Annotated in this window: 49 protein-coding genes and 1 tRNA gene (2 of these 50 running past the window's edge); 24 read left to right on the forward strand and 26 right to left on the reverse strand. The window is 69.3% G+C overall.

Features of this window, described 5'->3' with window-relative positions:
• The 5 genes from IE209_RS10570 to IE209_RS10590 all read right to left on the reverse strand — a co-directional run.
• On the reverse strand, nt 1-76 hold the 5' portion of the coding sequence (locus IE209_RS10570) for a hypothetical protein (RefSeq protein ID WP_189686924.1). The gene continues 470 nt to the left of window position 1, outside the view; 76 of the gene's 546 nt are visible here — the first part of the coding sequence; it begins with the start codon at nt 74-76; its stop codon lies off the left edge, out of view.
• 48 nt (nt 77-124) lie between these two features.
• Nucleotides 125-1,132, reverse strand: a complete 1,008-nt coding sequence (locus IE209_RS10575; RefSeq protein WP_189686925.1) for a Tim44 domain-containing protein — start codon at nt 1,130-1,132, stop codon at nt 125-127.
• A gap of 36 nt (nt 1,133-1,168) precedes the next feature.
• Nucleotides 1,169-1,900 (reverse strand): bifunctional demethylmenaquinone methyltransferase/2-methoxy-6-polyprenyl-1,4-benzoquinol methylase UbiE, encoded by a 732-nt coding sequence (gene ubiE / locus IE209_RS10580; RefSeq protein WP_189686926.1) that lies wholly within the window; start codon nt 1,898-1,900, stop codon nt 1,169-1,171.
• 108 nt (nt 1,901-2,008) lie between these two features.
• Nucleotides 2,009-2,422 (reverse strand): gamma-butyrobetaine hydroxylase family protein, encoded by a 414-nt coding sequence (locus tag IE209_RS10585; RefSeq protein WP_189686927.1) that lies wholly within the window; start codon nt 2,420-2,422, stop codon nt 2,009-2,011.
• A 10-nt stretch (nt 2,423-2,432) separates the two neighbouring features.
• Nucleotides 2,433-6,284: a DUF3683 domain-containing protein gene (locus tag IE209_RS10590; protein ID WP_189686928.1), complete on the reverse strand. Its 3,852-nt coding sequence runs from the start codon at nt 6,282-6,284 to the stop codon at nt 2,433-2,435.
• Nucleotides 6,285-6,472: 188 nt separating this feature from the next.
• On the opposite strand from IE209_RS10590, the gene ugpB reads away from it, so the two are divergent.
• From ugpB to IE209_RS10630, 8 genes are all read left to right on the forward strand, one after another.
• Nucleotides 6,473-7,780 carry a sn-glycerol-3-phosphate ABC transporter substrate-binding protein UgpB gene (gene ugpB, locus IE209_RS10595; protein ID WP_189686929.1) on the forward strand — a complete coding sequence of 436 codons (1,308 nt, stop codon included), beginning with the start codon at nt 6,473-6,475 and terminating at the stop codon, nt 7,778-7,780.
• Between the two features lie 73 nt (nt 7,781-7,853).
• Nucleotides 7,854-8,735, forward strand: a complete 882-nt coding sequence (ugpA, locus tag IE209_RS10600) for a sn-glycerol-3-phosphate ABC transporter permease UgpA (protein ID WP_189686930.1) — start codon at nt 7,854-7,856, stop codon at nt 8,733-8,735.
• Between the two features lies 1 nt (nt 8,736).
• Nucleotides 8,737-9,588, forward strand: a complete 852-nt coding sequence (ugpE, locus tag IE209_RS10605) for a sn-glycerol-3-phosphate ABC transporter permease UgpE (protein ID WP_189686931.1) — start codon at nt 8,737-8,739, stop codon at nt 9,586-9,588.
• A gap of 6 nt (nt 9,589-9,594) precedes the next feature.
• Nucleotides 9,595-10,656, forward strand: coding sequence for a sn-glycerol-3-phosphate import ATP-binding protein UgpC (locus IE209_RS10610; protein WP_189686932.1), 1,062 nt, complete (start codon nt 9,595-9,597; stop codon nt 10,654-10,656).
• Nucleotides 10,656-11,396: a glycerophosphodiester phosphodiesterase gene (gene ugpQ, locus IE209_RS10615; protein ID WP_189686933.1), complete on the forward strand. Its 741-nt coding sequence runs from the start codon at nt 10,656-10,658 to the stop codon at nt 11,394-11,396. Before IE209_RS10610 ends, ugpQ begins: the two co-directional genes overlap by 1 nt.
• Nucleotides 11,397-11,571: 175 nt before the next feature.
• A complete protein-coding gene (locus tag IE209_RS10620) occupies nt 11,572-13,347 on the forward strand; it encodes a patatin-like phospholipase family protein (protein ID WP_189686934.1) in 1,776 nt (591 codons plus the stop codon).
• Complete coding sequence (locus tag IE209_RS10625; protein WP_189686935.1) at nt 13,332-17,198, forward strand: non-ribosomal peptide synthetase; 3,867 nt, start codon at nt 13,332-13,334, stop codon at nt 17,196-17,198. The genes IE209_RS10620 and IE209_RS10625 overlap by 16 nt, the downstream gene beginning before the upstream one ends.
• Nucleotides 17,195-17,899 (forward strand): TVP38/TMEM64 family protein, encoded by a 705-nt coding sequence (locus IE209_RS10630; RefSeq protein ID WP_189686936.1) that lies wholly within the window; start codon nt 17,195-17,197, stop codon nt 17,897-17,899. The genes IE209_RS10625 and IE209_RS10630 overlap by 4 nt, the downstream gene beginning before the upstream one ends.
• Here IE209_RS10630 and IE209_RS10635 read toward each other — a convergent pair.
• From IE209_RS10635 to IE209_RS10650, 4 genes are read right to left on the reverse strand one after another with little or no spacing between them, the layout of a single operon-like run.
• A complete protein-coding gene (locus IE209_RS10635) occupies nt 17,883-18,932 on the reverse strand; it encodes a VWA domain-containing protein (RefSeq protein WP_189686937.1) in 1,050 nt (349 codons plus the stop codon). The two genes, IE209_RS10630 and IE209_RS10635, sit on opposite strands and share 17 nt — an antisense overlap.
• 26 nt (nt 18,933-18,958) lie before the next feature.
• Nucleotides 18,959-19,936, reverse strand: a complete 978-nt coding sequence (locus IE209_RS10640) for a DUF58 domain-containing protein (protein WP_189686938.1) — start codon at nt 19,934-19,936, stop codon at nt 18,959-18,961.
• On the reverse strand, nt 19,917-20,924 hold the full coding sequence (locus IE209_RS10645; protein WP_189686939.1) for an AAA family ATPase: 1,008 nt from the start codon (nt 20,922-20,924) through the stop codon (nt 19,917-19,919). The genes IE209_RS10640 and IE209_RS10645 overlap by 20 nt, the downstream gene beginning before the upstream one ends.
• A gap of 21 nt (nt 20,925-20,945) precedes the next feature.
• A complete protein-coding gene (locus IE209_RS10650) occupies nt 20,946-21,860 on the reverse strand; it encodes a S1C family serine protease (RefSeq protein ID WP_189686940.1) in 915 nt (304 codons plus the stop codon).
• A gap of 161 nt (nt 21,861-22,021) precedes the next feature.
• On the opposite strand from IE209_RS10650, the gene IE209_RS10655 reads away from it, so the two are divergent.
• From IE209_RS10655 to IE209_RS10680, 6 genes are all read left to right on the forward strand, one after another.
• Complete coding sequence (locus IE209_RS10655; RefSeq protein WP_189686941.1) at nt 22,022-22,909, forward strand: TatD family hydrolase; 888 nt, start codon at nt 22,022-22,024, stop codon at nt 22,907-22,909.
• A complete protein-coding gene (locus IE209_RS10660) occupies nt 22,893-23,681 on the forward strand; it encodes a class I SAM-dependent methyltransferase (protein WP_189686942.1) in 789 nt (262 codons plus the stop codon). Before IE209_RS10655 ends, IE209_RS10660 begins: the two co-directional genes overlap by 17 nt.
• Nucleotides 23,678-25,456, forward strand: a complete 1,779-nt coding sequence (gene tfpB / locus IE209_RS10665; protein ID WP_189686943.1) for a type IV pilus assembly ATPase TfpB — start codon at nt 23,678-23,680, stop codon at nt 25,454-25,456. The genes IE209_RS10660 and tfpB overlap by 4 nt, the downstream gene beginning before the upstream one ends.
• A 137-nt stretch (nt 25,457-25,593) precedes the next feature.
• Nucleotides 25,594-26,082 carry a tripartite tricarboxylate transporter TctB family protein gene (locus IE209_RS10670; protein ID WP_189686944.1) on the forward strand — a complete coding sequence of 163 codons (489 nt, stop codon included), beginning with the start codon at nt 25,594-25,596 and terminating at the stop codon, nt 26,080-26,082.
• A gap of 10 nt (nt 26,083-26,092) precedes the next feature.
• The gene (locus IE209_RS10675; protein ID WP_189686945.1) at nt 26,093-27,604 is read left to right on the forward strand and encodes a tripartite tricarboxylate transporter permease; all 1,512 of its coding nucleotides are present in this window, start codon (nt 26,093-26,095) and stop codon (nt 27,602-27,604) included.
• Nucleotides 27,605-27,690: 86 nt separating this feature from the next.
• Nucleotides 27,691-28,488, forward strand: coding sequence for an SDR family oxidoreductase (locus IE209_RS10680; RefSeq protein ID WP_189686946.1), 798 nt, complete (start codon nt 27,691-27,693; stop codon nt 28,486-28,488).
• Between the two features lie 3 nt (nt 28,489-28,491).
• On the opposite strand, the gene IE209_RS10685 is transcribed toward IE209_RS10680, so the two are convergent.
• The gene (locus tag IE209_RS10685; RefSeq protein ID WP_189686947.1) at nt 28,492-29,409 is read right to left on the reverse strand and encodes a DMT family transporter; all 918 of its coding nucleotides are present in this window, start codon (nt 29,407-29,409) and stop codon (nt 28,492-28,494) included.
• Between the two features lie 70 nt (nt 29,410-29,479).
• On the opposite strand from IE209_RS10685, the gene IE209_RS10690 reads away from it, so the two are divergent.
• The 3 genes from IE209_RS10690 (at nt 29,480) to IE209_RS10700 (ending at nt 32,359) form a co-directional block, all read left to right on the forward strand.
• Entirely contained in the window at nt 29,480-30,469 is a 990-nt protein-coding gene (locus tag IE209_RS10690; protein ID WP_189686948.1) for a quinone oxidoreductase family protein, read from the forward strand.
• Complete coding sequence (locus IE209_RS10695) at nt 30,466-31,269, forward strand: NUDIX hydrolase (RefSeq protein ID WP_189686949.1); 804 nt, start codon at nt 30,466-30,468, stop codon at nt 31,267-31,269. The genes IE209_RS10690 and IE209_RS10695 overlap by 4 nt, the downstream gene beginning before the upstream one ends.
• A 181-nt stretch (nt 31,270-31,450) precedes the next feature.
• Nucleotides 31,451-32,359: a diguanylate cyclase gene (locus IE209_RS10700; protein ID WP_189686950.1), complete on the forward strand. Its 909-nt coding sequence runs from the start codon at nt 31,451-31,453 to the stop codon at nt 32,357-32,359.
• Here the strand turns inward: IE209_RS10700 and IE209_RS10705 are convergent, their stop codons facing one another.
• From IE209_RS10705 to IE209_RS10720, 4 genes are all read right to left on the reverse strand, one after another.
• The gene (locus tag IE209_RS10705) at nt 32,360-34,024 is read right to left on the reverse strand and encodes a Na/Pi cotransporter family protein (protein ID WP_189686951.1); all 1,665 of its coding nucleotides are present in this window, start codon (nt 34,022-34,024) and stop codon (nt 32,360-32,362) included.
• 60 nt (nt 34,025-34,084) lie between these two features.
• Nucleotides 34,085-34,576, reverse strand: a complete 492-nt coding sequence (gene lspA, locus IE209_RS10710) for a signal peptidase II (protein WP_189686952.1) — start codon at nt 34,574-34,576, stop codon at nt 34,085-34,087.
• Nucleotides 34,576-37,401, reverse strand: coding sequence for an isoleucine--tRNA ligase (gene ileS / locus IE209_RS10715; RefSeq protein WP_189686953.1), 2,826 nt, complete (start codon nt 37,399-37,401; stop codon nt 34,576-34,578). Before ileS ends, lspA begins: the two co-directional genes overlap by 1 nt.
• 104 nt (nt 37,402-37,505) lie before the next feature.
• A complete protein-coding gene (locus IE209_RS10720; protein ID WP_189686954.1) occupies nt 37,506-38,549 on the reverse strand; it encodes a bifunctional riboflavin kinase/FAD synthetase in 1,044 nt (347 codons plus the stop codon).
• A gap of 175 nt (nt 38,550-38,724) precedes the next feature.
• Between IE209_RS10720 and IE209_RS10725 the strand changes: the two genes are divergently transcribed.
• On the forward strand, nt 38,725-39,282 hold the full coding sequence (locus tag IE209_RS10725; RefSeq protein ID WP_145546274.1) for an HNH endonuclease: 558 nt from the start codon (nt 38,725-38,727) through the stop codon (nt 39,280-39,282).
• A gap of 46 nt (nt 39,283-39,328) precedes the next feature.
• On the opposite strand, the gene IE209_RS10730 is transcribed toward IE209_RS10725, so the two are convergent.
• Together IE209_RS10730 and IE209_RS10735 are read right to left on the reverse strand one after the other, a co-directional pair.
• The gene (locus IE209_RS10730; RefSeq protein ID WP_189686955.1) at nt 39,329-40,444 is read right to left on the reverse strand and encodes an acyl-CoA dehydrogenase family protein; all 1,116 of its coding nucleotides are present in this window, start codon (nt 40,442-40,444) and stop codon (nt 39,329-39,331) included.
• A 13-nt stretch (nt 40,445-40,457) separates the two neighbouring features.
• Nucleotides 40,458-41,636 (reverse strand): acyl-CoA dehydrogenase family protein, encoded by a 1,179-nt coding sequence (locus IE209_RS10735; RefSeq protein ID WP_189686956.1) that lies wholly within the window; start codon nt 41,634-41,636, stop codon nt 40,458-40,460.
• 109 nt (nt 41,637-41,745) lie between these two features.
• Between IE209_RS10735 and purN the strand changes: the two genes are divergently transcribed.
• From purN to IE209_RS10760, 5 genes are all read left to right on the forward strand, one after another.
• Nucleotides 41,746-42,339, forward strand: a complete 594-nt coding sequence (purN, locus tag IE209_RS10740) for a phosphoribosylglycinamide formyltransferase (protein WP_189687143.1) — start codon at nt 41,746-41,748, stop codon at nt 42,337-42,339.
• 13 nt (nt 42,340-42,352) lie between these two features.
• The gene (locus tag IE209_RS10745) at nt 42,353-43,621 is read left to right on the forward strand and encodes an RsmB/NOP family class I SAM-dependent RNA methyltransferase (protein ID WP_189686957.1); all 1,269 of its coding nucleotides are present in this window, start codon (nt 42,353-42,355) and stop codon (nt 43,619-43,621) included.
• A 123-nt stretch (nt 43,622-43,744) separates the two neighbouring features.
• Nucleotides 43,745-44,959 (forward strand): DesA family fatty acid desaturase, encoded by a 1,215-nt coding sequence (locus IE209_RS10750; RefSeq protein ID WP_189686958.1) that lies wholly within the window; start codon nt 43,745-43,747, stop codon nt 44,957-44,959.
• A gap of 173 nt (nt 44,960-45,132) precedes the next feature.
• Nucleotides 45,133-45,537 (forward strand): hypothetical protein, encoded by a 405-nt coding sequence (locus IE209_RS10755; protein ID WP_189686959.1) that lies wholly within the window; start codon nt 45,133-45,135, stop codon nt 45,535-45,537.
• A 6-nt stretch (nt 45,538-45,543) separates the two neighbouring features.
• Nucleotides 45,544-46,485, forward strand: a complete 942-nt coding sequence (locus IE209_RS10760) for a M14 family metallopeptidase (protein ID WP_189686960.1) — start codon at nt 45,544-45,546, stop codon at nt 46,483-46,485.
• 4 nt (nt 46,486-46,489) lie between these two features.
• Here the strand turns inward: IE209_RS10760 and IE209_RS10765 are convergent, their stop codons facing one another.
• The 10 genes from IE209_RS10765 to IE209_RS10810 all read right to left on the reverse strand — a co-directional run bounded on the left by IE209_RS10765 (nt 46,490) and on the right by IE209_RS10810 (nt 54,087).
• A complete protein-coding gene (locus IE209_RS10765) occupies nt 46,490-47,302 on the reverse strand; it encodes a transglutaminase-like domain-containing protein (RefSeq protein WP_189686961.1) in 813 nt (270 codons plus the stop codon).
• Nucleotides 47,303-47,417: 115 nt separating this feature from the next.
• Nucleotides 47,418-48,704, reverse strand: coding sequence for a lytic murein transglycosylase (locus IE209_RS10770; RefSeq protein ID WP_189686962.1), 1,287 nt, complete (start codon nt 48,702-48,704; stop codon nt 47,418-47,420).
• A 16-nt stretch (nt 48,705-48,720) separates the two neighbouring features.
• Nucleotides 48,721-48,808 (reverse strand) — tRNA-Ser (locus IE209_RS10775).
• Nucleotides 48,809-48,825: 17 nt separating this feature from the next.
• The gene (gene ureG, locus IE209_RS10780) at nt 48,826-49,488 is read right to left on the reverse strand and encodes an urease accessory protein UreG (RefSeq protein WP_189686963.1); all 663 of its coding nucleotides are present in this window, start codon (nt 49,486-49,488) and stop codon (nt 48,826-48,828) included.
• A 14-nt stretch (nt 49,489-49,502) separates the two neighbouring features.
• On the reverse strand, nt 49,503-50,171 hold the full coding sequence (locus IE209_RS10785) for an urease accessory protein UreF (RefSeq protein WP_189687144.1): 669 nt from the start codon (nt 50,169-50,171) through the stop codon (nt 49,503-49,505).
• A gap of 11 nt (nt 50,172-50,182) precedes the next feature.
• Entirely contained in the window at nt 50,183-51,019 is an 837-nt protein-coding gene (locus tag IE209_RS10790) for an SHOCT domain-containing protein (RefSeq protein WP_189686964.1), read from the reverse strand.
• 62 nt (nt 51,020-51,081) lie between these two features.
• Nucleotides 51,082-51,678 carry an urease accessory protein UreE gene (ureE, locus tag IE209_RS10795; protein ID WP_189686965.1) on the reverse strand — a complete coding sequence of 199 codons (597 nt, stop codon included), beginning with the start codon at nt 51,676-51,678 and terminating at the stop codon, nt 51,082-51,084.
• Between the two features lie 82 nt (nt 51,679-51,760).
• Complete coding sequence (ureC, locus tag IE209_RS10800; RefSeq protein WP_189686966.1) at nt 51,761-53,479, reverse strand: urease subunit alpha; 1,719 nt, start codon at nt 53,477-53,479, stop codon at nt 51,761-51,763.
• Nucleotides 53,480-53,785: an urease subunit beta gene (locus IE209_RS10805; protein WP_189686967.1), complete on the reverse strand. Its 306-nt coding sequence runs from the start codon at nt 53,783-53,785 to the stop codon at nt 53,480-53,482.
• Nucleotides 53,785-54,087, reverse strand: a complete 303-nt coding sequence (locus IE209_RS10810; RefSeq protein WP_145546288.1) for an urease subunit gamma — start codon at nt 54,085-54,087, stop codon at nt 53,785-53,787. Before IE209_RS10810 ends, IE209_RS10805 begins: the two co-directional genes overlap by 1 nt.
• A gap of 104 nt (nt 54,088-54,191) precedes the next feature.
• Between IE209_RS10810 and IE209_RS10815 the strand changes: the two genes are divergently transcribed.
• Nucleotides 54,192-57,181, forward strand: partial view of a hybrid sensor histidine kinase/response regulator gene (locus IE209_RS10815; RefSeq protein ID WP_229882801.1) — the 5' portion only. 529 nt of this gene lie beyond the right edge of the window; 2,990 of the gene's 3,519 nt are visible here — the first part of the coding sequence; the start codon lies at nt 54,192-54,194; its stop codon lies beyond the right edge, outside the window.

A 57,181-nucleotide genomic window follows, 5' to 3' on the forward strand; every position in this document is an offset into this window, starting at 1 on the left:
AGGCGGGCGGCTGCAGTGCGCTGCCCGCACGGTCGAGCAGGGTGCCCAGAAAAGAAAAAGGGGACGATGTGGCCATGTCCCCGATTATTTCCGCGTTTGCGCCGCATTCCGCGGCGCATCGGCTTTATTGCAGTGCCTGGACACCGGCCACCAGCCAGCCGGCATGGCCGCTCTTGGGTTTGGTCATGTTCCAGACTTCGCGGAACGGGCTCGGGCCGGCCGAGGGTTCCTCGCGGATCATGCCGCTGAACTCCACGCTGGCCATGTAGTCCTCGCCCGTGTCCTCGATGCCCAGCAGCTTGGCGTCCAGCATGACCACGTCGGTCTTGTTGGCCTGGCCGCCGGTGTGGACTTCACGCTCCTTGAGCTGGGCCTGGATCTCGCCCAGCATGGCGTCCGTCATCATGGCGCGCAGCGAGGAGATGTCGGCGCGGTCCCAGGCCGATTGCAAGGTCACGAAGTTGCGCTTGGCTGCGTTCAGGAAGCCGTCGGTGTCGAAGTCGGCCGGGATGCCCCAGGTCTGCGAACCCGACAGGCCGGAGCCGATCACCACACCCGTGCTGCCGACACCGGCCGTGCCCGCATCGAAGGCCGTGGCGCTGCGCTCGAACGGGCGTGCGGAGGCGTCGTTGCCGACGTTTTCGGGCCGGTAGCTGCGCGGCATCTGCGGCTCCTGCGGGGAAGCGCCCCCGGCGCCCTGGAAGGCGAACGGGCTGCGGTTGGCCTGCTGCGGTTGCGCGCCGCGGCGTGCCCGCATCACGGCCCCGATGACCACCATGGCCACCAGCACCAGCAGGGCGATCAGCAGGAACTGGCCGAAGGCTTCGCCCAGGCCCAGCGAGGACGCCAGCCAGGCCAGACCCAGGCCGGCGGCCAGGCCGCCCAGCATCGCGCCCCAGGGGCGCTTGGGTTGTGCGGCTGCGGCGTTGGGCGCCGTGGCAGCCTTGTTCGGCACCGCGTTGTTGGCCGACTGTGCCGGCGCGGCCGGCGCCTGCGGCGCGGCTTCGCGCTGCGTCACGTTGCTGGACTGCTTGCCGATCGACTTGCCACCGCCCATGCGGCGTTGCGCGTCGGCGTCGGTACCCAGCGTCAGCAGCAGCGCGCCGGCCAGGATCACGGTCAGGAATTTCATCGAGGTCTCCTCGTCTTCAGATCAAAGTAAAGCGGGTCAGCACTTGATGCCCACATGCAGAGCCACCATGCCGCCGCTCATGTTGTGATAGTCCACGTGACCGAATCCCTGCGCCTGCATGAGGCCTTTGAGGGCCTGCTGGTCGGGGTGCATGCGGATCGATTCGGCCAGGTAGCGGTAGCTGGCGTCGTCGCCAGCCACCACCTTGCCGATCCGGGGCAACACCTTGAAGGAATACCAGTCGTAGGCCTTTTCGAGCGGCTTGGCGACCTTGGAAAATTCGAGCACCAGCAGCTTGCCGCGGGGCTTGAGCACGCGGCACATCTCGGCCAGGGCCTTGTCCTTGTGCGTCATGTTGCGCAGGCCGAAGGCCACGCTCACGAGGTCGAAGCTCGCGTCGGCGAACGGCAGGGCCTCGGCGTCGCAGACCATGCTCGGCACCACCACGCCCTCGTCGAGCAGGCGGTCGCGGCCCGTGCGCAGCATGGCCTCGTTGATGTCGGTGTGCACCACCAGCCCGGTCCGGCCCGCGCTCCTGGCGAAGCTGCGCGTCAGGTCGCCGGTGCCCGCGGCAATGTCCAGCACACGCTGGCCCTCGCGCACATTGGCCACCAGCGTGGTGTAGCGCTTCCAGGCACGGTGCAGCCCGGCGGACATGAGGTCGTTCATGAGGTCGTACTTGGGCGCGACCGAATCGAACACCTCCCGCACGCGGCTGGCCTTCTCCGTCTCGTCGACGGACTGGAAACCGAAATGGGTGGATGACATGCGACGAATCCTAGGACACAAGAGGTGTGCAGGGACCCACATCCCTGCACCAGATCGGGGATTGTGTGGCGGTTTGCGCCACAGTGGCGGCGCGCAGGCGCGTGGGGTTCAGTGGCTGGCGCAACCGTGGCCCGCGGGCGGCGCCATCGGCGCATCGCGGTCCACGCCGGCCTCGGCCAGTCGGCGCTCGTAGTCGGCCCACAGCTGCTGCTCTTCCTTGCCCAGGAAGTACAGGTACTCCCAGGTGAAGATGCCCGAGCTGTGGCCGTCCGAGAAGCCGGGCTGCACGGCGTAGTTGCCGACGGGCTCCAGCCCCAGCAGCGTGACTTCGCGCTTGCCGGTCTGCAGCACCTCCTGGCCCGGGCCGTGGCCCTGCACTTCGGCCGAGGGCGAGTACACGCGCATGAGCTCGAAGGGGATGCGAAAGCGCGCGCCGTCGGAGAACGCGATCTCCAGCACGCGCGACTGGCCGTGCACGGTGATCTCTTCGGGCTGCGGGGTGGTGGGGGTCAGGCCGGCCATGGCAACTTTCTCAGACGAGCACGCGCTCGATGCCGCCGCGGTTGGCGTTGGCGACGTAGGTCTGCATCCAGTCCTCGCCCAGGATCTTGCGCGCCATCTCGACGACGATGTAGTCGGCCTCCAGCAGGCCGCTCTGCAGGTCGTTCTGGTAGCGCGACAGGCCCTGCAGGCAGCTGGGGCAGCTGGTCAGGATCTTGAGGTCGCCCTGCATGCCCTTGGCGCGCAGCGCGGTCTCGTTCTTGCGCAGCTCCTCCTCTTTGCGGAAGCGGATCTGCGTGGAGATGTCGGGCCGGGTCACGCCCAGCGTGCCGGACTCGCCGCAGCAGCGTTCGCTCTTGGTCACGCCGTCGCCCAGCAGCGCCTTCACGGTCTTCATGGGCTCTTGCTGCTTCATGGGCGTGTGGCAGGGGTCGTGGTACAGATAGGCCCCGGCCTCGCCCAGCGTGACGCCCTTCTCGAGCAGGAACTCGTGGATGTCGATGATGCGGCAGCCCGGGAAGATCTTGTCGAACTCGTAGCCCTGCAGCTGGTCGAAGCAGGTGCCGCAGCTGACCACCACGGTCTTGATGTCCAGGTAGTTCAGCGTGTTGGCCACGCGGTGGAACAGCACGCGGTTGTCGGTGATGATCTTCTCGGCCTTGTCGAACTGGCCCGAGCCGCGCTGCGGATAGCCGCAGCACAGATAGCCCGGCGGCAGCACGGTCTGCACGCCGGCATGCCACAGCATGGCCTGGGTGGCCAGGCCCACCTGGCTGAACAGCCGCTCCGAGCCGCAGCCCGGGAAATAGAACACCGCCTCCGAATCCGTGCTCGTGGCCTGCGGATTGCGGATGATGGGCACGTAGTCCTTGTCCTCGATGTCCAGCAGCGCACGCGCGCTGCGCTTGGGCAGGCCGCCCGGCATCTTCTTGTTGACGAAGTGGACCACCTGCTCCTTGAGCGGCGCGGTGCCCACCGTCGCGGGCGGCGCGGCGGTCTGCTTTCTTGCCAGGCCGTGCAGCACGTCGCTGGCCAGGCGCTGGGCCTTGAAGCCCACGTCCACCATGGCCGTGCGCATGAACTTGATGGTCTGCGGGTTGGTCGCGTTGAGCATCAGCATGGCGGCCGCGTTGCCGGGGCGGAAGCTCTTCTTGCCCATCTTGCGCAGCAGGTTGCGCATGTTCATGGTCACGTCGCCGAAGTCGATCTTGACCGGGCAGGGCGTCAGGCACTTGTGGCACACCGTGCAGTGGTCGGCCACGTCCTCGAACTCGGCCCAGTGCTTGATCGACACGCCGCGGCGCGTCTGCTCTTCGTAGAGGAAGGCCTCGATCAGCAGCGAAGTGGCCAGGATCTTGTTGCGCGGGCTGTAGAGCAGGTTGGCGCGCGGCACATGCGTGGCGCAGACCGGCTTGCACTTGCCGCAGCGCAGGCAGTCCTTGACGCTGTCGGCGATGGCGCCGATGTCGGACTGCTGCAGGATCAGCGACTCGTGGCCCATGAGCCCGAAGCTGGGCGTGTAGGCATTGGTCAGGTCGGCCGGCAGGGCAGGGTCACGCAGCAGCTTGCCCTTGTTGAAGCGGCCCTCGGGGTCGACGCGGCGCTTGTAGTCCGCGAAGGGCGCGACCTCGTCCTCGGTCAGGAACTCCAGCTTGGTGATGCCGATGCCATGCTCGCCCGAGATCACACCGTCGAGCGAACGTGCCAGCACCATGATGCGCGCCACGGCCTCGTGCGCGGTCTGCAGCATGGCGTAGTTGTCGCTGTTGACGGGGATGTTGGTGTGCACGTTGCCGTCGCCCGCGTGCATGTGCAGCGCGACCCAGACCCGGCCCTTGAGCACGCGCTGGTGGATGGCATTGCACTCGGCCAGCAGCGGCCGGAAGGCAGCGCCCGGGAACAGGGTCTGCAACGGCGCGCGGATCTGCGTCTTCCAGCTCGCGCGCAGGCGGTGGTCCTGCAGCTCTGGAAACAGCGCATCCACGTCGTGCAGCCAGCCCTGCCACTGCATGCGCACTTCGCGCAGCAGCGCCAGCGCCTGGGCCACGCGGTCTTCCAGCAGCTCGGCCGCGGCGATTTCCGACGCGTCGTCTTCCTTGCCCAGCGGCAGCTTGCCGGCACCGAAGAAGTCGATCAATGCGTCCGCCAGCGCGATCTTGTTGCGCAGCGACAGCTCGATGTTGATGCGCTCGATGCCGTCGGTGTACTCCGCCATGCGCGGCAGCGGGATCACCACGTCCTCGTTGATCTTGAAGGCGTTGGTGTGGCGGCTGATGGCGGCCGTGCGCTTGCGGTCCAGCCAGAACTTCTTGCGCGCCTCGGCGCTGATGGCGATGAAGCCCTCGCCGCTGCGCGAGTTGGCCAGGCGCACCACCTCGGAGGTGGCGCGCGCCACGGCGTCGGCGTCGTCGCCGGCGATGTCGCCGAACAGCACCATCTTGGGAAGGCCCGCACCATGGCTCTTGGACTTGGTCGCGTAGCCCACGGCCTTCAGGTAGCGGTCGTCCAGGTGCTCCAGGCCTGCGAGCAGCACGCCCGAGCGCTTCTGCTCGGCGAACATGAAGTCCTTGATCTCCACGATCGAGGGCACGGCGTCCTTGGCGTTGCCGAAGAACTCCAGGCACACGGTGCGCGTGTGGGCCGGCATGCGGTGCACGATCCAGCGCGCGCTCGTGATCAGGCCGTCGCAGCCTTCCTTCTGGATGCCCGGCAGGCCCGAGAGGAACTTGTCCGTCACGTCCTTGCCCAGGCCTTCCTTGCGGAACACGCGGCCCGGAATGTCCAGGCGTTCGCTGCGCACCGGCGTCTTGCCGTCGGCCTCGAAATAGTCCAGCTGGAAGCTCGCCAGCTGCACGTCGTGGATCTTGCCCAGGTTGTGGTTCAGCCGCGTGACCTCCAGCCACTGCGCCTGTGGCGTGACCATGCGCCAGGAGGCCAGGTTGTCCAGCGCCGTGCCCCACAGCACGGCCTTCTTGCCGCCTGCGTTCATGGCCACGTTGCCGCCGATGCAGGAAGCCTCGGCCGAGGTCGGGTCGACCGCGAACACGTAGCCGCCGCGCTCGGCCGCATCGGCCACGCGCTGCGTGACCACGCCGGCGCCGGTCCAGATGGTCGGCACCGGATGGTCCACGCCCGGCAGGGCGACCAGCTCGACCTCGGTCATGGCCTCGAGCTTCTCGGTGTTGATGACCGCGCTCTTCCAGCTCAAAGGGATCGCGCCGCCCGTGTAGCCGGTGCCGCCGCCGCGCGGGATGATGGTCAGGCCCAGTTCGATGCAGGCCGCGACCATGCCAGCCATCTCGGCCTCCGTGTCGGGCGTCAGCACCACGAACGGGTACTCGACGCGCCAGTCCGTCGCGTCCGTCACATGGGCCACACGGGCCATGCCGTCGAACTTGATGTTGTCCTTGGCGGTGAGCTTTTGCAGTGCGCGGCGCGCGCGCCGGCGCAGCGTGGCGATCTCGGCGAAATCGGCGTCGAAGCGGGCCACGGCCTGGCGCGCGACCTCCAGCAGCTCGCCCACCAGCGCGTCCCGCGCGGGGTCGGCCTGCGGTGTGCGGCGTTCCTCGGCGGCGGCCAGCCGGTGCTGCAGCGCCTGCACCAGCAGGGCGCGGCGCTTGGGGTTGTCCAGCAGGTCGTCCTGCAGATAGGGGTTGCGCTGCACGACCCAGATGTCGCCCAGCACCTCGTAGAGCATGCGGGCGGACCGGCCCGTGCGGCGCTCGCCGCGCAGGGTCTGCACCAGCTCCCAGGCGCGCGCACCCAGCAAGCGCACCACGATCTCGCGGTCGGAGAAGGAGGTGTAGTTGTAGGGAATCTCGCGCAGGCGCTGCTGGTCCTCTGCGGGCGTCAGCAGCTGGTTCAGGGTGTTCGGGGCGTTCATCGAGGGGGTCGTGCTGGAGCCGCCGGCCCTGTGCAGGCGGGCGTGGATGTTACCGCAGCGCAACAATCGGCGCCCTGATCCGTGCAGCCCATGGAAAGCCCGCATGGGCGCATGACAGTCACTGCGCTTAAATCGTTTTGTCACATGGCGGGACTAGCCTGCCGCCTTTCTTTTATTTCGGAGCATCCATGAAGAAGACCTTTGCCCTGGCAGCCCTGGCCGCCGCAGCGTTCACGCTGCCGGCCCAGGCCCAGACCGAGATCCAGTGGTGGCACGCCATGAGCGGGCCGCTGGGCGAATGGGTCAACGACCTGGCCAAGCAGTTCAACGCGAGCCAGAGCGAGTACAAGGTCGTGCCGACCTACAAGGGCCAGTACGACGAGACGCTGACCGCCGGCGTCGCCGCCTTCCGCGCCGGCAACGCGCCGCACATCCTGCAGGTCTTCGAGGTCGGCACCGCCACCATGATGGCCTCCAAGGGCGTGATCAAGCCGGTCGGTGAGATCATGAAGGAGTCGGGTGCCAAGTTCGACCAGAACGCCTACATCTCCGCTGTCGCCGGCTACTACACCGCGCCCAACGGCCAGATGCTGAGCTTCCCGTTCAACAGCTCCACCACGATCTTCTATTACAACAAGGACGCCTTCAAGGCCGCGGGCCTGGACCCCAACAAGGCGCCGACCACCTGGCCCGAGGTCGTGGCCGCCGCCGCCAAGCTCAAGGCCAGCGGCCACAAGTGCCCCTTCACCACGAGCTGGGTCAGCTGGACGCAGCTGGAGAGCTTCTCGGCCTGGCACAACACGCTGTACGCCACGCTCAACAACGGTTTCGGCGGCACCGCCACGCGCCTGGCCTTCAACTCGCCGCTGCATGTGCGCCACTTCGAGAACCTGGCCAACATGTCGCAGCAGGGCCTGTTCGTCTACAAGGGCCGCAACAACACGCCCGACGCCTCCTTCCCCTCGGGCGAGTGCGCGATGATGACGGGCTCCTCGGGCCTGTACGCGCGCGTGGCCAAGGACGCCAAGTTCGCCTATGGCATCGGTGCGCTGCCCTATTACCCCGACGTGGCCGGCGCGCCGCAGAACACCGTGATCGGTGGCGCCAGCCTGTGGGCGCTGGGCGGCAAGAAGCCGGCCGAGTACAAGGGCGTGGCCGCGTTCTTCAGCTTCCTGTCGAACGCCGAGGTGCAGTCCGCCAGCCACAAGCGCACGGGCTACCTGCCGGTGACGATGGCCGCCTACGAGCTGACCGAGAAGTCGGGCTTCTACAAGCAGAACCCGGGCACCGACGTGGCCGTCACGCAGATGATCCGCAAGACCACCGACAAGTCGCGCGGCATCCGCCTCGGAAACTTCCTGCAGATCCGCACCATCGTCGACGAGGAAGCCGAGCAGATCTGGAGCGGCAAGCAGAGCGCCAAGCAGGCGCTAGACAACGCCGTCAAGCGCGGCAACGAGCAGCTCGAGCGCTTCGAGCGCGCGAACAAGGGCTGAGCGGGCCGCTACACTCGCCGGCCGCGGTGCAGGGGGCGCCGCGGCCAACCCGTTTCCCGAAGACGACGACTCCATGGAAAAACGCGTGCTGTTCCGCTCGGCCTGGCTGCCCTGGCTGCTGGTCGCGCCGCAGATGGTCGTCGTGCTGGTGTTCTTCTTCTGGCCGGCCAGCCAAGCCATCGTGCAGTCGCTGCAGACCGAGGACGCGTTCGGCACCTCCACGGTCTGGGTCGGGCTGGACAACTTCGTCCATCTGTTCAAGGACGCTGCCTACCTGCAGTCCTTCCAGGTCACGGCGCTGTTCTCGGTGCTCGTGGCGGGCCTGGGCATCGCCGTGTCGCTGGTGCTGGCCGTGTTCGCCGACCGCATCCTGCGCGGCGCACTGGTGTACAAGACCTTTCTGATCATTCCCTACGCCGTCGCGCCGGCCGTGGCCGGCGTGCTGTGGGTGTTCATGTTCTCGCCCAGCATCGGCATCGTGGCCTACGGCCTGCGCGGCCTGGGCTACGACTGGAACCACTTGCTGAACTCCGGCCACGCGCTCACGCTGATCGTGGTGGCCGCGGTCTGGAAGCAGATCTCCTACAACTTCCTGTTCTTCCTGGCAGGCCTGCAGTCCATCCCCAAGGCGCTGATCGAGGCCGCCGCCATCGACGGCGCGGGCCCGGTGCGCCGGTTCCTCTCGATCCAGCTGCCGTTGCTGTCGCCCACCACGTTCTTCCTCTTGGTCATCAACGTGGTCTACGCCTTCTTCGACACCTTCGCGATCGTGCACGCGACGACCGAGGGCGGGCCGGGCCGCGACACCTCCATCCTGGTCTACAAGGTCTGGCACGACGGCTTCAAGGCATTGGACCTGGGCGGCTCGGCCGCGCAGTCGGTGGTGCTGATGGTGATCGTCGTGGTGCTGACCGTCATCCAGTTCCGCTACGTCGAGAAGAAGGTGAACTACTGACATGGTCGAGCGCCGCCCCTTGCTGACCTTGCTCTCGCACCTGGTGCTGGTGCTCGGCATCATCATCGTCGCCTTCCCGATCTACCTGGCTTTCGTGGCCTCCACGCACACGCGCGACGAGATCGTGCAGGTGCCCATGCCCATCACGCCCGGCAGCCACATGGTGGAGAACTACACCGCGGCGCTGACCGGCACCGGCTCGACCCAGGGCTCGGCTGCGCCGGTCGGCCGCATGATGTGGGTCAGCCTGGTCACGGCGCTGGTCATCAGCCTCGGAAAGATCGCGATCTCGCTGCTCTCGGCCTTCGCCATCGTCTACTTCCGCTTCCCGTTCAAGAAGCTCGTCTTCTGGATGATCTTCATCACGCTGATGCTGCCGGTGGAGGTGCGCATCCTGCCCACCTACAAGGTCCTGTCGGACCTGAACATGCTCAACACCTACGCGGGGCTCACGGTGCCGCTGATCGCCTCGGCCACGGCCACCTTCCTGTTCCGGCAGTTCTTCCTGACCGTGCCCGATGAACTGGTCGAGGCCGCGCGCATCGACGGCGCCGGGCCCATGCGCTTCTTCAAGGACGTGCTGGTGCCGCTGTCGCAGACCTCGATCGCGGCGCTGTTCGTGATCCAGTTCATCTACGGCTGGAACCAGTACCTGTGGCCGCTGCTGGCCACGACCACCGAGGACATGTACCCCATCGTCATCGGCATCAAGCGCATGATTGCCAGCGGCGACGCGGCCACCGACTGGAACATCATCATGGCCACGGCCATCCTGGCCATGCTGCCGCCGGCGCTGGTCGTGGTGCTCATGCAGAAGTGGTTCGTCAAGGGCCTGGTCGATACCGAGAAGTAAGAACACATGGCGTCCATTTCCCTTCGCAAACTGATCAAGCGCTACGGCCACGGCGCCAAGGCGCTGCAGGTCATCCATGGCGTCGACGCCGAGATCCGGGACGGCGAGTTCGTCGTCATCGTCGGCCCCTCGGGCTGCGGCAAGTCCACGCTGCTGCGCATGGTGGCCGGGCTGGAGGAGGTCAGCGAGGGCGAGATCGCGATCGGCCCGCGCGTGGTCAACGACGTGGAACCGGCCGAGCGCGACATCGCCATGGTGTTCCAGAACTACGCGCTGTACCCGCACATGACGAACTTCGAGAACATGGCCTATGGCCTGAAGATCGCCAAGGTGCCCAAGGAAGAGATCCGCCAGCGCGTGGACAAGGCGGCCAAGATCCTGGAGCTCACGCACCTGCTGGACCGCAAGCCGCGCCAGCTCTCGGGCGGCCAGCGCCAGCGCGTGGCCATGGGCCGCGCCATCGTGCGCCAGCCGCAGGTCTTCCTGTTCGACGAGCCGCTGTCCAACCTGGACGCCAAGCTGCGCGCCCAGACCCGGCTGGAGATCCAGAAGCTGCACAACGAGCTCGGCATCACCTCGCTGTTCGTCACGCACGACCAGGTCGAGGCCATGACGCTGGCGCAGCGCATGATGGTCATGAACGCGGGCCGCATGGAGCAGTTCGGCACGCCGGAAGAGGTCTACCACCGGCCCGCCACCACCTTCGTCGCGAGCTTCATCGGCTCGCCGCCCATGAACCTCATTGAAGGCCGGGCCGAGGGCACGCGCTTCATCGTCGGCGAGCAGCGCCTGGCCCTGCCGCAGGCCGCGCCGCGCGACGGCGCGCTGGTGCTCGGCCTGCGCCCGGAACATGCCGAGCTGCGCGCCGACGGTGCCTGGCAGCTGGTGGTCGAGGCGGTCGAGATGCTGGGCGCCGAACGCCTGGTCTACGGCCGTGTGGGCCAAAGCCTGTTCACGGTGCGCCAGGACGCGATGCTGGACGCACCGCGCATCGGCGACACCGTGGCCGTGGGCGTGCCCGCTGCGCAGCTGCACTGGTTCGACGCCGACACCCGGCAGCGGCTGTGATGGCCAAGCCCTGGCCGTACCCCACCTGGGTCGCGCACCGCGGCGCCGGCAAGCTGGCGCCCGAGAACACGTTGGCTGCGTTCCGCTTGGGCGCTGCGCACGGCTACCGCATGTTCGAGTGCGACGTGAAGCTCAGCGCCGACGGCGTGCCCTTTCTGCTGCACGATGCGACGCTGGAACGCACGACCAACGGCGAGGGCCAGGCCGGCGACAAGCCCTGGGGCGAACTCGCGCAGCTGGATGCCGGCGGCTGGCATTCGCGCGCCTATGCGGGCGAGCCGCTGCCCACGCTGGCCGGCATCGCGCGCTTCTGTCTGGCCAACGGCCTGCTGCTCAACATCGAGATCAAGCCCACGCCGGGTGCCGAGGCCGCGACCGGCGCCGCCGTGGCGGACGCCGCTGCCGCCCTGTGGGCCGGCCAGCCTGTGCAGCCGCTGTTGACCTCGTTCCAGGTGGCGTCCCTGCAGGCGGCCCAGGCGGCCCAGCCGGCGCTGCCGCGCGGGCTGCTGCTCGACGCGTTGACCGCGGACTGGGCGCAGACCGCCACCGACCTGGGTTGCCAGGTGCTGGTCTGCAAACACAGCCTGTGGACGGCCGTGCTGGCGCAACAGGCGCAGGCCGCCGGCCTGCGAATGGCCAGCTACACCGTGAACGACGAGGCCGAGGCGCAACGTTTGTGCGCGCTTGGCGAGCACACCGTCATCACCGACCGCGTCGATCTGTTTGCTCCTGCGCGCTAACGCGCCCACGTAGGTGTAACGGTGGAGAACTGCGTGATAAATCGCTCACTTTTCATGCCAAAGAACGTTTGAATTTGCTATCGTCATGCGCGGGTGCAGGAGTGTGTACTGGCGCATCGACAGATCGGGATCCATTCCGCTCGCATGCGCTTCGCAGAGGAAAGGGTTCTCGCGCATGGTCGCAGCAGAGAAGTTTCAGGCCCGTGCATTGCAGGTGCTGCGGAGCAGCCGCATCTTCGGCCAGCTCGATGAGGAGGTGCTGCACGACCTCGCGCGTTTTCTGGTGCGGCAGGACGTGCCGGGCGGCCACCAGGTGCTGCGCGAGGGCGCCCCGTCGGACAGCATGCTGATCCTGCTCAGCGGACGTCTGCGGGTGTCGCGCACCAACCCCGACGGCAGCCTCTTGCTCTACAACGAGATCAGCGTCGGCGAGGGCGTGGGCGAGACCGGCATGATCCTGCAGCAGCCGCGCACGGCCGACGTGACGGCGGTGCGCGACTCCACGCTGGCGGTGCTGCGCAGCGCCGATTTCGAGGCCTTGCTCAAGCTGCGGCCTCTCGCGGTGAACCGCGTGTTCTCACAGGCCATCTACAACCACCTGCGCCACGGCGCGCAGGTCACGCGGCGGGCTTTCGCCCAGTCCTTCGTGGTGGTGCCGCTGCACCTCGATGCACAGGCCGGGGCCGTGGCGCGCGCGCTGACGGCCGCCTTCGCCAAGACCGGGCGCGCGCGGCACCTGCCGCCGCCCGCCAACGGCGCCCCGGAAGAAGGCCAGGGCGATGCGCTGGACGAGCAGTTCGACCACCTGGTCTACGAGGCCGAGGCCCAGGCCACGGAGTGGACGCGCCGCGCCTTCCGCCAGGCCGACCAGGTCATCTACGTGGCCCGGGCCGACGGCGCCCTGGCCGTCGGCGAGCTCGAGCAGCAACTGGCGCGCGAGCCGGGCTATGCACTCAAGCGCAAGCACCTGGTGGTCATGCACCCGGCCGATGCGCAGGCGCCGCGCGAGGTGCGGCGCTGGCTCGCCGGCCGGGCCTGCGAGCGCGTCTACCCGCTGCGCGCCGACCATGTGGAGGACTTCGCGCGGCTCGCGCGTTTCCTGACCGGCAACGCCGTCGGCGTGGTGCTGGGCGGCGGCGGCGCCCGCGGCTACGCCCACCTGGGCATCCTGCGCGCGCTGCACGAGGCCGGCATCCCGATCGACATGGTGGGCGGCAACAGCATGGGCGCTCTGGTCGGCGCGCAGTACGCCTGCGACGTGCCGCTGGAGGAGATCATGCGCAACACCCAGGCCTTCGCGGCCGGCGGCGAGCGGCTGACGCTGCCGCTGATCTCGCTGGTCTCGGGCTTCCGCGTCGAACGCGACCTGCGCAAGATGTTCGGCGAGCGCAGCGTCGACAGCCTGTGGCGGCCGTTCTTCGCCGCGGCCTGCAATCTCTCCAAGGGCCACACCACGGTGCAGGACACCGGACCGCTCTGGAAGGCGGTGCTGGCCAGCAATTCGCCGGCCGGGCTGTTCCCGCCCGTGCTGCACAGGGGCGACCTGCTGGTGGACGGCGCCATCCTGGAGAACGTGCCGGTGGATGCCATGCGCATGCGCCTGGGCACGCCGCTGGAACGCCGGCGCGGCAACGGCACCATCATCGCCATCGACGTGGACGTGCAGGAGGACCTGGCCGTCGCGCAGGACCTGGCCCGCCTGTCGCGCCGCAGCGCGCTCAAGGGCATGCTGGCCCGCAATCCCACGCAGCCGGGCATCGTCGAGATCCTGTACCGGGCCGGCCACATCGGTGGCCTGCACAAGCGCGCCGCGACCGTGGCGCAGGCCGATCACTACCTGGAGCCGCCCGTGGCCGAGTATTCGATGATGGACCACAAGCGGGCGCCGGAGATCGTCGAGGCCGGTTACCGCTACGCCGTGGAGAGGATCGCGCAATGGACGCGCCCGTAGCCCTGGCCGAACCCCGCACCGACAGCGAGACCAAGGACGCTCTGGCGCTGTCGCTGAGCCAGCGCGAGGTCTGGCTCGACCAGCGCGCCTGGCCCGGCAGCGCCCACCTGAACATTGGCGGCGGCGCCTTCCTGGTCGGCCTGCTCGACCTGGCCGTGTTCCGCCGCGCGCTCGCCCACCTGGTGGCCGAGAACGAAGCGCTGCGCCTGGCGCCGCTGCCGGACGGCCGCCAGCGCCTGCTGGCGCCGACCGAGGAGCCAGCGCTGGAAGTGGTGGACCTGGGCGACACCGAGGACCCCAAGGAGGCCATGCGCCGCTGGTGGCAGCAGCGCATGACCGAGCCCTTCGTGCTGGACGGCCGTTCGCCCTGGCGCTTCGCGCTGCTGCGCGCTTCCGACCAGCTGCACGGGCTGACCATCCAGTTCCACCACCTGGTCATGGACGGCTGGGGCACCTCGCAGGTGATGCGGCGCTGGGCCGAGATCCACAACGCGCTGCTGGCCGGCGAGCCGCCGCCGCTGTCCTCGGTGCCGCACTACAGCACCTTCATCGCCGAGTCCAACGCCTACCGCAGCTCCGAGGGCTTCGAGCGCGACAAGCGCTACTGGCGCGAGCGCATCCCGGAACTGCCCACGCCGCTGATCGAGCGGCGCTTCAGCCAGGCCCGGCCCGATACGCTGCCGCCGGCCAGCCTGGCCTTCCACCGCGTGCCGCGCGCCGACTACGAGCGCCTGCGTCGCCACGCGACGGAGCAGGGCCAGACCGTGTTCAACCTGGTGCTGGCCGCGCTGGTGCTGTACTTCGCGCGGATCTGCGAGCGCAGCGACGTGATCGTCGGCGTGCCCAGCCTGAACCGCGGCGGGCGCCGCTACACCGACACGCTGGGTATGTTCGTCGGCGTGGTGCCGATCCGCATCGAGCTCACGCCGCAGATGCCGGTGGCCGAGCTCATCGCCAACGTCGGCGCGTCCATGCGGGCGGCGCTGCGTCATCCGCGCTACCCGATCAGCGAGCTCGGCCGCGAGCTGCAGATGATCCGCGCCAACCGCGACGGCCTGTTCGACGTGCTGCTCTCGTTCGAGCGGCAGGACTATGCCGTCTCCTTCGGTGCGGCCCAGCTGGTCGAGTCGCGCCAGCTGTTCTCGGGCGTGGCGCGCTTCCCGCTGGGCGTGACGGTCTGCGAATTCCATCCGACCCAGGACGTGGAGCTGGCGCTGGAGGCCAGTGCCGCCTGCTTCTCGGCGGGCGAAACCGAACTGCTGGGCCGGCGCGTGTGGCACCTGGTCGAGGCCATCATGGCCGCGGCGCCCGGCGCCAGCGTGGACAGCATCGAGCTGCTGCCGCCCGAGGAACGCTGGCACGTGGTCTCGGGCCAGCACAAGGACGTGGCCTGGCACCAGGTGGTGCTGCCCTTCGTGAACCTGTTCGAGTACCAGGCCGCACTGCGGCCCGAGGCCGTGGCCCTGGTCTGGGACGGTGGCAGCCTGGACTACCTGGCGCTGGACCGGCATGCCAACCGGCTGGCAAGGCAACTGGTCGAGCGCGGTGCCGGGCGCGACGTGGTCGTCGCCATGGCGCTGGAACGCTCGCCCGAACTGGTGGTCAGCCTGCTGGCCATCGCCAAGGCCGGCGCGGCCTTCCTGCCGCTGGACGTGGACGCGCCGCTGGCGCGCCTGGCGTCCATCCTGCAGGAGAGCGGGGCCGCCGCCCTGGTGATCCAGCCGCGCCATGCCGACCGGCTGGGCGGCCTGCACGGCAACACGCTGGTGCTGGACCCGCTGGGCGAGGAACTGTTCGACGTCAACGCGACCGACCTGCCGCCGCGCCGGCCGGCGGCCTCGGACCTGGCCTATGTGCTGTTCACTTCCGGCTCGACCGGACGGCCCAAGGGCGTGGCCATCGAGCACGGCATGCTGTCGCGCCGGCTCATGTGGCTGTCGCGCGCCTGGGCGGTGGACGCGCGCGACCGCTCCGGCCAGGGCACGCAGGCCACGTTCGACCCCTCGCTGATCGAGCTGCTGCTGCCGCTGATCCACGGCGCCAGCGTGGCGCTGCCGCCGCCGGGCCGGCTGCTGCCCGAGATGCTGGCCGATTTCGCGCTGCGCCATGGCGTGACCTTCATGGCCTTCGTGCCGTCCACGCTGGCGCGCTTCCTCGACGCCGCAGCCGGCCGCCCGGGCCTCAAGCTGCGCGTGGCCTGCTGTGGCGGCGAGGTGCTGCCGCCGGAACTGGCCAGCCGCTTCATCGGCGTGACGGGCGGACGTCTGTTCAACGTCTACGGGCCGACCGAGGCCACCATCTTCGCCACGGCCTGGGAGTGCGAGGCGCAGCGCAGCCATGCGGCGCTGCCGATCGGCCGGCCCATCGACGACACCCGCATCTACGTGCTGGACGCCGGCCTGCGGCCCTTGCCGCTGGGGGTGGCCGGCGAGATCTTCATCGGTGGCGCGGCCGTGGCGCGCGGCTACCTGCACCGGCCCGAGCTGGATGCGCAGGCCTTCGTGCCCGACCCTTTCCACGCCGGCGAGCGCATGTACCGCACGGGCGACCGCGGCTGGCTGGCCAGCGATGGCCACCTGCACTTCGTCGGCCGGCTGGACCGCCAGGTCAAGCTGCGCGGCTACCGCATCGAGCTCGGCGAAATCGAATCGGCCTTGTTGGCCATCGACGGCGTGGTCCAGGCCGCCGCGGCCTTGCGCGAACTGCGCGGCAAGCCCGCCATCCACGCCTGGGCGCAGGCGCCAGGGCAGAGCGCCGAGCGCCTGCACGCCTTGCTGCGCGCACGCCTGCCCGACTACATGCTGCCGGCCAGCATCACGCTGTTGTCCGAGCTGCCGTCCAGCGGCACCGGCAAGATCGACTACAAGCAGCTGCCGGACCCGGTGGCGCAGCCCAGCGCAGGCGCGCGCGCCCCGGCGAGCGACATGGAACGGGCCGTGCTGGAACTCTGGAAGGACGTGCTCAAGGTGCCGACCCTCGGCGTGCAGGACAACTTCTTCGACCTGGGCGGCGATTCGCTGGCGGCCGTCAACATGATGAGCGGGCTGGAGAAACTCGTCGGGCGCCAGGTGCCGCTGTACCTCATCACCGAGCACCCCACCGTGGAGAGCCTGGCGGCCGCGCTGCAGCAGCACAGCACCACGCCGGGCCTGCTGCTGCCGCTGGGCGGCAACGGCCGCGTGCCGCTGTACCTGGCGGCCTCGGGCCACGGCGACCTGCTGCGGCTGCAGAACCTGGGGCCGGCCATGGGCGAGGCCTGCAGCCTGTACATGCTGCAGCCGCCGCCGGACCAGCCGATCGGCACCATCGCCGAACTGGCCGCCATGTACGCCGACCGCATCCAGGCCCAGGCGCTGGAGCAGGGCTTCGACGGTGGCTGGGTGGCCGGCTTCTCGGTGGCTGGCATGGCCGCGCTCGAAACCGCGCGGCTGCTGCGTGCGCGCGGCTGGCCCGTGCGCGGCCTGGTGCTGCTGGACACCACCTATCCCAGCTCGGTGCTGGGCGGCACCCGGGCCTGGCGTGCCGCCGGCTGGGTGGTGCGGCACTTCCACATCCAGGACCTGACCATGAACGGCCGCCGGCTCGACGCCATGTTCAACGACCCCGGCCTCGTGAGCCAGGTCATGGCGCTGCGCGGCTACAAGCCCGTGGCCTACGACGGGCCCACGCTGCTGGTGCGCACCTCCGGCCTGCGCACCTGGGACCGCTGGCTGTTCAAGCCCTGGCGCCGGCTCATCGGCCGGCATCTGCAGGAGGTGGAGATCGCCGGCATGCACGGCACCATGTTCGACGAGCGGCATGTGGCCGAACTGGCCGCGGCGCTGCGCGAGCGCATGGAGCGGGGCACGTGAGCGCAGGCCACGGCCTGCGCGGCCGGCTCTGGGCTCTGGTGCTGACCCTGGCCGTGCTGATCGGCCTGGCCGTGGCCTGGACCTGGTCCCCCATGCGCGAGTGGCTGGACGTGGACCGCATCGTGGACGGGCTGCAGGCGCTCGGCGCGTCCTTCGGCCCCGTCGCCGCAGTCGCGGGCCTGAGCCTGGCGCTGGTGCTGGCCGTGCCGCTGACCTTCCTGACGCTGGTGACGCTGGTGGCCTTCGGGCCCTGGACCGGCTTCGTCACCTGCATGGCCGGTGCGCTGGTCGCGGCCGCCGCCAGCCACGGCCTGGGTTCACTGCTGGGACGCGAGGTGGTGCAGCGGCTGGGCGGGCCGCGCGTGAACGCCGTGAGCCAGCGCCTGGCCGACCATGGCCTCTTGGCCGTGATCGCGATCCGCATGGTGCCGGTGGCGCCGTTCGCCATCGTCAACATGGTGGCCGGGGCCTCGCACATCAGCCTGCGCCACATGCTGCTCGGCACCTTCCTGGGCATGGCGCCCGGCACGCTGGTGATGGCCTTCTTCGTCGACCAGATCGTGGCGGCCCTGCGCAACCCCGGGCCGCTGACCTATGCCCTGATCGCGGGCACGCTGCTGCTGATCGTGGGCGCCGGCTTCGGCGCAAAGCGCTGGGTGCAGCGCGTGGAGGCGCAGCGCGGTCTCAGAGAACCCGGTTGAACCAGGCCAGCGACAGGCCGGCCGAGACCAGCGCCAGCAGCGCGCCGGCCAGTGCCAGCAGCGCCGAGATCTCGGTTTCCTTCTTCTCCACGGTCAGCCGCGAGCTCAGCGTCTGGTAGACCTTGCGCAGGTTCTCGGCCGAGCCGGCATAGAAGTACTCGGCCTGGGTGCGCGTGGCCACGGCCTTGAGCGTCTCCTCGTCCAGCCGCACGCGCATGGACCAGCCCTCGAAACCGATGGTCTCGCCGTCCACGGTGCCGATGCCCACGGTGTAGACCCGCACGCCGCGGTCGGCCGCCATCTTGGCGGCCTCCAGCGTGTCCACGCCCGTGGTGCGTTGGCCGTCGGTCAGGAGGATGATGGCGGCCGAGTCGTAGGAGCCGGGCGCCACCGGCGTGAATTCCTTGACCTCGCCCTTGGCCGCCAGTTCCTTGTCCAGGGGCACGCCGCGCGGGCGCTCGCGGCCGTAGGTCATGGCACCCACGTCGATGCCGGCATCGGGGAACAGCTCGGCCAGCGACACCACGATGGCGCTGCCGATGGCCGTGGCGCGTTGCAGCTGGAACTTGTCGATGGCCACCACCAGGTCCTCGCGCGACAGCGTGGCCGGCTGCACCACCTGGGCCGTGCCGGCGAAGGCCACGATGCCCACGCGCACATGGCGCGGCAGGTCGGCGATGAACGCCTTGGCCGCGTTTTGTGCCGCCACCAGGCGGTTGGGCTGCACGTCGGTGGCCCGCATGCTGCCCGACACGTCCATGGCCAGGATGATGGTCTCCTGCTGCGAGGGCAGGCTGATCACGGCCATGGGCCGGGCCGCCGCCACGACCAGCGCGCACAGGGCCAGCAGGAACAGCACCGGCGGCACGTGGCGCTTGAGGCCCTGGCGCACGCCCATGGCCTCGCGCACGATGGACAGGCTGGCGTAGCGCAGCGCGGTCTTCTTGCGCCGGCGCAGCAGCCAGACGTAGAGCAGCACCAGCAGCGGCGTGAGCAGCAGCAGCCAGAGGAACTGGGGCCAGAGGAAGTTCATGGGCGTTCTCCTCGTGCTGGGGCGTGTCAGGCGGCCGCCAGGGGCCGCAGATGGGTGGGCAGGCCGCCGCCGGCGCCGGACAGCCGGCTGCGCCGGCGGCGCAGTTCGGCGAAGCGCAGGATGGCGGCCGCGAGATCGTCGTCGGTGGACAGCTCCAGCGTGTCCACGCCGGCTTCGCCGAGCGCCTGGCGCAGTTCGGCCTCGCGCTGCGCGGCGATGCGCGCGAAGCGCTTGCGGAAACCGGCGTCCGAGGTGTCGACCAGCAGCTGCTCGCCGGTCTCGGCGTCGCGGATCGGGATCAGGCCCAGGTCGGGCAGTTCCAGCTCCAGCGGGTCGAGCAGGCGCACGGCCAGCACCTCGTGGCGCTGGGCCAGCTGGGCCAGCGGCTTTTCCCAGCCGGGCGCGCTGATGAAGTCGGACACCACGAACACCGTGGCGCGCCGGCGCATCAGGCCACCGGCCGCCTGCAGCAGCTCGTGCAGGTGCGTCACGCGGCCGGGTTCGGGGGCTTGTCCCGGCGCGGGCAGCATGCGGTGCAGCAGGTCCAGCACATGCAGGCGGCTGGCGCGCGGCTGCAGCACCTGGTCGAGCCCCGCGCCGTACAGCATGGCGCCGACGCGGTTGCCGTGCCGCGTGAGCAGCCGCGCCAGCACGGCCACGAAGGCGGCCGAGACCTCGCGCTTCTTCTGCTCGCCCGAACCGAAATCGATGGAGGGCGAAAGGTCGAGCAGGAACCAGGCCGCCATCTCGCGGTCCTCGGTGAACACGCGCACATGGGGCTGCTGCAGCCGCGCCGTGACGTTCCAGTCGATGTGGCGCACATCGTCGTGGTGCTGGTACTCGCGCAGGTCCGCGAGGTCCATGCCGGTGCCGCGCATCAGCGTGCGGTAGTCGCCCTGCAGCAGGCCATCGAGCCGGCGCAGCACCGTCCATTCGAGCCGGCGCAGCAGGTGCTCGGCCTGCGCGGGCGGGGCGGGCTTGGCTTCAGGCGGCGAGTTTTTCATGTTCCAGCGGTTTGGGCGGGGCCGGGATGCGGGCCATGATCTTGCCGACCAGCGTGTCGGCCGTGATGCCCTCCGAAAGCGCCTCGTAGGACAGCGCCACGCGGTGGCGCAGCACGTCGGGCACGAGGTCGCTCATGTCCTCGGGCAGCGCATAACTGCGCCCGCGCAGCATGGCCAGCGCACGCGCGCCCTCGGTCAGGTTGATCGTGGCGCGCGGGCTGGCGCCGAAGGTGATGAAGCGCGCCAGTTCCTTGAGGCCATGGGCTTCGGGCTTGCGCGTGGCCGAGACCAGCTTGACGGCGTACTGCACGAGCGAAGGGTCGACATAGATGCGCCGGCATTCCTTCTGCAGCGCGGCCAGCTGCTCGACCGTGGCCACCGGTGCCACCTGCACGGCCGGGCCGGTCACGCGCGTGACGATCACGAACTCCTCCTCGTCGGTCGGATAGTCCACCAGCACCTTCATCATGAAGCGGTCGACCTGGGCCTCGGGCAACGGGTAGGTGCCTTCGGTCTCGATCGGGTTCTGCGTGGCCATCACGAGGAAGGGTTTGGGCACGCGGTGGGTTTCGCCCGCGATCGTGACCTGGCGTTCCTGCATGACCTCGAGCAGCGCGCTCTGCACCTTGGCCGGCGCGCGGTTGATCTCGTCGGCCAGCAGCAGGTTGGTGAACACCGGGCCCAGCGCGGTGGCGAAGTCGCCGGTCTTCTGGTTGTAGATGCGCGTGCCGACCAGATCGGCCGGCACCAGGTCGGGCGTGAACTGGATGCGCTTGAACTGGCCCTGGATGGTCTCGGCGAGCGTCTTGACCGTCAGCGTCTTGGCCAGGCCCGGCACGCCCTCCACGAGCAGATGGCCCTGGGCCAGCATGGCCACCACCACGCGCTCGAGGAAGCGGTCCTGCCCGACGACGACGCGCTTGACCTCGTAGAGGATCTGCTCCATCAGCTGGGCGGTATCAAGGCTCTGGGTGCTGGCATCGCTCATGGACAGGTTCCTCGGGAAGGGTCAGAAGGGGTGCAGGCCCACGGCCGATGCCGCGTTCTCGATCGGCACGGCGAAGCCGATGCCCAGGAAGGTGCGCTGCTGCGTGGGGTTCAGGATCGCGGTGACGATGCCGACGACCTGGCCGTCCATGGTCACCAGCGGCCCGCCGGAGTTGCCGGGGTTGGCCGCGGCGTCGAACTGGATCAGGTTGGTCAGCATGTTCTTGCCCTCCGGCGAGCGGAACGAGCGGCCCAGGCCGGACACCACGCCGGCCGAGGTCGAGGGGCCGATGCCGAACGGAAAGCCCACCGCCACGACCTGGTCGCCCGGCATCAGGTCGGCCGTGGAGCGCATGGTGGCGGCGATCATGTCGTCCGGGATCTTGTGGGCCTGCAGCACGGCGAGATCGTTCTCGGGCTGCACCCCGGTCACGCTGGCCGTGGTTTCCATGCCGTCGGAGAAGGTGACCTTGATGGTCTGCGCACCCGAGACCACGTGCAGGTTGGTCAGGATGATGCCCTTGTCGACGATGACCACCCCCGTGCCCACGCCCTGTTCCACATCCTGCTTGCCGTCCTTGCCCTTGACGAAGCCCATCACGCGCACGACCGAAGGAATGATGGCGGCATAGGCCTTGGCCGCCGGCGAGGGCAGCACGTTGGTCTCCAGCGTGCGCATGACCGCCGCGTCGATGTCCTTCTGGGTCAGGCTGCGCGCTCCGGGGCGCAGCGCAAGCGTGCCGGCACCCAGGGCCGCCGCGGCCAGCAGCACGATGGAGGCCCACAGCAGGCGCGGATCGCTCCACCAGCGTTTGCGCGGGGGCGGCGGCGCCGTGGGCACGGCTTCGGTGGGTGGGGGGAGGTTGGGGGCAGCGTCGCCATCCGGCGGCGCGGGCCGGGCATGGGATGCACTGCTGTAAAGAGCCGGCCTACGCATCGGGGATCACCTGTGATGGGACGTTGTGCGGAGCTACGCAATGACAGTACCACGGTTCATTCCTGGGCGCATCCCCGGCCGGACGCCAGCCCCCATGCGATGTACGGCGATGGGCACCAGGGCCGTGCGGTGGCTGGGAGCCCGCGCGCTACAGTGGTGCCATGCCCTGGATCGACACCCATTGCCACCTGGATGCGCCCGAGTTCGGCCAGGACCACCAGCTGGCGCTGGCCGCGCGGGCCCAGGCGGCGGAGCGCGGCGTGGCCCTGTGCGTGGTGCCCGCCGTCGGCGTCTTCGATTTCGACACCGTGCGCGCCTTCGCGCACCGCACGGGCGACGCCTATGCGCTGGGCATCCATCCGCTGCTCGTGCCGCGCGCCGACGACGGCGACCTGGGCCGGCTGGACGCGGCCCTGGCAGCCCGTGCCGGCGACCCGCGGCTGGTGGCCGTGGGCGAGATCGGACTGGACTTCTTCGTGCCGGAACTGACTGAACCGGCCATGCGCGCGCGCCAGCTGCACTTTTTTCGCACGCAGTTGCAACTGGCGCGGCGCCACGGCCTGCCCGTCATCGTGCACACGCGGCGCAGCGTCGACCAGGTGCTGCGCCAGCTGCGCGAGGTGGGTGGGGGCCGCCCCTGGGAGGGCATCGCCCATGCCTTCAACGGCAGCCTGCAGCAGGCCCAGGCCGTGCTGGCCCAGGGCCTCAAGCTCGGCTTCGGCGGCGCCATGACCTTCGACACGGCGCGCCAGCTGCGCCAGCTGGCGACGGGGCTGCCGTTGGAGTCCATCGTCCTGGAGACCGACGCGCCCGACATCCCGCCCCAATGGCTCTACGTGCGGCAGTCCGAGCGCGCCGCCGGCCGGCCGCAGAGCCTCAACACGCCCGCCGAACTGCCGCGCATCGCCGAGACACTGGTGGCGCTGCGCGGCCTGCCGCTGGACGCCATCGCGGCCGCCACCACCGCCAACGCGCTCGCGGCGCTGCCACGCCTGGGGGCGCTGCTGCCGGCGCAGGCCACAATCGCGGGCGATGACCAAAGCCGCTAAATCCGCCGCCGCACGCCGTGCCCAGCCGGCGCTGCCCGAGGTGCAGTTCGCCGACGACGGCGTGGTGCGCACGCTGCACCTGGGCACCGAATGGGTGCAGGGCTCGATGCTGATCGACAAGCCCTTCGACATCGAACTCGAGTACGTGCAGCGCATGATGGCCTGGCTGCTGTTCGTGCCCGCCGACGGCATCACCAGGCGCCACGCCATGCAGCTGGGCCTGGGTGCTGGCGCGCTGACCAAGTTCTGCCACAAGAAGCTGCGCATGCGCACCACGGTGATCGAACTGAACCCGCAGGTGATCGCGGCCTGCCGCGGCTGGTTCAAGCTGCCGCCGGACGACGCGCGCTTGCAGGTGCGCCTGGCCGACGCGGGCCTGGCGGTGCTGGACGCCACGCTGCACGGCACGGTCGATGCGCTGCAGGTCGACCTGTACGACCAGGAGGCGGCCTCGCCCGTGCTCGACAGCGCCGACTTCTATGCCGACTGCCGCCGCCTGCTGACCGAGGAGGGCGCCATGACGGTCAACCTGTTCGGTCGCTCGTCGAGCTACGAGGCCAGCCTGGCCCGCATTGCCGAGGCCTTCGGCGAGCGCTCGGTCTGGGCCTTCCGGCCCACGCGCGAGGGCAACACCGTGGTGCTGGCCCAGCGCGAAGCCAGCCGGCCCGAGCGCGCCGACCTGCTCGCGCGCGCGGCCGAGATCGAATCGCGCTGGGGCCTGCCGGCGCGCAAGTGGCTGCGCGTGTTCGGCCCGGTGGCCCCCTCGCCATGACACAGGCTTACGTCGGTCCGGTCACCTGGCGCCTGCTGGTCGACTGGCTGGCCGCCGACGGCGTGATCTCGGCCGAGGAACACCGGCGCACCGTGGCGCGCTGCGCGCAGGCCGAGAGCGCGCAGCCAGCCCTGGTGCGGCTGGCCAGCGTGGCCATGGCGCGCGCCGCCGACGGCAAGCCGCTGGACATCGAGATGCTGGCCGAGTGGCTGGCCGGCCGCGCCGGCCTGCCCTACCAGCGCATCGACCCGCTCAAGGTCGACGTGGGCAAGGTGGCCGACACCATGAGCGCCGTCTACGCGGAGCGCCACAAGGTGCTGCCGCTGCAGGTGGGCGCGGCCGAGGTGGTGGTGGCCACGGCCGAGCCCTTCGTCAGCGACTGGGTGCCCGAGGTCGAGCGCCAGTCGCGCCGCAGCGTGCGCCGCGTGGTCGCCAACCCGCTGGACATCCAGCGCTACACGGCCGAGTTCTTCGCGCTGGCCAAATCGGTGCGCGCGGCGCAGAAGGCCGGTGGCAGCGCGGGCCTGGCCAGCTTCGAGCAGCTCGTCGAGCTCGGCAAGTCCAACAAGCAGCTGGACGCCAACGACCAGGGCGTGGTGCAGCTGGTGGATTGGCTCTGGCAGTACGCGTTCAACCAGCGCGCCAGCGACATCCACCTGGAGCCGCGGCGCGAGCAGGGCGTGATCCGCTTTCGCATCGACGGCGTGCTGCACCCGGTGTACCAGATGCCCATGGGCGTCATGAACGCCGTGGTCGCGCGCGTCAAGCTGCTGGGCCGCATGGACGTGGTGGAAAAGCGCCGGCCGCAGGACGGCCGCATCAAGACGCGCAACCCCCGGGGCGACGAGATCGAGATGCGCCTGTCCACCTTGCCCACGGCCTTCGGCGAGAAGATGGTGATGCGGATCTTCGACCCCGACACCGCCGTCAAGGACCTGGACGCGCTGGGCTTCTCGCCGCACGATGCCCAGCGCTGGGAGGCGCTGGTGCGCCAGCCGCACGGCGTGGTCCTGGTCACCGGGCCGACCGGCTCGGGCAAGACCACCACGCTGTATTCCACGCTCAAGCGCGTGGCGACCGAGGCGCTCAACGTCAGCACCATCGAAGACCCGATCGAGATGATCGAACCGGCCTTCAACCAGACCCAGGTGCAGCCGCAGCTGGACTTCGATTTCGCCGAGGGCCTGCGCGCGCTCATGCGCCAGGACCCGGACGTGATCATGGTTGGCGAGATCCGCGACCTGCCCACGGCCGAGATGGCGGTGCAGGCCGCGCTGACCGGCCACTTGGTGTTCTCCACCTTGCACACCAACGATGCGCCGGCGGCCCTCACGCGGCTCATGGAACTGGGCGTGCCGCCCTACCTGCTCAACGCCACCGTGCTGGGCGTGCTGGCCCAGCGCCTGGTGCGCGTGCTGTGCCGGCATTGCCGCGCGCCCGACGAGGGCACCACGGCCGAGACGCTGAACCGCATGGTCCACCCCTGGCGCATCACCGGCGCCTGCACGCCCTACAAGCCGGTCGGCTGCCTGGAGTGCCGCATGACAGGCTTCATGGGCCGCATGGGTCTGTACGAGCTGCTGACCGTCAGCGAAAGCTTCAAGGACAAGCTGGCCCAGGCCGGCGTCCAGCCCTCGGCGTTGCGCCGCCAGGCACTGGTCGATGGCATGCGGCCGCTGCGCCTGGCCGGTGCCCTGCGCGTGGCCGAAGGGCTCACCACCATGGCCGAGGTGCTCAGCGCCACGCCGCCGCTCGAGCCACCGCCGGCGGCGTGACCAAGCGTCACAAAACGCTGTTGCAAGGCCGCCAAGCGTCAGGCGGACGTCAGCAAGCATGTAGGTGGAATCCACATCTTTCGGGCTTTTGAATGCGCCCACAATCGCGCCACCTTTCAGTTCGAGGAGGCATTTTTGTGAACATCAAAAGTCAGAAAGACTTTTTCTCCGGGCTCATGTTCACCGTCGTCGGTGTTGCATTCGCCTGGGGCGCGACGACCTACACGGTGGGCAACGGCGCCCGCATGGGACCGGGCTACTTCCCGCTCATGCTGGGCATCGTCATGGCCATCATCGGCATGATCATCACCTTCACCGCCCTGGTGACCGAGACGCCGGACGGCGACAAGATCGGCAAGTGGGCCTGGAAGCAGGTGTTCTTCATCCTGGGTGCCAACCTCGCCTTCGGCATCCTGCTGGGTGGCCTGCCCAGCCTGGGTGTGCCGGCCATGGGCCTGATCGCCGCCATCTACGCGCTGACCATCATCGCCAGCCTGGCCGGCCATGAGTTCAAGCTCAAATCGGTGCTGATCCTGGCCACGGTGCTGGCCATCGGCAGCTACTTCGCATTCATCTGGGCTCTGAAGCTCCAGATCCAGGTCTGGCCGACCTTCATCACGGGCTGAGTCACACACCATGGACCTGATTCACAATCTTTCCGTTGGCTTCGGCGTCGCCTTCACGCTGACCAACCTGCTGTACTGCCTGATCGGCTGCATCTTGGGCACGCTGATCGGCGTGCTGCCCGGCATCGGCCCGGTGGCGACCATCGCCATGCTGCTGCCCGCGACCTACGCGCTGCCACCGGTGTCGGCCCTCATCATGCTGGCCGGCATCTACTACGGCGCCCAGTACGGCGGCTCCACCACCGCCATCCTGGTCAACCTGCCAGGCGAGTCCTCCTCGGTGGTGACCGTGATCGACGGCTACCAGATGGCGCGCAAGGGGCGTGCCGGCCCGGCGCTGGCGGCTGCCGGTCTGGGCTCGTTCTTCGCGGGCTCGGTCGGTACGCTGATCCTGGCCGCGTTCGCGCCGCCGCTGACCGAAGTCGCGTTCAAGTTCGGCCCGGCCGAATACTTCTCGCTGATGATCCTGGGCCTGATCGGTGCCGTGGTGCTGGCTTCGGGCTCGCTGCTCAAGGCCATCGCCATGATCGTGCTGGGCCTGCTGCTGGGCCTGGTCGGTACCGACGTGAACTCGGGCGTGGCCCGCTTCAGCTTCGATGTGCCGGAACTGACCGACGGCATCGGCTTCGTGGCCATCGCCATGGGCGTGTTCGGCTACGGTGAAATCATCACCAACCTGTCCAAGCCCGCGGACGAGCGGGAAGTGTTCACGGGCAAGGTCAAGGGCCTGTTCCCGACCGCCGAGGACTTCCGGCGCATGCTGCCGGCCGTGCTGCGCGGCACTTCGCTGGGTGCGGCCCTGGGCATCCTGCCCGGCGGCGGTGCGCTGCTGGCGGCCTTCGCGGCCTACACCATCGAGAAGAAGACCAAGCTGCATCCGGGCGAAGTGCCCTTCGGCAAGGGCAACATCCGCGGTGTGGCCGCGCCCGAGTCGGCCAACAACGCCGGCGCGCAGACCTCCTTCATCCCGCTGCTGACGCTGGGCATCCCGCCCAACGCCGTGATGGCGCTGATGGTGGGCGCCATGACCATCCACAACATCCAGCCGGGCCCGCAGGTCATGACCAGCAACCCCGAGCTGTTCTGGGGCCTGATCGCCTCGATGTGGCTGGGCAATGCGATGCTCGTGATCCTGAACCTGCCGCTGATCGGCATGTGGATCAAGCTGCTGACCGTGCCCTACAAGTTCCTGTTCCCGTCCATCGTGCTGTTCTGCGCGATCGGCGTGTACTCGACCAACAACAACACCTGGGACATCTGGATGGTGGGTGCCTTCGGCTTCATCGGCTACTTGTTCGCCAAGCTGGGCTGCGAACCCGCACCGCTGCTGCTGGGCTTCATCCTGGGGCCGATGATGGAAGAGAACCTGCGCCGTGCGCTGCTGCTCTCGCGTGGCGACTGGAGCGTGTTCGTCACGCGCCCGATCTCGGCCGGCCTGCTGATCGCCGCCGCCATCCTCGTGATCATCGTGCTGCTGCCGGCGGTCAAGAACAAGCGCGAAGAGGCCTTCGTCGAAGACTGACGTCGTTCGCGGCCTTTCCCATGGACGGCGCCCTCGGGCGCCGTTTTTTCTATGATCGGCCGCTTTGGCCAACAACGGAGAACGTGATGGATCTGGGTATTGCAGGCAAATGGGCCCTGGTGTGCGGCGCGAGCAAGGGCTTGGGCTTCGGCTGCGCGCAGGCGCTGGTGCGCGAGGGCGTCAACGTGCTGATCGTGGCACGCGGCGCCGAGGCGCTGCAGGCCGCCGAGCGCACGCTGCTGGACGATCCGCAGCGCCCCGTTGCGGCCGAGGTCCGCCATGTGGCGGCCGACATCACGACGCCGGCCGGCCGTGCCGCGGTGTTCGCCGTGCGGCCCGAGTTCGACATCATCGTGACCAATGCCGGCGGCCCGCCGCCCGGCGACTTCCGCGACTGGGACCGCGAGGACTGGGTCAAGGCGCTGGACGCCAACATGCTGACGCCGATCGAGCTGATCAAGGGCGCGGTCGACGGCATGGCCGCGCGCGGCTTCGGTCGCATCGTCAACATCACCTCGAGCTCGGTGAAGGCGCCGATCGACGTGCTGGGCCTGTCCAACGGCGCGCGCAGCGGCCTCACGGGCTTCGTCGCCGGCGTGGCGCGCACCACCAAGCTGGCCTCGGCCAACGTGACCATCAACAACCTGCTGCCCGGGGTGTTCGACACCGACCGCATCCGCGCCACCGTGGCCGGCCAGGCGGCCAAGACCGGCAAGCCGGTCGAGGACATCGTCGCCGCGCGCAAGAACAACATTCCGGCGCGGCGCCTGGGCACGCCGGCCGAGTTCGGCGCGATCTGCGCCTTCCTGTGCAGCCAGCACGCCAGCTACATCACGGGCCAGAACATCCTGCCGGATGGCGGCGCCTACCCCGGCACCCACTGAGTGTCAGCGGGCGGCCTCGGTCCTGTGCGAGGACACGACGATGCCGCCCGCGATCAGCGCGAAGGCCAGGCCGTGGTACAGCCGCGGCGGCTCGCGCAGCACCAGGCCGGACAGCAGCACCGCGAACAGCGGTGTGAGGTTGGCGAAGAAGCCCGCCGTGCTGGGGCCCACGCGGCGCACGCCCGCGCCCCAGCACAGGTAGGCGGTCAGCGAGGGGCCGAGCGCGATGTACAGCAGCGCGCCGGCCAGCGGCCAGCCCCAGGCCGTGGCCACCGGTTCCATCCAGAGCGCCTCGCCCAGCGCGAAGGCGCCGGCCCAGGGCAGGCCGAACACCACCTGCGCCATCAGGAAGCCGGCCCAGTGCGCGCGCAGCGAAGCCGGGTAGCCGGGCCGCGTCAGCAACCAGCTGTAGGCGGCCCAGCACAGCGTGGCCGCCAGCATGTACAGATCGCCCGGCACCAGGCGCAGGTGCAGCAACTGCTGCGCCTCGCCACGGGCCAGCACCACGAGGACGCCGGCGATCGACAAGGCCGCGCCGAGCAGTTGCCGCTGCGAAACCGCCGCGCCGAACAGCAGGCCGATGGCCAGCATCCAGACCGGCAGGCTGGAGCCCACCAGCGTCACGTTGATCGGCGTGGATGTCTGCAGCGCCAAGTACTGCAGCGCGTTGTAGCAGCCCACGCTGAGCAGGCCCAGCAGCAGCAGGCCGCGGCGGTGGTCCCACAGGCCCGAGCCGCGCCGCAGCACGCTGGCTGCCAGCGGCAACAACAGTGCGAACACCAGCACCCAGCGCAGGAAGTTCAGCAAGACGGGCGGGATCATGCCGGCCACGAGCCGGCCGACGATGGCGTTGCTGGCCCACATCAGGGGGGGCAGCGTGAGCAGGGCGACCGTGGAAGGCGTCAGGCGTTGCGAAGGCATCGAAGCGACTGTAACCAAGCGCCATCGCTGCTAGCATCCGCCGCTTCGGTAGAAGACGAGCGAGGAAGACATGACGACGAGCAAGGCCATCCGCATCGACCGCCACGGCGGCCCGGAGGAAATGCAGCTGGTGCAGGTGCAGGTGGGCGAACCCGGCCCGGGCGAGATCCGCATCCGCCACAAGGCCATCGGCCTGAACTTCATCGACGTCTACCAGCGCAGCGGCCTGTACCAGCTGCCCATGCCGCTGCAGCTGGGCATGGAGGCCTCTGGCATCGTCGAGGCCGTCGGCGCCGGCGTCACGCACCTCGCGGTGGGCGACCGGGCCGCCTACGCCAGCCAGCCCCCGGGCAGCTACAGCGAAGTGCGCGTGATGCCCGCGAAGAACGTCTGCAAGCTGCCCGACGGCATCGACTTCGAGACCGGCGCGGCCATGATGCTCAAGGGCCTCACGGCCCAGTACCTGCTCAAGAAGACGCTGCCGCAGGGCGGCCTGCAGCGCGGCGACCATGTGCTGTTCCATGCCGCGGCCGGCGGCGTGGGCCTGATCGCCTGCCAGTGGGCGCGCGCGCTGGGCCTGCAGCTGATCGGCACGGCCGGCTCGCCCGAAAAGTGCCAGCTGGCGCTGGAGCACGGCGCAGCCCATGCCATCGACTACAAGCGCGAGGACTTCCTGGCCCGCGTCAAGGAGATCACGGGCGGCAAGGGCGTCAAGGTGGTGTACGACTCCATCGGCAAGGACACCTTCGAGAAGTCGCTGGACTGCCTGCAGCCCTTCGGCCTCATGGCCAGCTTCGGCAACGCCTCCGGGGCCGTGCCGCCCTTCGCGCCCGGCGTGCTGGGCGCCAAGGGCTCGCTGTACCTCACGCGTGCCACGCTGTTCACGCACATCGCCACGCGCGAGAGCACCCAGGCCATGGCCGACGACCTGTTCGAGGTGGTGCTGCGCGGCGATGTGAAGATCCGCATCGACCAGCGCTACCCCCTGGAACAGGTGCAGCAGGCGCACCGCGACCTGGAGGCGCGCAAGACCACCGGCTGCACCATCCTGACCTTGTGAACGCACTGGCGCTCGATCCGGACTGGTGCGCCGCGCTGCTGGCGCGCGCCGACCAGCCGCCGCAGGCGCCGCGCGTGCCATTGCTGTGGCAGGAGCGCGAGATCGGCAGCATCGAACCGGCGCTGCCGCTCGCGCTGGGCCGCCTGGGGGCCGCCGACGGCACTGCGCTCCTGTGCCGCGAGGGCCTGGCCTATTGCGTGCGCGGTGCACTCAGCGACAGCTTGGAGCGGCTGGCCCGTGCGCTGCGCGCGGCCGGCCTGGCCCATGCCTGGCGCGACGAGCAGCTCGCGGTCTGCGACGTGCACGGTGTGCCGCTGGCCAGCGTGGAACGTGCCGCGGTGCGCGTGCTGGGCATCGCCACGCGGGCCGTGCACCTGGTCGGTTTCGACCCGCGCGGCCATGTCTGGCTGCAGCAGCGAGCCTTCGACAAGCCCAACGACCCGGGTCTGTGGGACACGCTGATGGGCGGCATGGTGGCGGCCGGCGACACGCTGGACACCGCGCTGGAACGCGAAACCTGGGAAGAGGCCGGCCTGCGGCTGGAGGAACTGCAAGACCTCCATCAGGCCGGCTGGGTCCACCAGCGCCGGCCGGCCGGCGATGGCACGCGCCACGGCTACCTCGTCGAGGACATCGCCTGGAGTCGCTGCGTGCTGCCCGACGGCGTGGTGCCGCGCAACCAGGATGGCGAGGTGGAGCGCTTCGAATGCGTGCCGCCTGATGAGGTGGCGGCACGTCTGCAAGAGGGGCTGTTCACCGACGAAGCTGCGCTGATCCTGTTGCAGGCGCTGGGCGCATAGGGGGGCTTGCGCCCATACCCTGTCATTGTTGACACCCCCGGCGTCGCCCAAATGCCACGCGCCTGCATGTATGCATCTTGCTCGCTTGGAATGCAGGTGGGCAGGCCGTTCCAGCGGATACGATGTTCCCGAGCACCAACCCCGGCCGAAGGCGCACGGGGGCCGCACAAAGGGGCATCGCATGGATTCGAACGCGCGGCAGACCGTGCTGGTCGTGGACGACTCGGCAGTGAACCGCCAGATACTGACCGACCTGCTGCGGTCGGATTACGCCGTGATCGCCGCGCGCAGCGGCGAGCAGGCTCTGGAACTTGCGCGCCAGCACCAGCCTGACCTCATCCTCCTGGAAGTGGTGATGCCGGGGCTGGACGGCCACGAGGTGCTGCGCTTGCTCAAGGCCGATGGGCGCACTTCCTTGATCGGCGTCATCTTCATCACGGGCTTGGATTCGGCGGCCGAGGAGGAGCGCGGCCTGCGCGCCGGCGCATCCGATTACGTGGTCAAGCCCTTCCATGCCGCCGTGGTGCGCGCCCGCGTCGCCCTGCACCTGCAGGTGGCGCGCCAGCGCCGCCTGCTGGAGCAGTTGGCGCGCATCGACGGCCTGACCGAGATCCCGAACCGCCGCCATTTCGACGACATGCTGGCGCAGGAGACCGCGCGCGCCACCCGGGGCGGCGTGGGGTTGGCGCTGGTGCTGCTGGATGTCGATTGCTTCAAGCAATACAACGACCACTACGGCCACGCCAGGGGCGACCGCGCACTGCAGTCCATCGCCCGCCAGCTGCAGGCGGGCATGCGCCGCCCCGCGGACCTGGCCGCACGCTATGGCGGCGAGGAATTCGTGCTGCTGATGCCCGACACGGATCTGGCTGGCGCGGCACAGCGTGCCGAGCGCTTGCGCGCGGAGATCGAGCAGCTGGCGCTGCCGCACGCCTGGTCGGACGCTGCGCCGTGCGTGACTGTCAGCATGGGCGTCGCCCATGCCGTGCGCGGCGAGGAACTGTCGGGTGCCGCACTGCTGTTGCAGGCCGACCGCCGGCTCTACGCCGCCAAGCGTGCCGGCCGCAACCGGGTCGTCTGCGAAGGCTGATCAACCCAGCTCGTCGAACTTGGACTCGCGGATGCGGCTGGGCGCCAGCGCACCGGCCGAATCCAGAATGGGATAGGCGATCGAGCAGATGTGCGAGTTGATGCGCTTGAGCTCGGACAGCAGGTCGATGTGCAGCGAACTGGTCTCGATGCTGGGCACGGTCTTGTCGGTCAGCCGGGCCAGGTGGGTGCGCGAGTAGGCGCGTTCGAGGTCGCGAAAGCGCGCCTTCTCCTCGAGCAGCTTGCGCGCGTCGTGCACGGTGCCGTTCAGGAACACGCTCATGCCCAGCCGCAGGTTGGCCAGCAGGCGCTCGTGCAACTCGCGGATCTCGGCCATGCCGGCCTCCGAGAAACTGCGGCCCGGGCGGATCTTCTTGTCCTCGATGTCGATCAGCACGCGCTCGATGGTGTCGCCGATGTGCTCCATGTTGATCGTGAAGCTGATGATGTCGGTCCAGCGCCGGCTCTCCTCCTCGCCCAGGGCCTCGCGCGAGATCTTGGTCAGGTAGTACTTGATCGAGGAGTAGAGCTGGTCCACCGTGTCGTCCAGCTTGCGCAGGTCTTCGGCCAGGCGCAGGTCGTTGCGCACGATCACGTCGAGCACGCCGCGCAGCATGGTCTCCACCACGTCGGCCTGGTGCAGGGCCTCGCGGGCCGCGCAGGAGATCGCCAGCGAAGGCGTGGCCAGGGCCGAGGGGTCCAGATGCTGGGGCCGCTCCAGTGGCCCGCCCTGGCCGCGCGGCTGGCGCGGCAGCCAGCGTTCCACGCCGCGCGCGATCCATTGCGTGAGCCCGATGAAGACGATGGCGACGACGACGTTGAAGGCCAGGTGGAACAGCACCACCAGCGTGGCCGTGTCGGCAATGTAGGGGCGCACGGCCTGCAGCCACAGCCCGACCCATGGGGCGGCCAGCACCACGCCGAGCAGCTTGAACACCAGGTTGCCGAGCGGAACCTGGCGTGCCTCGACGGCCGAGCGCAGTGTGGTCAGCACCGCCAGCGCACCGCTGCCCAGGTTGGCGCCCAGCACCAGTCCCAGCGCCACTTCGGCCGGCACCACGCCGGAGGCGGCCAGCGTGGCCGTCAGCAGCACGATGGCCAGGCTCGAATAGCAGACGACGGCCAGCAGCGCACCCACCGTGATCTCGAGCATGAGATCGCTGGACAGCGAGCCCAGCAGCGACTTGATGGCCGGCGCCTGCGTGAGCACGGCGGTGGAGGCCGTGACCAGGCGCAGCGCCAGCAGCATGAGGCCCAGGCCGATCAGCACGCGGCCGAAGCGGCCCACGTTGGTGGATTGGCGCGCCATGAACAGCACCACGCCGACGAAGATCAACAGCGGCGAAAGCCAGGACAGGTCGAACGAGAACACCACGGCCATCAGGCTGGTGCCCACGTCGGCGCCCAGCATCACCGCCAGCGCGGCCGGCAGCGCCACCAGGCCCTGGCCGACGAAGGACGAGACGATGAGGGCGGTCGCCGTGCTGGACTGCACCAGGGCCGTGACGCCCAGGCCCGAAGCGAAGGCCGAGAAGCGGCTGGACAGGCTCCTGGACAGCGTGCTGCGCAGGTTGGCGCCGAACACGCGCAGGATGCCGGTGCGCACCATGTGCGTACCCCAGACCAGCAGCGCGATGGCCGCCAACAGATTCAGCAAATGCTTCATGGAATGTGCAGACGACTATACGCCTGCACGGGCTGTGGCCCGCCGGCCACAGCCAGCGTTTCAGCGGCCGCGCCGCATGCGCCGCAGTTCGTCCAGGATCAGCAGCACGGCACCGACCGTGATGCCGCTGTCGGCGATGTTGAAGGCCGGGAAATGCCAGCCGGCCCAGTGGAAGTCCAGGAAGTCGACCACGTAGCCGTGCTGCAGCCGGTCGACCACGTTGCCGATGGCGCCACCCAGGATCAGCGTCAGCGCCAACGAGAACAGGCGCTGGCCCGCATGCGCGCGCAGCAGCCAGACGATGAACACCGCCGCGCCCACGCCGATGGCCGTGAAGAACCAGCGCTGCCAGCCCGAGGCCCCGGCCAGGAACGAGAAGGCCGCGCCCGGGTTGTGCGCCCGCACGATGTTGAAGAAGCTGGTGACGACGGTGGCGTCGCCGTGCTGGTAGTGGTCCAGGATCCACTGCTTGGTCCACTGGTCGGCCACGAAGACCGCGGCCGCCAGCAGCAGCCAGGGCCACCAGCGCGCGCGGGCGGTGCCGGGGCCCATCAGGCGAAGGTCCGGGTTTCGCCGGCGCCGAACAGGTTGCTCGTGCAGCGGCCGCACAGCGTCGGGTGGGCTGCGTCGCTGCCCACGTCGGCGCGGTAGTGCCAGCAGCGCTCGCACTTGGTGTCCGAAGACGGTGTGACCTGCACCGCGAGTTCGGCGCCCGGCTGCAGCGCGGCCTTGGACGTGATCAGCACGAAGCGCAGGTCCTCGCCCAGTGCGGCCAGCACGGCATGGTCGTCGGCCGCGGCCGACAGCACCACGTTGGCCTGCAGCGAGGAGCCCACGGCACCCGTGGTGCGCACGGCCTCGATCTCCTTGTTGACCAGGTCGCGCACCGCGCGGATGCGCGACCACTTGGCCAGCAGCGCCTCGTCCGGCTGGGGCAGGGCGCTGTAGGTTTGCGTGAAGATGGATTCCGAGTCGCCGACCAGCTTCCAGGCCTCCTCGGCCGTGAAGGACAGGAACGGCGCCATCCAGCGCAGCATGGCCTGGGTGATCTGCCACAGCGCGGTCTGCGCGCTGCGGCGCGCCAGCGAGCCGGCGGCCGTGGTGTACAGGCGGTCCTTGAGGATGTCGAGGTAGAACGCGCCCAGGTCTTCCGAGCAGTAGACCTGCAGCTTGGCCACGACCGGATGGAATTCATACACCTGGTAGTGGGCGAGGATCTCGGCCTGGAACTGCGCGGCGCGCGCGAGGGCGTAGCGGTCGATCTCCAGCAACTGCTCGGCCGGCACGGCGTGCTGGGCCGGGTCGAAGTCGCTGGTGTTGGCCAGCAGGAAGCGCAGCGTGTTGCGGATGCGGCGATAGGCGTCGACCACGCGCGCGAGGATCTTGTCGTCGCCCGCGATGTCGCCAGAGTAGTCGCTGGCCGCCACCCACAGGCGGATGATCTCGGCGCCCAGCTTCTTGTTGACCTCCTGCGGGTCGATGCCGTTGCCCAGCGACTTGCTCATCTTGCGGCCCTGGCTGTCCACCGTGAAGCCGTGCGTGAGCAGGCCGCGGTAGGGCGCGCGGTCCTGGATCGCGCAGGACAGCAGCAGCGAGCTGTGGAACCAGCCGCGGTGCTGGTCGTGGCCTTCCAGGTACAGGTCCGCCTCGGGGCCTTGTTCGTGGAAGCCCGGCGCATGTGTGCCGCGCAGCACATGCCAGAAGGTCGAGCCCGAGTCGAACCAGACTTCCAGGATGTCGGTGCTCTTGGTGTATTGCGCGGCGTCGGCGCCCAGGATCTCCTCGGCCGTCACGCGGCTCCAGGCCTCGATGCCGCCCTTCTCGACGATGTCGGCGGCCTGGTCCAGGATCTCCATGGTGCGCGGGTGCAGTTCGCCCGAGTCCCTGTGCAGGAAGAACGGGATCGGCACGCCCCAGCTGCGCTGGCGCGAGATGCACCAGTCGGGCCGGTTGGCGATCATGTCGTGCAGCCGCGCCTTGCCGTTCTCGGGGTAGAAGCCGGTCTGCTCGATCGCGGCCAGCGCGGTCTGGCGCAGCGTGCGCGGCGCCTTGTCCTTGGTGAACACGCCTTCGCCCTCGTCCATGCGGATGAACCACTGGGCGGCGGCGCGGTAAATGACCGGCGTCTTGTGGCGCCAGCAGTGCGGGTAGCTGTGGCTGATGGTCTCGGTGGCCATCAGGCGGCCTGCGGCCTTGAGCGCGTCCAGGATGACGGGCACGGCCTTCCAGATGTGCAGGCCGCCGAACAGCGGGAAGTCGTCGGCATAGGTGCCGTTGCCCTGCACGGGGTTCAGGATGTCCTCGTTGCGCACGCCGTGGGCGGTGCAGGAGTTGTAGTCCTCCAGGCCGTAGGCGGGGGCCGAGTGCACGATGCCGGTGCCGTCGTCGGCCGTGGCGTAGTCGGCCAGGTACACGGGCGCAAGGCGCCGGTAGCCCGCATCCACGTCGTAGAGCGGGTGCTCGAATTCCAGGCCGCCCAGCTTTTCGCCCTTGAGGGTCGCCAGCACCTGGCCTTGCAGGCCGTAGCGCGCCATGCATTTGTCGACCAGCGAGGCGGCCAGCACCAGCAGGCCGCGCTCGGTGTCGACCAGCGCGTACTCGAGTTCGGGGTTCAGATTCAGCGCCTGGTTGGCCGGGATGGTCCAGGCCGTGGTGGTCCAGATCACCACGAAGGCGTCCTTGCTCAGAGACGGCAGGCCGAAGGCCGCCGCCAGCGCGGCCGGGTCGTGCGCCTTGAAGGCCACGTCCAGCGTGTCGCTCTTCTTGTCGGCGTACTCGATCTCGAACTCCGCGAGCGATGAGCCGCAGTCGAAGCACCAGTACACGGGCTTGAGGCCCCGGTAGACGAAGCCGCGCTCGATCACGCGCTTGAACGCGCGCAGCTCGCCAGCCTCGTTGGCGAAGTCCATGGTCTTGTAGGGATGGTCCCATTCGCCCAGCACGCCCAGGCGCTGGAAGTCGGCCATCTGCTGGGCGATCTGCTCGGTGGCGAAGGCGCGGCTCTTGGCCTGCATGTCGTCGCGGCTGAGCTTGCGGCCGAACTTCTTCTCGATGGCGTTCTCGATCGGCAGGCCATGGCAGTCCCAGCCGGGCACGTACAGCGCGTCGAAGCCTTCGAGCTGGCGCGCCTTGACGATCATGTCCTTCAAGATCTTGTTGACTGCGTGGCCCATGTGGATCTGGCCGTTGGCATAGGGCGGGCCGTCGTGCAGGATGAACTTGGGGCGGCCCACGCGCGCGGCGCGCAACCGCTTGTACAGGCCTTGCTCGTTCCAGTCCTTGACCCAGCCGGGCTCGCGCTTGGGCAGGTCGCCGCGCATGGGGAACGGCGTGTCGGGCAGGTTCAGGGTGCTGCGGTAGTCGGTGGTGTCGGTCATGGTGCGGACAGGGGCGTCGCCGGCGACGGCGCCGTGGAACGGGGAGGGGATACGCGGCCCGGCGGAGGGCCGGGAACACGCGCGAGCGCGGGAAAGCCGGGCGGCTAAATTCGGTCGCGCGTGGTCTGCCGGCGCGTCTGCGCATGGCCGGCCGCCAGCCAGGCGCGGGCTTCGTCGCAGTCCCTGTTGATGCCGGTTTTCAGGGCATCCAGGCTGTCGTACTTCAGCTCGTCGTGCAGTTTGTGCAGCAGTTCCACGCGCACGATCTTACCGTAGCCCCCCTCGGGGCCCAGGCTGGCCGGCCAGTCCAGGCAGTGCGTTTCCAGCAGCACGCGGCCACCGTTGACGTCGTTCGGGTCCAGCGAAGGGCGCACGCCGAGGTTGGCCACGCCGGCCAACGGCTGCTCCACCAGGCCATGGACCTCGACCACGAAGATGCCCGAGGCAGCCGGCTTCCAGTGCGAAAACCGCATGTTGATGGTGCGAAAGCCCAGTTCGCGGCCGAGCCGGCGGCCGCGCACGACATGGCCGCTGATGCTGTAGGGCCGGCCCAGCAGGCGGGCCGCGTCGTCCATGCGGCCCTGGCCCAGCGCCTCGCGCACGGCCGAGCTCGACACGCGCACGCTGCGCCGGCCGCCTTCGGCGCTGGCGTCGGGCAGTGAGACCTCGTAGCTGTTCATGCGCGCCACCTCGAAGCCCATGGCTTCGCCGGCGGCGGCCAGCATGGCGTAGTCGCCCGCGCGCTTGGCGCCGAAGCGGAAGTCGTCGCCCACCAGCACGTAGCGCACGTTCAGGCCGGCAACCAGCACGTCCTGGATGAAGCCCTCGGGACTCTGGCGCGCCAGTTCGGCACGAAAGGGCAGCACGATGGTCTGGTCCACGCCGCAGCGGGCCAGCTCGGTCAGCTTGTCGCGCAGCGTGCCGATGCGGGCCGGGGCAATCTCCGGCCGGCCCGTGGCCTGGGCGAAGTAGTCGCGCGGGTGCGGCTCGAAGCTCATCACGCAGCTGGGGACACCGCGGTGCTGCGCCTCGTTGCGCAACAGCGCCAGCATGGCCTGGTGGCCGCGGTGCACGCCGTCGAAGTTGCCGATGGTCAGCGCGCACGCCGGTGCGATGCCCCGGTAGTGGAAGCCGCGGAAGATCTTCATGGTGTCGTTATCTTTTCCATAGCGCCGAAGGCAGATGCCCCGGTGGCGCCCGTCATATGGAGGCCGGGCGAACCCTGTATATTGTGACGCGGCGCATCATGGACAAGTGGTGCGCGCAGCCTGGATGTTTGCGATTGCAGTGTCCGTGCGCATGCACGTTAGCTGGAGGCGTCATTTGAAGGTCTTGAAGCTGTCGGGGCAGGGCCTGCCCCAATCCTGGATCTCGCTGGAGCAGGCGGTCCTGCACTACGCCGCCGACGAGGTGCGCTGGGAGTCCGGCGCCGAGGTCGCGGTGTTCCGCGGCGGCCACAACGCGGTCACCGGCCTGCAATCGAAGATCGCCGTCAGCAGCATCATCGGCACCAAGGGCGTGCCGGGGGTGAACCCGTTCCGCGCGCGCCCGGCCCTGACCAACAGCAAGCTGTTCGCGCGCGACCGCAACATCTGCGCCTACTGCGGCCAGCATTTCCACGAGGACGTGCTCACGCGCGAGCACATCGTGCCGTTGGCGCAGAAGGGCAGCGACCACTGGATGAACGTGGTGACCGCCTGCCGCAGCTGCAACCACCGCAAGAGCGCGCGCACGCCCGAGCAGGCGCGCATGCCGCTGCTGTACGCGCCCTATGTGCCCAGCCTGTGGGAGGACTTCATCCTGCGCAACCGCCGCATCCTGGCGGACCAGATGGAGTTCCTGATGGCGCATGTGCCCAGATCGTCCCGGCTGCTGATATGAAAAAGCCCCGCGTTGCGGGGCTTCTTCTTGGTGGCGCACGCCCGATTCAGGCGAACACGCCGGCCTTGTCCTGCATGCGGGCCGAGATCTCGCCGAGGTGGTGCAAGGTGTCGCCGAACTGCATCTCCATCTGCGTGAGGCGCTTGAAGTAGTGGCTGCCCACGTACTCGTCGGTCACGCCGATGCCGCCGTGCAGCTGCACCGAGTTCTGGCCCACGAAGCGCATGGACTGACCCAACTGGTACTTGGCGCGCGCCATGGCGCGGCGACGCTCGTCCGCCGGGGCATTGAGCTTGAGCGTGGCGTAGTAGCTCATGGAGCGGGCCAGCTCCTGCTGCATCTTCATGTCGGCCATGCGGTGGCGCAGGGCCTGGAAGCTGCTGATCACCACACCGAACTGCTTGCGCGTGTTCATGTATTCGGCCGTGATCTCCATGGTCTTGTCGATGGTGCCCACGGCTTCGGCGCACAGGGCGGCGATGCCGATGTCCACGCCATGCTCCAGTGCGGCCAGGCCATCGGCCGTGACCAGCGCAGCGGCAGCCTCCTGGAACACGACCTCGGCGGCGCGCGAGCCATCCTGCGTGGTGTAGCCCCGCGCCGCGACGCCGGAGGCGGCGCGCTCCACCAGGAACAGCGCCATCTTGCCGTCGATGGTGGCTGGCACGAGGAAGGCGTCGGCCTGGTCGCCTGCGGGAACCACGCTCTTGTGTCCGCTGAGGGACCAGCCGTCGCCCGTCTTCTTGGCATGCGCAGCGCAGACGTCCAGGCGGTAGCGCGCAGCGCGCTCCTGGTGGGCCAGCACCACGAGGGCCTCGCCCGCGGCGATGCGCGGCAGCCAGGCGCCCTGCAGCGCGGCATCGGCGTAGCCCGACAGCAGGCCGCTGGCGATCAGCGTCTGGCCCAGCGGCTCGAGCACGATGCCGCGGCCCAGTTCTTCCAGGGCCACCATGGCGTCGACCGGGCCCATGCCCATGCCGCCATGTTCCTCGGCCACGTACAGCCCGGTCAGGCCCAGGCCGGCCAGTTCACCATAGGCCTCGCGCGAGAAGCCGCCGGCCTTGACCAGGCCGCGGCGGTGTTCGAAGCCGTAGCCCTTGTCGACCCACTTGCGCACGGCGTCGCGCAGCTGTTCCTGGTCGTCGCTGAAGTTGAAGTCCATTCGCGTCTCCTGCTCAACCCAGCACGGTCTGGGCGACGATGTTGCGCTGCACCTCGTTCGATCCGCCGTAGATCGTGGTCTTGCGCATGTTGAAGTAGGTGGCGGCCAGCGGCGCGCAGTGCGCAGCGCCCACGTAGTCGCCCTGCCAGCCGGCTTCCATGGCCTCCTTGATGAAGGGCAGGCTGTAGGGGCCGGCGGCCAGCATCATGAGTTCGCTGTAGCGCTGCTGGATCTCGCTGCCCTTGATCTTGAGCAGGCCTGCCACGTCGAGCGGGTTCTTGCCCGATTTCTCGGCCGACAGCACGCGCAGCACCATCATTTCGAGCGCCACCACGTCCACTTCCAACCTGGCGATCTCGTCGCGGAAACGCAGGTCGTCGTAGACGCCTTCGGCCTTGGCGATGCGCTTCAGGCGCTCCAGTTCGCGCTTGGCGCGGTTCACGTCGGCGATGTTGGTGCGCTCGTGGCTCAACAGGTGCTTGGCATAGGTCCAGCCCTTGTTCTCCTCGCCGATCAGGTTCTCCGCGGGCACCTCGACGTTGTCGAAGAACACCTCGTTCACCTCATGGCCGCCGTCCAGCATGATGATGGGGCGCACCGTGATGCCGGGGCTCTTCATGTCGATCAAGAGGAAGCTGATGCCGGTCTGCGGCTTGCCTTCGGTGCTGGTGCGCACCAGGCAGAAGATCCACTCACCGTACTGGCCCAGCGTGGTCCAGGTCTTCTGACCATTGACGATGTACTTGTCGCCCTTGCGCTCGGCACGGGTTTTGAGCGAGGCCAGGTCCGAGCCCGAGCCCGGTTCGCTGTAGCCCTGGCTCCACCAGACTTCGCCGCTGGCGATGCCGGGCAGGAAGCGCTTGTGCTGCTCGGGTGATCCGAAGGCCATGATGACGGGTGCCACCATGACCGGGCCGAACGGCACGATGCGCGGCGCGCCGGCCAGTGCGCATTCTTCTTCGAACAAATGCTTCTGCACGGCGGACCAGCCCGGGCCACCGAACTGCTTGGGCCAGCCATAGCCCAGCCAGCCCTTGCTGCCCAGGATCTTGGCCCAGCGCTGCATGTCGTCACGCGTCTGGTGCAGCGCGTTGTGTACCTTGTAGGCGATGTCCTGGGGCAGGTTGGCGCGCACCCAGTCGCGCACCTCCTCCCGGAACTGTTGCTCTTCGGCCGTGAAAGCCAAATCCATGGTGGTCTCCTGTGGGTCGTCGCAAGCCGTCCCGCGACGGCCCGCAGCTTTGTAGCACGACCGTGCACTTTGGGCTGTCACCTGCGTGTGGGGATAATCCCGCGCCTTGATGAAGAACCTCGTGATCCTGATTTCCGGCGGCGGCTCCAACATGGAAGCCATCGTGCGCACCGCGCAGCAGCGCGACTGGGCCGGCCGCCTGCACGCCCGCGTGGCCGCCGTGCTGAGCAACCGTCCCGACTGTGCGGGCCTGGCCAGGGCCCAGGCCCTGGGCGTGCCGACCGCGGCCATCGACCACCGCGCCTTCGCCCAGGCCGCCGACCCGCGCGCCGCCTTCGACGCCGCGCTGGCCGATGCCATTGACCGGCATGCGCCCGATCTCGTGGTGCTGGCCGGCTTCATGCGCATCCTGACGCCCGGCTTCGTGCGCCGCTACGCCGGCCTGCTGGTCAACATCCACCCCTCGCTGCTGCCGGCGTTCCCGGGCCTGCACACGCACCGGCGCGCCATCGAGGCCGGCTGCCGCGTGGCCGGCGCCACCGTGCACCGCGTGACCGAGGAGCTGGACCACGGCCCCATCCTCGACCAGGTCGTGGTGCCCGTGCTGCCCGGCGACGACGAGGCCACGCTGTCGGCGCGTGTGCTTACGCAGGAGCACCGCATGTACCCGCGCGCGATCGAGCGCCTGCTGGCGGCCGGCTGAGGACAATCGCCCCATGCATCCCAATGCCGTCCTCGACGCCTGCGCCGACCTCGTGCGCGAGGCGCTGGCCTTCGCCCATCCCGCCGACGCCGTGGCGGCGCGCTTCTTCCGCGCCCACCGTGGCCTGGGGCCGCGCGAGCGCGCCACGCTCACCGATACCTTGTACGCCGTGCTGCGCCGCAAGCTGCAGTACGAGCATTTCGCGCCTTCGGGGTCGGGGCCGCGTGAGCGGCGCCTGGCCATCCTGGGCTTCGGCGGGCCGCGCGACTTCCTGTTTTCCGCGCTGACACCGCAGGAGAAGGAGTGGGTGCAGCGCTGCGAGGCCGTGGCCCCGGCCGACCTGCTGGATCGGCACCGCCACAACCTGCCCGAATGGCTGGCACAGCCGTTGCATGCACAGCTGGGCGAGCAGTTCTGGCCGCTGGCCGACAGCCTGCTGGGCCAGGCACCGCTGGACCTGCGCGTGAACCAGCTCGGCGCAAAGCGCAGCGAGGTGCAGCAGGAACTCCAGGCTGCCGCCATCGTGGCCGCTCCGACGCCGCATTCGCCCTGGGGCCTGCGCGTGCAGGGCAAGCCTGCGCTGAACCGCGTCGACGCGTTCACGCGCGGCGCCGTCGAGGTGCAGGACGAAGGCTCGCAACTGCTGGCCTTGCTGCTGGACGCCCGCCGCGGCGAGATGGTGACGGACTTTTGCGCCGGTGCCGGGGGTAAGACACTGGCCATCGGTGCAGGCATGCGCAACACAGGCCGGCTCTACGCCTTCGACACCTCGGCCCACCGGCTGGAGGCGCTCAAGCCGCGCCTGGGCCGCAGCGGCCTGTCCAACGTGCACCCGGTCGCCATCGGCCACGAGCGCGACGAACGCATCAAGCGCCTGGCCGGCAAGATGGACCGCGTGCTCGTCGATGCGCCCTGCAGCGGCACGGGCACGCTGCGCCGCCATCCCGACCTCAAATGGCGCCAGAACCAGGCCGCTGTCGATGGCTTGGCCGCGATCCAGCTGGCCGTGCTGCAGAGCGCGGCGCGGCTGCTCAAGCCCGGTGGCCGCCTGGTCTACGCCACCTGCAGCCTGCTCACACAGGAGAACGAAGACATCGCCGCGGCCTTCTCGGCGGCGCAGCCGGGCTTCATGGCGCTGCCCGTCGCGGCCGAACTTGCCCGCCTCAAGGTGGGCGGCGCCGACACGCTGTGCGCCGGCGAGGAGGGCCGCTTCCTGCGCCTGTGGCCGCACCGGCATGGGACGGACGGCTTCTTCGCCGCCGTCTGGGAAAGACAGGGCTGACCCAAGGTTGTTTCTGCGCTATAGGCCAAAAGGCGGTCACGTCCTACAATCGCTGGTTTTCGCTGCTGCACCATCTGTGCTATGCGCGCGTATGCGAAAAACGGAGAAGGGGCTGATCTAGATATGTTGCTACCCGATTGGGCTGTGCTGAACGCTGCCGTGGACTGGCTTGCCAATGGTCTGTGGAATCTGTCCTGGTGGCAGATCGTGTTGTATGCACTGTTCACAACGCACATCACGATCGCCAGCGTGACCATCTACCTGCACCGCCACCAGGCGCACCGGGCGATGGATCTGCATTGGCTGCCCGCACACTTCTTCCGCTTCTGGCTGTGGCTGGGCACCGGCCAGGTCACCAAGGAATGGGTGGCCGTGCACCGCAAGCACCACGCCAAGTGCGAAACCGCCGACGACCCGCACAGCCCCCACGCACACGGCATCGAAACCGTGTTCTGGAAGGGCGCGGAGCTGTACCGTGCGGAGACCGCCAAGCAGGAAACCATCGACAAGTTCAGCCTGGGCTGCCCCAACGACTGGATCGAGCGCAACCTGTATTCGCGCTACAGCTGGCAGGGCGTGGGCCTCATGCTCATCCTGAACCTCGCGCTGTTCGGCGCGGCCGGTCTGGTCGTCTGGGCCGTGCAGATGGCCTGGATCCCGTTCTGGGCTGCCGGCGTCGTCAACGGCATCGGCCACTACTGGGGCTACCGCAACTTCGAGGCGCCGGACGCGAGCACCAACATCTCGCCCTGGGGCATCATCATCGGCGGCGAGGAGTTGCACAACAACCACCACACCTACCCGACTTCGGCCAAGTTCTCGGTCAAGCCCTACGAGTTCGACGTGGGCTGGATGTACATCAGCATGATGCAGCGCCTGGGCCTGGCCAAGGTGAAGAAGACGCCGCCGCGCCTGCAACTGGGCCAGATCAAGCCGGTGGCCGACGAGAAGACGCTCGAGGCCCTGATCGCCCACCGCTACGAAGTCATGGCCGGCTTCGCGCGCGACCTCAAGCGCACCTGCCAGCAGGAAATCGCTGTGCTCAAGGCCAAGCAGGCCGACGCCTCGGTGCTGGTGGCCGCGCGCCGCTGGCTGCACCGTGACGACGAGCGCGTGCCCGCATCGGCCCAGCCCAAGATCGCCGAGGCCCGTGCCGCGCACCCGGTGCTGGACAAGATGGTCACCATGCGCGAGGAGCTGCGCCAAATGTGGCTGTCGACCTCGCTGTCGCGCGAGCAACTGACGGCCAATCTGAAGGACTGGTGCCACCGCGCCGAGAGCAGCGGCATCCAGGCCCTGCAGGACTTCTCGGTCCGCCTGCGCTCCGTGCACATCTGAGCCGGACCGCTTCAGGACACCCCGCCGAGTGCGGGGTTTTTTGTTTCTGGCGGTGCCTCTGTCAGCCGCGTGACCGCGTACGCTGTCAGAGGGTTTCCATTTGTGTCGGCGCCTGACGGACTGGCACCCCAGCGCCTCCATACTGCAGCATCAGGACAGTGAAGGAGCACGACATGCGCAGACAGAACATTCGATGGTGCGGCGGCCTGGCGCTGTGCCTGGCGGTGCTGGCGGCTCTGCCTGTTGACGCCCAGCCGACGGCGGCGCAGGCGGCCGCCGCAGCCGGTGGCGGCAGCAGCAACTCGGCCAATGGCGGCACCGGGGGCGTGGGACTGGGCGGCGCCGGCCCGGGCGTGGCGGCGCGTCCCGGCATGGCCGGTGGCGCGGGCAGTCCCGACACGGCCCAGCCCCCGGGCAACGGGGCGCTGGTCGGCCCGCGCGCGCAGCGCCAGAGCCGCGAGCTGATGGCCGAACATCCGGAGCGCGTCGACCGCGCGCCCGGCAACACGGGCCAGCGCGCGCTGATGCTGGACCAGTCGCGCCGGCCGGCCACCGCCGCTTCTGCGGTGAAGAACTGAAGGCGCATGGACGAGGCGCTGCGGCTCCATGCATTCGCCTCGCCACAGCCCGGCGCGCGGCTGGTGGTGCTCGGCGGGGTGCACGGCGACGAGACCTGCGGCACCGTGGCCATCGAGCGCGTGCGCGCCGATCTGGAATCCGGCCGGCTGGCCTTGCGGCGCGGCGAGCTGACCCTGGTGCCGGTGGCCAATCCGCTGGCGCGCCGGCGCCAGCGCCGCGAGGGTGAGCGCAATCTGAACCGTTCATTCCAGCCCGATCCGCGACCCGCCGACTACGAGGCGCGCATCACGAACCGGCTGTGCCCTGTGCTGGCCCGCCACGATGTGCTGCTGGACCTGCACTCCTTCCACACCGACGGAACGCCATTCGCCATGATCGGCCCGCGCGACAACAGCGGGCCGCTGGAGCCGTTCCACCGGGCCCGCGAGGAAGGCCTTCTCGCGCTGCACCTCGGCACGGACTGCGTGGTCGAAGCCTGGCTGGAGGTCTACGCCGCCCGGCTGGCCCGGCGCGGCGAGGCCGGCGATGCACGGGCCCTGGCCTTCGGCTGGGGCACCAACGAATACATGCGCAGCCAGGGCGGCTACGCGGTCACGCTGGAATGCGGCCAGCACCGGGACCCGCAGGCGCCCGAGGTGGCCTACCGCGCGATCCTGGCCAGCCTCGCGCTGCTGGACATGGCGGGCGAGCCGCCGCCGCCACGTCGGCCGCCCCGGCTGCTGCGCCTGGTCGATGTGGTCGACCGCGAAGCCGAAGGCGACCGTCTGCTGCGCGACTGGGCCAGCTTCGATGCAGTCCAGCGCGGCCAGCCCATCGGCCTGCGCGCCGATGGGCAAGCGGTCGCGGCGCCGTGCGACGGCGTCATCGTGTTCCCGAACCCGCAGGCCTTGCCGGGCACCGAGTGGTTCTATCTGGCCGTCGACAGCGACCGGGAACTGCGCGCATAGCGCTTCAGGCCGGTTCCGTCACCACCTCGAAGCGCAGCAGCTGGTGGTCGCCGAACACCATGGTGATCGGCACGTCGGCCGCATCGCGGCCACGCGCCAGCAGAACGCGCCCGATCCGTGGCTGGTTGTGGCGCGCGTCGAAGGTATGCCACTGCCCGCCCAGGTAGGCCTCGAACCAGGCGCTGAAGTCCATCGGGTAGGGCACGGGCGGAACGCCGATGTCGCCCAGGTAGCCCGTGGCGTAACGGGCCGGGATGTTCATGCTGCGGCACAGCGCGATGGCCAGGTGGGCGAAGTCGCGGCACACGCCCACGCGCTCGCGCCAGGCCTCGAGCGCGGTGCGGGTCGGCCGCGCACAGCCGTAGTCGAAGCGCAGGTGCTGGTGCACGTAGTCGCAGATCGCCTGCACGCGCGCCCAGCCGGGCTGCAGGCCGGCAAAGCGGCTCCAGGCGAAGGCCAGCAGTTCGCCATCGAAATCGCAGTAGCGGCTGGGCAACAGGAACTGCAGGGTCTGGACGGGCAGTTCGTCCACCGCATGTTCCCAGGCCTCCCAATGCACCGGGTCGGGCAGCCCGCTGTCGCGCACCACGGCCTGGTTGCGCAACCGCACCGTGTCGGTGCCGGCGGCGATGCGCACGCGCGCACACGCGTTGCCGAAGGCGTCCTCGTAGAAGTCCGTGGGCAAGGGCGGGCTCAGCGTGGTGTCCTCGGGCGCCAGCAGATCGCCGACGCGCGAGGGGTGCAACTGGAGCAGGTAGACCAATGCGGTCGGTGCGCTGACGCGCAGCGCGATGTCATAGCCGATGCGGATCAGCATGGCGGTGGGCGGCGGCGCCGCGCGGTGGTGTGGGCATGCGGCCCATGCTAGGGCCGGGCCCCGCTGCCATCCGCTTGGCTTCGCCCCGTTCGCACGTAGGCGCAGAACGCGCTGTTCAGCGCTGCAGCAGCCGCTCGAGCAGGTCCTGCGTGGGAAAGCCGTCGGCGGCCAGGCCCACACTGCGCTGCCAGCGCCGGATGGCACCGCGCGTGGCGGGTCCCAGCACGCCGTCGATGCCGCCGGGGTCGAAGCCCTGGGACTGCAGCGCCTGCTGCAGCGTCTGCAAGGCATTGCGCGAGAGCGGTTGGAGGTCGCGCGGCCAGGCGGCCTGGACCGCGGGGCCGCCCGCGAGGCGCTGGGCCAGCAGACCCACACCCAGCGCGTAGCTGGTCGCGTTGTTGTAGCGCAGGATGGCGCGGAAGTTCGGCCCGACCAGGAACACCGGCCCACGCGCGCCGGCCGGCAGCAGCAGGCTCGCGTCGGGCAGCGCGGGCAGGGCCGTGCCATCCATGGCGCGCACGCCTTCGGCGGCCCACTGGGTGCTGGACTGGCGCAGCGCGTCGTCGGCCCGGCCCAGGTCGAAGCCGGGCGGCAACTGCACCTCCAGGCCCCAGGGCTGGCCCCGCTGCCAGCCTTCGCGCGCCAGGAAATGCGCGGTCGAGGCCGTCACGTCGGCCATGCTGCCCCAGATGTCGCGCCGGCCGTCGCCGTCGGCATCCACTGCGTAGGCCAGGAAGTTGGAGGGCAGGAACTGGGTCTGGCCCATGGCACCGGCCCAGGAGCCCAGCATGCGTTCGCGCGGGATGTCGCCGTTCTGCAGGATGCGCAGCGCCGCCATGAGCTGGCCGCGCGCCCAGGCGGCGCGCCGGCCCTCGAAGCCCAAGGTGGCCAGTGCATCGATGGTGGGCGTGTCGCCGTAGTTGCTGCCGTAGTTGCTCTCCATGCCCCAGATCGCCACGACGATCTCGGCCGGCACGCCGTAGCGCGCCGCGGCGGCATCGGCAACGGCGCGCACCTCGAGCAGCTTGTCCTGTCCGCGTGCCACGCGCGTGGGCGAGACCGCGGTGTCCAGATAGTCCCAGACCGTGCGCGTGAACTCGGGCTGGGCGCGGTCGAGGGCGATGACCTGGTCCAGGTGCTGGACGCCATCGAAGGCCGCATGCAGCGTGGCGTCCGTGATGCCGGCGGCGCGGGCCTCGGCGCGGAAGCGGTCCACCCATTGGGCGAAGTCCTGGCTCCGCGCTGGCGCGGGCACGGCGGCAGGCGCTGCGGTGGCAGGCGGCGCCGCCGGTGTCGCTGCCGGGGGCGCGGACGGAGCAGGGGCTGGTGGCGTCGCGCACGCCGTCATGACCAGGGCCGCCAACAGCGGTGCGAGGGTGCGGTGGCGGTACGTCAGGGGCATGGGCGCGGGTCGGGTCTGGCGGAAGCTGTGAGATTCGAACTCACGGATGGTTTCCCATCGCCGGTTTTCAAGACCGGTGCAATCGACCACTCTGCCAAGCTTCCGAGGCCGCGGATTCTACTCAGGCGGTCTGCAGCATCCCGCGTTGCTCGATGAAGCGCACCACCTCGGCCAGCCCGTCGCGGGTCTTGAGGTTGGTCATCACGAAGGGCTTGAGTTCGCCGCGCGCGTTGGTGCGCATGCGGCGCGTGTCGGCCTCCATGACCCCGAGGTCGGCGCCCACGTGCGGCGCCAGGTCGGTCTTGTTGATCACGAACAGGTCGCTCTTGGTGATGCCGGGGCCGCCCTTGCGCGGGATCTTCTCGCCGGCCGCCACGTCGATCACGTAGATCGTGAGGTCGGACAGCTCGGGGCTGAAGGTGGCGGCCAGGTTGTCGCCGCCGCTTTCCACGAACACCACGTCGGCATCGGGAAAGTCTTCCAGCATGCGGTCGATGGCTTCCAGGTTGATGGACGCGTCCTCGCGGATGGCCGTGTGCGGGCAGCCGCCCGTCTCCACGCCCATGATGCGCTCGGCCGGCAGCGCGCCGCTGACGGTCAGCAGGCGCTGGTCTTCCTTGGTGTAGATGTCGTTGGTGATGGCGACCAGGTCGTACTGCGTGCGCATCTGCTTGCAGAGCATCTCCAGCAAGGTGGTCTTGCCCGAGCCGACCGGGCCGCCGATGCCCACGCGCAGCGGCGGCAGTTTCTTAGTGCGGTGGGCGATGTGGTGCAGGGCGGTCATGGTCGAAGGCTTCTTCAGGAACGGAACAGTCGGGAGTATTGGGTTTCGTGCTGGGCCGACAGAATGGCCAGCATGGGCGAGAAGGCCTGGCGCGCGTCTTCCGGCGTAGCCAGGGCCTGCTCGACGGCCGCAGGAATCGCCTGCGCCAGCCGCTGCAGCATGCGCTGGCCCGCGCTCTGGCCCAGCGGCACGGCCTTGACGGCCGCGGCCACCATGTTCTCGGCCCAGCCGAAGGCGAAGGCCAGGCAGGCCTCGCGCGGCGCCGCGCCGGCGCGCGCAGCGGCGAATGCGAAGGCGATGGGATAGCAGGGCGTGAGTCCGGCGAAGGCGGTCGCGGCGTCGCCGTGCTGCAGCTTGAGCCACTCCAGCATGGAGCGGCCCATCTGCTCGGTCTGCAGCACGAGCTCGGCCGATTCACGCGTGCAGCGCAGCCAGGCGTCGAGCTCCTGCACGCGGCCAAGGTCGCCAGCCTGCCAGGCCGCGACGGCCTCGGCCACCACGGCCAGGTCGCTGCGCGCCTGGCTCAGCTGTAGCTGCGCGAGCAGCCAGTCGCCGGCGGGCTGCTCGCCGTTGGCGAGCTGGGCGTCGACGGCCGCTTCGAGTGCCTCGGAGTAGCTGAAGCCGCCCACCGGAAGCGCGGGCGAGGCCAGCCAGATCAGCCCCAGCAAGGTGGGGGAGGAGATGCTCAGCGTGTTCAGAGTCGGCCCAGCAGTTCGGTTTTCTTGGCCTGGAATTCGGCCTCGTCCAGCACGCCCTTGGAGCGCAGATCGGCCAGCCGCTCGATCATCGCGAAGATGTCCTGGGTGTGGCCGCCGGCAGGCGGGCTCATGGTGGGCGCCGGGTAGGGAGCGGGCGGCGCCTGGTACGGCGCCGGCGCCGCGGGCTCCACGCCGTTGACCGAAATCACCGGCAGGCTGGCGACGTCGATGAGGCCGTACTGGCTGTTGAAGCTCAAGGAGCCGCCATAGGACTGCTGCTGCGAGAAGCCGCCGATCTGGTGGTCCAGCGTGTCGTAGATCGTGACCACGCCGTTGGCCTCGATGGCCAGGCGCCGCGCCTGCGCGAAGTTGGCGTAGCGCGTGCCGTTCTGCGAACCCGTGCTGTCGGGCCAGCGCAGCGTGGGGCCCCACCAGTCGGGCGGTGGCGGTACGAACAGGCTGGCGCCGTTGCTGTTGCTGCTGTCGGTGTAGCTATAGCCGCTGCCGCTGAACTGCTCCTGCCCGTTCTGGCTCTGCGACTGGAAGCTGCCGCTCAGCACCAGGTCGGGCTGGCTGGCGACCAGGTTGGACAGTTCGAAGCACAGCGCGTCGACGCGCGACTTCAGGTGGTTGTTGAACATGTCCGACACCATGGTCATGCCGCCGCGCATCCACTGCCCGGAGCCGCCGAACTCCGGATGACTGAACTGGGCCATGCCGCCGTTGCCCCGGACCACGGCGTCCAGCATGCTCAGCGCGGCGTCCGTGCTGATGCCGTGCCGCCTGGCGATATCGTCGATGGCCTGCTGGCCGGTCGGTGAGAGTTGGCGCATGGGAACCTCGCTCTGCAGTGGATGGGCGGATTCTGGCAGTGGCGGATGTCGGGCCGCTGCGGCTATTGCTGCTGGTCCTGGCCGTCGTGGTGGTGGTCGTGCGCGTGGCCGTGACCGTGTTGGTGGGCGTGGCCATGGCCATGGTCGTGGTCGTGGTGCGCATGTCCGCCATGGTCGTGGTGGTCATGGCCATGACCATGCCCTTGCGCACCGTAGGCACCGCCTTCGGGCTCGAAGGCCTCCGCGACGGGCGTCACGATCAGGTGCATGGCGCGCAGCATGTTCGCCAGCACGTGGTCGGGCTCGATCTTGAGGTGGTCGGGCTTGAGTTCGATCGGCACATGGCGGTTGCCCAGGTGGTAGGCCGCGCGGATCAGGTCGAACGGCGTGCCGTGCGCCGTGCAGTGGGTGATCTTGAGCACATCCTGTGGTGCGGCCAGCACGCGGACCAGCGAGCCGTCCTCGGCCACCAGCACATCGCCACCCCGCACGACGGTGCCGCGCGGCAGGAACACGCCGAGCTGGCGGCCTTGCGAATCGGTGGCGTCGAAGCGGCTCTTCTGGCGCACGTCCCAGTCGAGTTCGACGGTGGCGGCGCGCTTGAGCAGCACCGGCGCGAGGCCGGCGCCCTGGGGCATGAGTTTGCTGGTGGTGAGCATGGATGGCGAAGGAGAAGGCGCGACCGCCGCGACGCGCGGCGGCCATCGGCCACTATCGTAGACCTGCCGCGGGCCGGCCGTCTCAGAACAGGAAATAACGCTGCGCCATCGGCAGCACCTTGGCCGGTTCGCAGGTCAGCAGCTGCCCGTCGGCCCGCACCGCATAGGTCTGCGGATCGATCTCCATCTTCGGCAGGTAGCCGTTGTGGACCAGGTGCTGCTTGCGCACGTTGCGGATGTCCTTCACGGCGCTCAGATTCTTGGCCAGGCCGAAGCGCTCTTTGATGCCGGCCGACAGGCCGGCCTGCGACACGAAGGTCAGCGAGCCCCTGGCGATCGCGCCGCCGTAGGCGCCGAACATGGGCCGGTAGTGCACGGGCTGCGGCGTCGGGATCGACGCGTTGGGATCGCCCATGGCCGCGAACGCGATGGAGCCGCCCTTGAGAATCAGCGCCGGCTTCACGCCGAAGAAGGCCGGCTTCCAGACCACGAGGTCGGCCCACTTGCCGACCTCGATGCTGCCCACCTCGTGGCTGATGCCGTGCGCGATCGCCGGGTTGATCGTGTACTTGGCCACGTAGCGCTTGACGCGGAAGTTGTCGTTGCGCGCGCTGTCCTCGGGCAGCGCGCCGCGCTGCACCTTCATCTTGTGCGCGGTCTGCCAGGTGCGCAGGATGACCTCGCCGACCCGGCCCATGGCCTGGCTGTCCGAGCTCATCATGCTGATCGCGCCCAGGTCGTGCAGCACGTCCTCGGCCGCGATGGTCTCCTTGCGGATGCGCGACTCGGCGAAGGCCAGGTCTTCGGCGATGCCGGCGTCCAGGTGGTGGCACACCATCAGCATGTCCACGTGCTCGTCCAGCGTGTTCTGGGTGTACGGCATCGTGGGGTTGGTCGAGGAGGGCAGGAAATTGTCCTCGCCGACCACGCGCAGGATGTCGGGTGCGTGGCCACCCCCCGCACCCTCGGTGTGGAAGGCGCACAAGCCACGGCCCTTGGTCGCCGCGATGGTGTTCTCCACGAAGCCCGATTCGTTGAGCGTGTCCGAGTGGATCGCCACCTGGGTGTCGGTGGCGTCGGCCACGTCCAGGCAGTTGCTGATCGCGGCCGGCGTCGTGCCCCAGTCCTCGTGCAGTTTCAGGCCGATCACGCCGGCCTCGATCTGCTCGTGCAGCGCGGCCGGCAGGCTGGCGTTGCCCTTGCCCAGAAAGCCCAGGTTCATCGGGAAGGCGTCGGCCGCCTGCAGCATGCGCTCGATGTTCCAGGGGCCGGGCGTGCAGGTGGTGGCGAAGGTGCCCGTGGCCGGGCCGGTGCCGCCGCCCAGCATGGTGGTCACGCCCGAGGCCAGGGCCTCCTCGATCTGCTGCGGGCAGATGAAGTGGATGTGGCTGTCGATGCCGCCGGCCGTCACGATGTTGCCCTCGGCCGCGATGATCTCGGTGCCCGGGCCGATCACGATGTCCACGCCGCTCTGCACGTCGGGGTTGCCGGCCTTGCCGATGGCCACGATGCGCCCGCCCTTCAGGCCGATGTCGGCCTTGACGATGCCCCAGTGGTCCAGGATCAGCGCGTTGGTCAGCACGCAGTCCACCGCCCCTTCGGCACGCGTGCGCTGGCCCTGGGCCATGCCGTCGCGGATGGTCTTGCCACCGCCGAACTTGACCTCTTCGCCGTAGCCGCCGGCGGCCAGCGTGTAGTCCTTCTCGACCTCGATCAGGATGTCGGTGTCGGCCAGGCGCACACGGTCGCCGGTCGTGGGGCCGAAGATCTCCGCGTAGGCGCGGCGCGAGATGTTCGCCATTTACAGCTTTCCTTGTACGAGGCCGCGAAAGCCGTAGACCGTGCGGTCGCCGGCGAAGACCACCAATTCCACGGTGCGCTGCTGGCCGGGCTCGAAGCGCACGGCCGTGCCGGACGCGATGTTGAGCCGCATGCCGCGCGCGGCGTCGCGGTCGAAGTCGAGCGCGCCGTTGGTCTCGGCGAAGTGGTAGTGCGAGCCGACCTGGATCGGCCGGTCGGCGCCGTTCTTGACCAGCACGGTCAGCGTGCGGCGCCCGGGGTTGAGTTCATGGTCGCCCGCGTCGACCAGCAGTTCGCCCGGCGTCATCACGGGATGGGCTGGTGCACGGTGACCAGCTTGGTGCCGTCGGGGAACGAGGCCTCGACCTGGATGTCCGGGATCATCTCGGCAATGCCTTCCATGACGTCGTCGCGTGTGAGCACGTTGCGGCCTTCGCTCATGAGTTCGGCCACGGTCTTGCCGTCGCGGGCGCCTTCCATGACGGCGGCGGAGATCAGGGCAACGGCTTCGGGGTAGTTGAGCTTCAGCCCTCTGGCCTTGCGGCGCTCGGCGAGCAGGGCGGCGGTGAAGATCAACAGCTTGTCTTTCTCTCGCGGTGTGAGTTCCATGTCGCTCGGAGATCAGGCTGTGGTGGATGGCATCGAACGATTATTCAGCAAGCATCATGCCGTGCGACCCACGGGTGGCATGAAAGCTGCGCGGTCGGCGTCCCGTGCAAGAGACTTCCGCCCCCGTCGAACAGAACGCGCCGCAGCGCATCGTCAAGGTCCGGCGTGACTACAACAGTTGGGTCGCGCGCGAGACCATGGAGGACTACGCGCTGCGCTTCACGCCCACGCGCTTTCGCAAATGGTCGTCCTGGCGCGTGGCCAACACGGCCTTCGGTGCGGCCTCGTTCCTGATCCTGGAGGCCGTGGGTGCCACGCTGCTGGTGCAGTACGGCTTCGTCAACGCGTTCTGGGCCATCCTCGCCACCGGCCTGATCATCTTCCTGGCCGGCCTGCCGATCAGCATCTATGCGGCGCGCTATGGCCTGGACATGGACCTGCTCACGCGTGGCGCCGGCTTCGGCTACATCGGCTCCACGCTGACCTCGCTGATCTACGCCAGCTTCACCTTCATCTTCTTCGCGCTCGAGGCCGCCGTCATGGCCTATGCGCTGGAGCTGGCGCTGGGCATCCCGCCGACCTGGGGCTACCTCGTCTGCGCACTGGTCGTGATCCCGCTGGTGACGCACGGCGTCTCGGCCATCAGCCGGCTGCAGATGTGGACGCAGCCGCTGTGGCTGGTCATGCTGGTCGTGCCCTTCGCCTATGTGCTGCTGCGCGATCCTGGTGCATTTTCTGGTGTCACGCACTATGTCGGTGACAAGTCTTCGGGCGACGGTTTTGATCTGCACCTGTTTGGTGCTGCCCTGACCGTGGGCATCGCGCTCATCACCCAGATGGGGGAGCAGGCCGACTACCTGCGGTTCATGCCGGTGCGCCAGCGCGCCAACCGGGGGCGCTGGTGGCTGGGCGTGCTGGTCGGCGGGCCCGGCTGGGTGGTGCTGGGCGTGGTCAAGATGCTGGGCGGCGCGCTGCTGGCCTACCTGGCCATCAGCCACATGGTGCCCAAGGAGCGGGCCGTGGACCCGAACCAGATGTATCTGGCGGCCTACGAGTACGTGTTCCCCAACCTGGGCTGGGCGGTGGCGGCCACGGCCTTGTTCGTCGTGGTCTCGCAGCTCAAGATCAACGTGACCAATGCCTATGCCGGTTCGCTGGCCTGGTCCAACTTCTTCTCGCGCGTGACGCACAGCCACCCGGGCCGCGTGGTCTGGGTCGTGTTCAACACGCTGATCGCGTTCATGCTCATGGAGATGAACGTGTTCCAGGCTCTGGGCGAGGTGCTGGGGCTGTACTCCAACCTGGCGATCGCCTGGATCATGGCCGTCGTGGCCGACCTCGTCGTCAACAAGCCGCTGGGCCTGTCGCCCAAGGGCATCGAGTTCAAGCGCGCCCACCTGTACGACATCAACCCCGTGGGCGTGGGCGCGATGGCGCTGGCCTCGGCGCTGTCCATCAGCGCCTACATCGGGCTCTTCGGCCCGCTGGCGCAGGCCTTCTCGGCCGTGATCGCGCTGGGCACCGCCTTCGTGGCATCGCCGCTGCTGGCCTGGCTCACGCGCGGGCGCTACTACATCGCACGCACATCGAGCCCCCACGCTCGGCACTTCGTGTCCTCGCTGCCCCCCGAGGGGGCTGCTCCGCCTTGGGGCGGCCCGGCGGCGGAGCAATCGACACCCCAGGCCCACCGCTGCGTGATCTGCGAGCGCGAGTACGAAGGCCCCGACATGGCGCACTGCCCGGCCTACCAGGGGCCGATCTGCTCGCTGTGCTGCACGCTGGACGCGCGCTGCGGCGACCTCTGCAAGCCGCGCGCCGCGCTGTCCTGGCAATGGTCGGCCGCGCTGCGCTGGCTGCTGCCGCGGCGCATCTGGCCCTACCTGGACACCGGGCTCGCGCACTACCTGCTGCTGATGCTGATCCTGGTGCCGCTGCTGGCGGCCGTCTTCGGCCTGCTCTACAGCCAGGAGACGGCCGTGACCGAGGCCGCGGCCGGTGCGCGGCTGGCCGAGGAGGCGCTGCGCTCGGGCTTCACCAAGGCCTACATGGCGCTGCTGCTGGCGGCCGGCATCGTGGCCTGGTGGCTGGTGCTGGCGCACAAGAGCCGGCAGGTCGCGCAGGAGGAGTCCAACCGCCAGACACATCTGCTCGTGCGCGAGATCGCACTGCACCGCCAGACCGATGCCGAACTGCAACGCGCGCGCCAGGTCGCCGAGGAGGCGCGCCGCCAGGCCGACCAGGCCAACCAGGCCAAGAGCCGCTACATCAGCGCGATCAGCCACGAACTGCGCACGCCGCTCAACAGCATCCTGGGCTATGCGCAGCTGATGGGCGAGGACGCTGCCGTGCCGCCGCACCGGCGCCATGCCGTGCAGGTGATCAAGCGCGGCGGCGAGCATCTGCTGCAGCTCGTCGACGGCACGCTGGACATCGCGCGCATCGAGTCGGGCAAGCTCACGCTCAACATCCGTCCCATGGCCTTCGCCGACACCGTGCACGAGGTCGCCGCCATGTTCGAACTGCAGGCCGAGGGCAAGGGCCTGGCCTTCCACTTCGAGCCCGAGGGCCCGCTGCCCGAGCTGGTGCGCGCCGACGAGCAGCGGCTGCGCCAGATCCTCATCAACCTGCTGGGCAACGCGATCAAGTTCACGGCCGCGGGCCATGTGCGTTTTCGGGTCCGCTACCAGCGCGAGATGGCGACCCTGGAGATCGCCGACAGCGGACCCGGCATCGCGGCCGACGCGCTCGCCCGCATCTTCGAGCCCTTCGCACGTGCGCCCGCGCCGGGCCAGAGCGCGCCGGGCGGTGCGGGCCTGGGTCTCACGATCGCCAAGATGCTGACCGACCTCATGGGCGGCGAGCTCACGGCCACGAGCGAGCCCGGCGTCGGCTCGCAGTTCCGGGTGCGCTTGTTCCTGCCCGCCCAGCATGGCAGCGCCGGGCGGCAGGAGGCGCGGACCACGACGCCGCGCCACGGCTATGCCGGCCCGCGCCGCAGCATCCTCGTGGTCGACAACGAGGAGGTCGACCGCCAGTTGCTCGTGCACCTGCTCGAGCCGCTGGGCTTTGCGCTGCGCACGGCCGCCAGCGGCCA

Origin of the sequence: Pseudorhodoferax aquiterrae (genome assembly GCF_014652235.1) — a bacterium.
Taxonomy (GTDB): Bacteria; Pseudomonadota; Gammaproteobacteria; order Burkholderiales; family Burkholderiaceae_C; genus Pseudorhodoferax; species Pseudorhodoferax aquiterrae.

Coding starts and splice junctions, on each gene's coding strand:
- ugpQ (WP_189686933.1), top strand. CDS start 10,656: ATGGCCAAGCCCTGGCCGTACCCCACCTGGGTCGCGCACCGCGGCGCC.
- tfpB (WP_189686943.1), top strand. CDS start 23,678: ATGACACAGGCTTACGTCGGTCCGGTCACCTGGCGCCTGCTGGTCGAC.
- IE209_RS10720 (WP_189686954.1), bottom strand. CDS start 38,549: ATGAAGATCTTCCGCGGCTTCCACTACCGGGGCATCGCACCGGCGTGC.
- purN (WP_189687143.1), top strand. CDS start 41,746: ATGAAGAACCTCGTGATCCTGATTTCCGGCGGCGGCTCCAACATGGAA.
- IE209_RS10635 (WP_189686937.1), bottom strand. CDS start 18,932: ATGAACTTCCTCTGGCCCCAGTTCCTCTGGCTGCTGCTGCTCACGCCG.
- ureE (WP_189686965.1), bottom strand. CDS start 51,678: ATGCTCACCACCAGCAAACTCATGCCCCAGGGCGCCGGCCTCGCGCCG.
- IE209_RS10770 (WP_189686962.1), bottom strand. CDS start 48,704: ATGCCCCTGACGTACCGCCACCGCACCCTCGCACCGCTGTTGGCGGCC.
- IE209_RS10575 (WP_189686925.1), bottom strand. CDS start 1,132: ATGAAATTCCTGACCGTGATCCTGGCCGGCGCGCTGCTGCTGACGCTG.
- IE209_RS10735 (WP_189686956.1), bottom strand. CDS start 41,636: ATGGATTTGGCTTTCACGGCCGAAGAGCAACAGTTCCGGGAGGAGGTG.
- lspA (WP_189686952.1), bottom strand. CDS start 34,576: ATGGGCCCCGGCACCGCCCGCGCGCGCTGGTGGCCCTGGCTGCTGCTG.
- IE209_RS10765 (WP_189686961.1), bottom strand. CDS start 47,302: ATGCTGATCCGCATCGGCTATGACATCGCGCTGCGCGTCAGCGCACCG.
- IE209_RS10805 (WP_189686967.1), bottom strand. CDS start 53,785: ATGACGCCGGGCGAACTGCTGGTCGACGCGGGCGACCATGAACTCAAC.
- IE209_RS10675 (WP_189686945.1), top strand. CDS start 26,093: ATGGACCTGATTCACAATCTTTCCGTTGGCTTCGGCGTCGCCTTCACG.
- IE209_RS10585 (WP_189686927.1), bottom strand. CDS start 2,422: ATGGCCGGCCTGACCCCCACCACCCCGCAGCCCGAAGAGATCACCGTG.
- IE209_RS10680 (WP_189686946.1), top strand. CDS start 27,691: ATGGATCTGGGTATTGCAGGCAAATGGGCCCTGGTGTGCGGCGCGAGC.
- IE209_RS10590 (WP_189686928.1), bottom strand. CDS start 6,284: ATGAACGCCCCGAACACCCTGAACCAGCTGCTGACGCCCGCAGAGGAC.
- ugpA (WP_189686930.1), top strand. CDS start 7,854: ATGGAAAAACGCGTGCTGTTCCGCTCGGCCTGGCTGCCCTGGCTGCTG.
- IE209_RS10685 (WP_189686947.1), bottom strand. CDS start 29,409: ATGCCTTCGCAACGCCTGACGCCTTCCACGGTCGCCCTGCTCACGCTG.
- IE209_RS10625 (WP_189686935.1), top strand. CDS start 13,332: ATGGACGCGCCCGTAGCCCTGGCCGAACCCCGCACCGACAGCGAGACC.
- IE209_RS10790 (WP_189686964.1), bottom strand. CDS start 51,019: ATGCGCCAACTCTCACCGACCGGCCAGCAGGCCATCGACGATATCGCC.
- ugpE (WP_189686931.1), top strand. CDS start 8,737: ATGGTCGAGCGCCGCCCCTTGCTGACCTTGCTCTCGCACCTGGTGCTG.
- ileS (WP_189686953.1), bottom strand. CDS start 37,401: ATGACCGACACCACCGACTACCGCAGCACCCTGAACCTGCCCGACACG.
- IE209_RS10655 (WP_189686941.1), top strand. CDS start 22,022: ATGCCCTGGATCGACACCCATTGCCACCTGGATGCGCCCGAGTTCGGC.
- IE209_RS10750 (WP_189686958.1), top strand. CDS start 43,745: ATGTTGCTACCCGATTGGGCTGTGCTGAACGCTGCCGTGGACTGGCTT.
- ugpB (WP_189686929.1), top strand. CDS start 6,473: ATGAAGAAGACCTTTGCCCTGGCAGCCCTGGCCGCCGCAGCGTTCACG.
- IE209_RS10760 (WP_189686960.1), top strand. CDS start 45,544: ATGGACGAGGCGCTGCGGCTCCATGCATTCGCCTCGCCACAGCCCGGC.
- IE209_RS10620 (WP_189686934.1), top strand. CDS start 11,572: ATGGTCGCAGCAGAGAAGTTTCAGGCCCGTGCATTGCAGGTGCTGCGG.
- IE209_RS10705 (WP_189686951.1), bottom strand. CDS start 34,024: ATGAAGCATTTGCTGAATCTGTTGGCGGCCATCGCGCTGCTGGTCTGG.
- IE209_RS10610 (WP_189686932.1), top strand. CDS start 9,595: ATGGCGTCCATTTCCCTTCGCAAACTGATCAAGCGCTACGGCCACGGC.
- IE209_RS10650 (WP_189686940.1), bottom strand. CDS start 21,860: ATGCGTAGGCCGGCTCTTTACAGCAGTGCATCCCATGCCCGGCCCGCG.
- ureC (WP_189686966.1), bottom strand. CDS start 53,479: ATGGCGAACATCTCGCGCCGCGCCTACGCGGAGATCTTCGGCCCCACG.
- IE209_RS10660 (WP_189686942.1), top strand. CDS start 22,893: ATGACCAAAGCCGCTAAATCCGCCGCCGCACGCCGTGCCCAGCCGGCG.
- ureG (WP_189686963.1), bottom strand. CDS start 49,488: ATGACCGCCCTGCACCACATCGCCCACCGCACTAAGAAACTGCCGCCG.
- ubiE (WP_189686926.1), bottom strand. CDS start 1,900: ATGTCATCCACCCATTTCGGTTTCCAGTCCGTCGACGAGACGGAGAAG.
- IE209_RS10645 (WP_189686939.1), bottom strand. CDS start 20,924: ATGAGCGATGCCAGCACCCAGAGCCTTGATACCGCCCAGCTGATGGAG.
- IE209_RS10810 (WP_145546288.1), bottom strand. CDS start 54,087: ATGGAACTCACACCGCGAGAGAAAGACAAGCTGTTGATCTTCACCGCC.
- IE209_RS10730 (WP_189686955.1), bottom strand. CDS start 40,444: ATGGACTTCAACTTCAGCGACGACCAGGAACAGCTGCGCGACGCCGTG.
- IE209_RS10700 (WP_189686950.1), top strand. CDS start 31,451: ATGGATTCGAACGCGCGGCAGACCGTGCTGGTCGTGGACGACTCGGCA.
- IE209_RS10745 (WP_189686957.1), top strand. CDS start 42,353: ATGCATCCCAATGCCGTCCTCGACGCCTGCGCCGACCTCGTGCGCGAG.
- IE209_RS10755 (WP_189686959.1), top strand. CDS start 45,133: ATGCGCAGACAGAACATTCGATGGTGCGGCGGCCTGGCGCTGTGCCTG.
- IE209_RS10690 (WP_189686948.1), top strand. CDS start 29,480: ATGACGACGAGCAAGGCCATCCGCATCGACCGCCACGGCGGCCCGGAG.
- IE209_RS10640 (WP_189686938.1), bottom strand. CDS start 19,936: ATGAAAAACTCGCCGCCTGAAGCCAAGCCCGCCCCGCCCGCGCAGGCC.